Annotated in this window: 55 protein-coding genes, 1 tRNA gene and 1 riboswitch (1 of these 57 cut by a window edge); of the genes, 30 read left to right on the top strand and 26 right to left on the bottom strand. The window is 61.2% G+C overall.

The genetic code is table 11. The features are described 5' to 3' along the window. The first annotated feature begins 48 nt into the window (after positions 1–48). From DWB67_RS08830 to DWB67_RS08805, 6 genes are all read left to right on the top strand, one after another. Positions 49–3,123 (top strand): response regulator, encoded by a 3,075-nt coding sequence (locus DWB67_RS08830; RefSeq protein WP_220475106.1) that lies wholly within the window; start codon positions 49–51, stop codon positions 3,121–3,123. Beyond that, positions 3,120–3,983: a protein-glutamate O-methyltransferase CheR gene (locus DWB67_RS08825; protein ID WP_119807159.1), complete on the top strand. Its 864-nt coding sequence runs from the start codon at positions 3,120–3,122 to the stop codon at positions 3,981–3,983. Before DWB67_RS08830 ends, DWB67_RS08825 begins: the two co-directional genes overlap by 4 nt. Continuing rightward, a complete protein-coding gene (locus DWB67_RS08820; RefSeq protein WP_119807158.1) occupies positions 3,973–5,802 on the top strand; it encodes a response regulator in 1,830 nt (609 codons plus the stop codon). The genes DWB67_RS08825 and DWB67_RS08820 overlap by 11 nt, the downstream gene beginning before the upstream one ends. Positions 5,803–6,004: 202 nt before the next feature. Beyond that, positions 6,005–7,066 (top strand): methionine ABC transporter ATP-binding protein, encoded by a 1,062-nt coding sequence (locus DWB67_RS08815; RefSeq protein WP_119807157.1) that lies wholly within the window; start codon positions 6,005–6,007, stop codon positions 7,064–7,066. After that, positions 7,056–7,730, top strand: coding sequence for a methionine ABC transporter permease (locus tag DWB67_RS08810; RefSeq protein ID WP_119807156.1), 675 nt, complete (start codon positions 7,056–7,058; stop codon positions 7,728–7,730). Before DWB67_RS08815 ends, DWB67_RS08810 begins: the two co-directional genes overlap by 11 nt. Positions 7,731–7,760: 30 nt before the next feature. Then, positions 7,761–8,534, top strand: coding sequence for a MetQ/NlpA family ABC transporter substrate-binding protein (locus tag DWB67_RS08805; protein ID WP_119807155.1), 774 nt, complete (start codon positions 7,761–7,763; stop codon positions 8,532–8,534). Between the two features lie 48 nt (positions 8,535–8,582). Here the strand turns inward: DWB67_RS08805 and DWB67_RS08800 are convergent, their stop codons facing one another. The 7 genes from DWB67_RS08800 to chrA form a co-directional block, all read right to left on the bottom strand. After that, positions 8,583–9,551, bottom strand: coding sequence for a ThiF family adenylyltransferase (locus DWB67_RS08800; protein WP_370453579.1), 969 nt, complete (start codon positions 9,549–9,551; stop codon positions 8,583–8,585). Next, positions 9,536–10,126, bottom strand: coding sequence for a thiamine phosphate synthase (locus DWB67_RS08795; RefSeq protein ID WP_119807153.1), 591 nt, complete (start codon positions 10,124–10,126; stop codon positions 9,536–9,538). The genes DWB67_RS08800 and DWB67_RS08795 overlap by 16 nt, the downstream gene beginning before the upstream one ends. After that, positions 10,123–10,884, bottom strand: a complete 762-nt coding sequence (locus DWB67_RS08790; protein ID WP_119807152.1) for a thiazole synthase — start codon at positions 10,882–10,884, stop codon at positions 10,123–10,125. The genes DWB67_RS08795 and DWB67_RS08790 overlap by 4 nt, the downstream gene beginning before the upstream one ends. Before the next feature lie 3 nt (positions 10,885–10,887). Continuing rightward, positions 10,888–11,085, bottom strand: coding sequence for a sulfur carrier protein ThiS (gene thiS, locus DWB67_RS08785; RefSeq protein ID WP_119807151.1), 198 nt, complete (start codon positions 11,083–11,085; stop codon positions 10,888–10,890). Continuing rightward, positions 11,075–12,046, bottom strand: coding sequence for an FAD-dependent oxidoreductase (locus DWB67_RS08780; RefSeq protein ID WP_119807229.1), 972 nt, complete (start codon positions 12,044–12,046; stop codon positions 11,075–11,077). Before DWB67_RS08780 ends, thiS begins: the two co-directional genes overlap by 11 nt. Continuing rightward, the gene (gene thiD / locus DWB67_RS08775) at positions 12,039–12,842 is read right to left on the bottom strand and encodes a bifunctional hydroxymethylpyrimidine kinase/phosphomethylpyrimidine kinase (protein WP_255418606.1); all 804 of its coding nucleotides are present in this window, start codon (positions 12,840–12,842) and stop codon (positions 12,039–12,041) included. Before thiD ends, DWB67_RS08780 begins: the two co-directional genes overlap by 8 nt. Positions 12,843–12,906: 64 nt before the next feature. Next, positions 12,907–13,009, bottom strand: a riboswitch (TPP riboswitch). 40 nt (positions 13,010–13,049) lie between these two features. Beyond that, positions 13,050–14,360 (bottom strand): chromate efflux transporter, encoded by a 1,311-nt coding sequence (chrA, locus tag DWB67_RS08770; RefSeq protein WP_119807149.1) that lies wholly within the window; start codon positions 14,358–14,360, stop codon positions 13,050–13,052. A 230-nt stretch (positions 14,361–14,590) separates the two neighbouring features. Here chrA and DWB67_RS08765 point away from each other — a divergent pair, with 230 nt between their 5' ends. Continuing rightward, entirely contained in the window at positions 14,591–16,486 is a 1,896-nt protein-coding gene (locus DWB67_RS08765) for a DEAD/DEAH box helicase (protein WP_119807228.1), read from the top strand. A gap of 114 nt (positions 16,487–16,600) precedes the next feature. On the opposite strand, the gene DWB67_RS18020 is transcribed toward DWB67_RS08765, so the two are convergent. Beyond that, complete coding sequence (locus tag DWB67_RS18020; protein WP_182911535.1) at positions 16,601–16,747, bottom strand: hypothetical protein; 147 nt, start codon at positions 16,745–16,747, stop codon at positions 16,601–16,603. On the opposite strand from DWB67_RS18020, the gene DWB67_RS08760 reads away from it, so the two are divergent. From DWB67_RS08760 to DWB67_RS08745, 4 genes are all read left to right on the top strand, one after another. Continuing rightward, positions 16,703–17,806: an ABC transporter ATP-binding protein gene (locus DWB67_RS08760; protein WP_119807148.1), complete on the top strand. Its 1,104-nt coding sequence runs from the start codon at positions 16,703–16,705 to the stop codon at positions 17,804–17,806. The genes DWB67_RS18020 and DWB67_RS08760 overlap by 45 nt on opposite strands. Before the next feature lie 98 nt (positions 17,807–17,904). Continuing rightward, on the top strand, positions 17,905–18,981 hold the full coding sequence (locus DWB67_RS08755) for an ABC transporter substrate-binding protein (RefSeq protein WP_255418605.1): 1,077 nt from the start codon (positions 17,905–17,907) through the stop codon (positions 18,979–18,981). Positions 18,982–19,009: 28 nt separating this feature from the next. Then, positions 19,010–20,308 carry an ABC transporter permease gene (locus tag DWB67_RS08750; RefSeq protein WP_119807147.1) on the top strand — a complete coding sequence of 433 codons (1,299 nt, stop codon included), beginning with the start codon at positions 19,010–19,012 and terminating at the stop codon, positions 20,306–20,308. A gap of 4 nt (positions 20,309–20,312) precedes the next feature. After that, positions 20,313–21,266 (top strand): ABC transporter permease, encoded by a 954-nt coding sequence (locus DWB67_RS08745; RefSeq protein WP_119807146.1) that lies wholly within the window; start codon positions 20,313–20,315, stop codon positions 21,264–21,266. 33 nt (positions 21,267–21,299) lie between these two features. On the opposite strand, the gene DWB67_RS08740 is transcribed toward DWB67_RS08745, so the two are convergent. From DWB67_RS08740 to DWB67_RS08710, 7 genes are all read right to left on the bottom strand, one after another. Further along, a complete protein-coding gene (locus tag DWB67_RS08740; RefSeq protein WP_119807145.1) occupies positions 21,300–22,244 on the bottom strand; it encodes an AEC family transporter in 945 nt (314 codons plus the stop codon). After that, the gene (locus DWB67_RS08735; protein ID WP_119807144.1) at positions 22,241–23,059 is read right to left on the bottom strand and encodes an MBL fold metallo-hydrolase; all 819 of its coding nucleotides are present in this window, start codon (positions 23,057–23,059) and stop codon (positions 22,241–22,243) included. Before DWB67_RS08735 ends, DWB67_RS08740 begins: the two co-directional genes overlap by 4 nt. Beyond that, positions 23,056–23,853 (bottom strand): TatD family hydrolase, encoded by a 798-nt coding sequence (locus tag DWB67_RS08730; protein ID WP_119807143.1) that lies wholly within the window; start codon positions 23,851–23,853, stop codon positions 23,056–23,058. Before DWB67_RS08730 ends, DWB67_RS08735 begins: the two co-directional genes overlap by 4 nt. A 4-nt stretch (positions 23,854–23,857) precedes the next feature. Beyond that, a complete protein-coding gene (locus DWB67_RS08725; protein WP_119807142.1) occupies positions 23,858–24,970 on the bottom strand; it encodes a DNA polymerase III subunit delta' in 1,113 nt (370 codons plus the stop codon). Next, a complete protein-coding gene (gene tmk / locus DWB67_RS08720) occupies positions 24,967–25,563 on the bottom strand; it encodes a dTMP kinase (RefSeq protein ID WP_119807141.1) in 597 nt (198 codons plus the stop codon). Before tmk ends, DWB67_RS08725 begins: the two co-directional genes overlap by 4 nt. Beyond that, entirely contained in the window at positions 25,563–26,708 is a 1,146-nt protein-coding gene (locus tag DWB67_RS08715) for a D-alanyl-D-alanine carboxypeptidase family protein (protein ID WP_119807140.1), read from the bottom strand. The genes tmk and DWB67_RS08715 overlap by 1 nt, the downstream gene beginning before the upstream one ends. Before the next feature lie 86 nt (positions 26,709–26,794). Beyond that, a complete protein-coding gene (locus DWB67_RS08710; RefSeq protein ID WP_119807139.1) occupies positions 26,795–27,367 on the bottom strand; it encodes a thymidine kinase in 573 nt (190 codons plus the stop codon). A 127-nt stretch (positions 27,368–27,494) separates the two neighbouring features. Between DWB67_RS08710 and DWB67_RS08705 the strand changes: the two genes are divergently transcribed. Continuing rightward, complete coding sequence (locus DWB67_RS08705; protein WP_119807138.1) at positions 27,495–28,682, top strand: multidrug effflux MFS transporter; 1,188 nt, start codon at positions 27,495–27,497, stop codon at positions 28,680–28,682. A gap of 61 nt (positions 28,683–28,743) precedes the next feature. Here DWB67_RS08705 and DWB67_RS08700 read toward each other — a convergent pair whose 3' ends face one another. The 5 genes from DWB67_RS08700 to DWB67_RS08680 form a co-directional block, all read right to left on the bottom strand. Beyond that, positions 28,744–29,979: a DEAD/DEAH box helicase gene (locus tag DWB67_RS08700; protein WP_255418615.1), complete on the bottom strand. Its 1,236-nt coding sequence runs from the start codon at positions 29,977–29,979 to the stop codon at positions 28,744–28,746. A 365-nt stretch (positions 29,980–30,344) separates the two neighbouring features. Then, positions 30,345–30,794, bottom strand: coding sequence for a D-aminoacyl-tRNA deacylase (gene dtd / locus DWB67_RS08695; protein WP_119807137.1), 450 nt, complete (start codon positions 30,792–30,794; stop codon positions 30,345–30,347). Continuing rightward, entirely contained in the window at positions 30,791–31,180 is a 390-nt protein-coding gene (locus tag DWB67_RS08690; protein ID WP_119807225.1) for a DUF6691 family protein, read from the bottom strand. The genes dtd and DWB67_RS08690 overlap by 4 nt, the downstream gene beginning before the upstream one ends. Next, positions 31,177–31,602, bottom strand: a complete 426-nt coding sequence (locus tag DWB67_RS08685; protein ID WP_119807136.1) for a YeeE/YedE family protein — start codon at positions 31,600–31,602, stop codon at positions 31,177–31,179. The genes DWB67_RS08690 and DWB67_RS08685 overlap by 4 nt, the downstream gene beginning before the upstream one ends. Positions 31,603–31,652: 50 nt before the next feature. Then, positions 31,653–31,880 (bottom strand): hypothetical protein, encoded by a 228-nt coding sequence (locus DWB67_RS08680; RefSeq protein ID WP_119807135.1) that lies wholly within the window; start codon positions 31,878–31,880, stop codon positions 31,653–31,655. A gap of 109 nt (positions 31,881–31,989) precedes the next feature. Between DWB67_RS08680 and DWB67_RS08675 the strand changes: the two genes are divergently transcribed. After that, positions 31,990–32,241, top strand: coding sequence for a DUF2312 domain-containing protein (locus tag DWB67_RS08675; RefSeq protein WP_119807134.1), 252 nt, complete (start codon positions 31,990–31,992; stop codon positions 32,239–32,241). Between the two features lie 46 nt (positions 32,242–32,287). Here the strand turns inward: DWB67_RS08675 and DWB67_RS08670 are convergent, their stop codons facing one another. Then, positions 32,288–33,163 carry a hypothetical protein gene (locus tag DWB67_RS08670; RefSeq protein ID WP_119807133.1) on the bottom strand — a complete coding sequence of 292 codons (876 nt, stop codon included), beginning with the start codon at positions 33,161–33,163 and terminating at the stop codon, positions 32,288–32,290. 112 nt (positions 33,164–33,275) lie between these two features. On the opposite strand from DWB67_RS08670, the gene DWB67_RS08665 reads away from it, so the two are divergent. The 6 genes from DWB67_RS08665 to DWB67_RS08640 all read left to right on the top strand — a co-directional run bounded on the left by DWB67_RS08665 (position 33,276) and on the right by DWB67_RS08640 (position 38,643). Then, complete coding sequence (locus DWB67_RS08665) at positions 33,276–34,976, top strand: iron ABC transporter permease (RefSeq protein WP_119807132.1); 1,701 nt, start codon at positions 33,276–33,278, stop codon at positions 34,974–34,976. Positions 34,977–35,004: 28 nt separating this feature from the next. Continuing rightward, positions 35,005–35,079: transfer RNA gene (locus DWB67_RS08660), tRNA-Thr, on the top strand. A 165-nt stretch (positions 35,080–35,244) separates the two neighbouring features. Further along, a complete protein-coding gene (locus tag DWB67_RS08655) occupies positions 35,245–35,451 on the top strand; it encodes a cold-shock protein (RefSeq protein ID WP_072297281.1) in 207 nt (68 codons plus the stop codon). 109 nt (positions 35,452–35,560) lie between these two features. Beyond that, positions 35,561–36,376 carry a TIGR00282 family metallophosphoesterase gene (locus DWB67_RS08650; RefSeq protein ID WP_119807131.1) on the top strand — a complete coding sequence of 272 codons (816 nt, stop codon included), beginning with the start codon at positions 35,561–35,563 and terminating at the stop codon, positions 36,374–36,376. 133 nt (positions 36,377–36,509) lie between these two features. Further along, positions 36,510–38,288 carry an SLC13 family permease gene (locus DWB67_RS08645; protein WP_119807130.1) on the top strand — a complete coding sequence of 593 codons (1,779 nt, stop codon included), beginning with the start codon at positions 36,510–36,512 and terminating at the stop codon, positions 38,286–38,288. 127 nt (positions 38,289–38,415) lie between these two features. After that, entirely contained in the window at positions 38,416–38,643 is a 228-nt protein-coding gene (locus DWB67_RS08640) for a hypothetical protein (protein WP_119807129.1), read from the top strand. Between the two features lie 67 nt (positions 38,644–38,710). On the opposite strand, the gene DWB67_RS08635 is transcribed toward DWB67_RS08640, so the two are convergent. Next, positions 38,711–40,489, bottom strand: a complete 1,779-nt coding sequence (locus DWB67_RS08635; RefSeq protein WP_119807128.1) for an SLC13 family permease — start codon at positions 40,487–40,489, stop codon at positions 38,711–38,713. Positions 40,490–40,628: 139 nt separating this feature from the next. Here DWB67_RS08635 and DWB67_RS08630 point away from each other — a divergent pair, with 139 nt between their 5' ends. From DWB67_RS08630 to DWB67_RS08620, 3 genes are all read left to right on the top strand, one after another. Next, a complete protein-coding gene (locus tag DWB67_RS08630; RefSeq protein WP_119807127.1) occupies positions 40,629–41,372 on the top strand; it encodes a YebC/PmpR family DNA-binding transcriptional regulator in 744 nt (247 codons plus the stop codon). A 74-nt stretch (positions 41,373–41,446) separates the two neighbouring features. Next, the gene (locus DWB67_RS08625; RefSeq protein ID WP_119807224.1) at positions 41,447–42,040 is read left to right on the top strand and encodes a LysE/ArgO family amino acid transporter; all 594 of its coding nucleotides are present in this window, start codon (positions 41,447–41,449) and stop codon (positions 42,038–42,040) included. A gap of 39 nt (positions 42,041–42,079) precedes the next feature. Further along, the gene (locus tag DWB67_RS08620; protein ID WP_255418604.1) at positions 42,080–42,988 is read left to right on the top strand and encodes a DMT family transporter; all 909 of its coding nucleotides are present in this window, start codon (positions 42,080–42,082) and stop codon (positions 42,986–42,988) included. Positions 42,989–43,046: 58 nt separating this feature from the next. On the opposite strand, the gene DWB67_RS08615 is transcribed toward DWB67_RS08620, so the two are convergent. Continuing rightward, positions 43,047–43,940, bottom strand: a complete 894-nt coding sequence (locus DWB67_RS08615; protein WP_119807126.1) for a bifunctional allantoicase/(S)-ureidoglycine aminohydrolase — start codon at positions 43,938–43,940, stop codon at positions 43,047–43,049. Further along, positions 43,937–45,343: an allantoinase PuuE gene (gene puuE / locus DWB67_RS08610; protein ID WP_119807125.1), complete on the bottom strand. Its 1,407-nt coding sequence runs from the start codon at positions 45,341–45,343 to the stop codon at positions 43,937–43,939. Before puuE ends, DWB67_RS08615 begins: the two co-directional genes overlap by 4 nt. A 220-nt stretch (positions 45,344–45,563) precedes the next feature. Between puuE and DWB67_RS08605 the strand changes: the two genes are divergently transcribed. Further along, complete coding sequence (locus tag DWB67_RS08605) at positions 45,564–46,865, top strand: NCS2 family permease (protein WP_119807124.1); 1,302 nt, start codon at positions 45,564–45,566, stop codon at positions 46,863–46,865. Positions 46,866–46,884: 19 nt separating this feature from the next. Here DWB67_RS08605 and bhcR read toward each other — a convergent pair whose 3' ends face one another. Then, entirely contained in the window at positions 46,885–47,697 is an 813-nt protein-coding gene (gene bhcR / locus DWB67_RS08600) for an HTH-type transcriptional regulator BhcR (protein WP_119807123.1), read from the bottom strand. Between the two features lie 332 nt (positions 47,698–48,029). Here bhcR and DWB67_RS08595 point away from each other — a divergent pair, with 332 nt between their 5' ends. The 5 genes from DWB67_RS08595 (at position 48,030) to DWB67_RS08575 (ending at position 53,152) form a co-directional block, all read left to right on the top strand. After that, the gene (locus tag DWB67_RS08595) at positions 48,030–49,508 is read left to right on the top strand and encodes a nucleobase:cation symporter-2 family protein (RefSeq protein ID WP_119807122.1); all 1,479 of its coding nucleotides are present in this window, start codon (positions 48,030–48,032) and stop codon (positions 49,506–49,508) included. Positions 49,509–49,614: 106 nt separating this feature from the next. Next, positions 49,615–49,968, top strand: a complete 354-nt coding sequence (gene uraH, locus DWB67_RS08590; protein ID WP_119807121.1) for a hydroxyisourate hydrolase — start codon at positions 49,615–49,617, stop codon at positions 49,966–49,968. A gap of 1 nt (position 49,969) precedes the next feature. Beyond that, positions 49,970–51,223: a urate hydroxylase PuuD gene (locus DWB67_RS08585; RefSeq protein WP_370453578.1), complete on the top strand. Its 1,254-nt coding sequence runs from the start codon at positions 49,970–49,972 to the stop codon at positions 51,221–51,223. 47 nt (positions 51,224–51,270) lie between these two features. After that, the gene (locus DWB67_RS08580; protein WP_119807120.1) at positions 51,271–51,627 is read left to right on the top strand and encodes a hypothetical protein; all 357 of its coding nucleotides are present in this window, start codon (positions 51,271–51,273) and stop codon (positions 51,625–51,627) included. A gap of 118 nt (positions 51,628–51,745) precedes the next feature. Next, the gene (locus DWB67_RS08575) at positions 51,746–53,152 is read left to right on the top strand and encodes a PepSY domain-containing protein (protein WP_119807119.1); all 1,407 of its coding nucleotides are present in this window, start codon (positions 51,746–51,748) and stop codon (positions 53,150–53,152) included. A 34-nt stretch (positions 53,153–53,186) separates the two neighbouring features. Here DWB67_RS08575 and DWB67_RS08570 read toward each other — a convergent pair whose 3' ends face one another. Continuing rightward, entirely contained in the window at positions 53,187–54,080 is an 894-nt protein-coding gene (locus DWB67_RS08570) for a LysR family transcriptional regulator (RefSeq protein ID WP_119807118.1), read from the bottom strand. 113 nt (positions 54,081–54,193) lie between these two features. Here DWB67_RS08570 and xdhA point away from each other — a divergent pair, with 113 nt between their 5' ends. Then, positions 54,194–55,645 (top strand): xanthine dehydrogenase small subunit, encoded by a 1,452-nt coding sequence (gene xdhA / locus DWB67_RS08565; RefSeq protein WP_119807117.1) that lies wholly within the window; start codon positions 54,194–54,196, stop codon positions 55,643–55,645. 2 nt (positions 55,646–55,647) lie between these two features. Further along, on the top strand, positions 55,648–56,705 hold the beginning of the coding sequence (xdhB, locus tag DWB67_RS08560; protein WP_119807221.1) for a xanthine dehydrogenase molybdopterin binding subunit. The gene runs 1,249 nt beyond the window's last position; 1,058 of the gene's 2,307 nt are visible here — the first part of the coding sequence; it begins with the start codon at positions 55,648–55,650; its stop codon lies off the right edge, out of view.

Genomic DNA, 56,705 nt, shown 5'->3' with positions numbered 1-56,705 from the left:
CGGCGTCCGTCGATTTTGCGGATCCGCCCGGTGCCTGCAGGAGAACAAGTGACCAACACCCGAAATATGACGATTATCGGCCTGATCGTCTTTGCGCTTGGGGCGGTATTCGCCCTTGATCTGTTCTTTCCTTTGGGAACCGCAGTCTGGCTGATCTATATCCTGCCGCTGACGCTTTCGTTCATGTGTCCATGGCCGGTTGCCCCGATCATCGTGGCGGGCCTGACCTGTTTTGCGATGGGCTTGGGCTTTGGGTTCGACGATGCATCCTTTGGCAGCGGTGTTGCGCTTGCGAACCGGACCATGGCGGGCCTTGTCTACATCGCGCTGGCCTTTGGTGGTCGCGGGCTGATCATCAATCGCGAACGCCTGATGGAAAGCGAATGGGTGCAAAAAGGGCAGGTCGGTGTCGGACGCGCCATTCAGGGCGAATTATCTGTCGAACGTTTCGGCCAGCAGGTTCTGCGCAGTCTGGCGGATCGCGTGGGTGCCCGTGCAGGTGTGCTTTATGCCCGCGAAGGTGATGCCCTTACCCGCCTTGCAAGCTGGGGTGCAGATGAGGCAGCTTTGGCGGAACGTGTCGCATCCGGTGAAGGGCATCTGGGGCGCTGCGTGGCCGAAGCCGCGATTGTGGAAATGGAGCTGCCCGAAGGAACCGCCCTTGGCTGGTCCAGCAGTCTGGCGCGTGGCCGGACTGCACGGGCGCTGCTGGTGCCGCTGCTGGACAATGGCCATGTAAATGCCGTGCTGGAACTGGGTTTTGACGGGCCTGTCGCGGGACGTGTGCGCGAATTGTTCGACCGTCTGACCGACCGTCTGGGTATTGCGTTCAGGTCCGTCCAGTATCGCGGACAGTTGCAGGAACTGCTGGAAGAAACCCGCCTGCAGGCCGAAGAATTGCGCAGCCATTCAGAAGAACTTGCGTCCTCCAACGAGGAGCTGGAGGAGCAGACCCGCGCCCTGCAGGACAGCCAACTGCGGCTGGAGGCCCAGCAGGCCGAGCTGGAACAGCAGAACGCCATGCTGGAAAGCCAGACGCAAGAACTGGAAGAACAGCGCGATACGCTGGCCAGATCGCGCCGCATGCTGGAAGATCAGGCCGCCGAACTGGCCCGCGAAAGCCGCTATAAATCCGAATTCGTCGCCAATATGTCCCATGAACTGCGCACGCCGCTGAATGCACTGCTGATCATGTCGCGGCTGTTGGCGGAAAACCGTGGCCGCACCTTGACGGCAGAGCAGGTGCGTTGGGCGGAAACGATCGAAAGCTCGGGCAAGGATCTGTTGTTGCTGATCAACGACATCCTTGATCTCTCTAAGATCGAATCCGGCAAGCTAGATGTCGCCCGCGACACGGTCGAACCGCAGGAAATCGCCAAGAAACTTGTCCGCGCATTCGAGGTGCAGGCCCAATCCAAGGGGTTAGAGCTGAGTGCGGATGTCGCACCGGGCCTTGAGGCGCTGGAAACCGACAGCCAGCGGCTGGAACAGGTGCTGCGGAACTTTATCTCGAACGCGTTGAAATTTACCGAACGCGGGCGGGTGACGTTGAAGGTGTCCCCAGTTCCGCAGGGGATCGCATTCGCGGTCCACGATACCGGCATCGGCATTGATACCGACCAGCAAGAGGCCGTGTTCGAAGCCTTCCGTCAGGCGGATGGCACCATTTCACGCCGGTTTGGCGGCACGGGTCTTGGACTGTCGATTTCGCGCGAACTGGCCGATCTGCTCGGCGGGCGTGTGACGCTGACCAGTCAGGCCGGAAAGGGCAGTGTCTTTACGCTGATCCTGCCAAAAGCCCCCGCCACACGCCAGCCAGCCGCCGCCCGCGCCCTGCCAAGCGCCCCCGCCCAACAGCCCGAGGTGATCGACGAACCGATCATGCTGGACGCGCTGACCGGCCTGACCGACGACCGTGCCATCACCCAACCGGGCGACCGTGTCATGCTGGTGGTCGAGGATGATCCCGCCTTCGCGCAGTTGCTCTATGAACTGGCGCAGGAACTGGGCTTCCGTTGTATCTGCGTCGGCCGCGCCGATGATGCCGTGCGCGCCGCGCGTCACTTCCTGCCGCATGCGATTGTCATGGATGTCGGCTTGCCCGACCATTCGGGACTGTCTGCACTGGACCGCCTGAAGCGCGACACCACCACGCGCCATATCCCCGTGCATATGGTCTCGGCCGAGGATTATACCAAGCAAGCGCTGGCCCAAGGGGCCATCAGCTATATGATGAAACCGATCCAGCGCGATACGCTGGCCACGGCCATTCGCAATCTGGAACAGCGCATGGAACAACGTCTGCGCCGCGTGTTGATCGTCGAGGATGATCCCGCCCAGATGGAAGGCCTGAAGGCGCTTCTGGCCAGCGACGAGGTTGAAACCGTCGGCGCGGGCACTGCCGCTGCCGCATTGGAAATGTGCCGCACCCAAACGGTCGATTGTATCGTGCTGGATATGACGTTGCCCGACGCATCGGGGTTTGAACTGTTGAAACAGCTGGACAGCGATGGCACGGCATCCTTCCCGCCGGTCATCGTCTATACCGCCCGCACCCTGTCCGAGGTCGAGGAACAAAGCCTGCGCCGCTATTCGAAATCGATCATCATCAAGGGCGCAAAATCGCCCGAACGTCTGATCAACGAGGTCACGCTGTTCCTGCATCAGGTCGTCAGCGACCTGCCGGAAAAACAGCGTGAAATGCTGGCAGCATCGCTGAACCGCGACGCCCAGCTGGAAGGCCGCCGCATTCTGGTGGTCGAAGACGACATCCGCAACGTCTATGCCCTGACCGGCGTTTTCGAACCGCATGGTGCCACCGTGCAGATCGCCCGCAACGGACGCGAGGCGCTGGATGCCCTTGGTCGCGTCAATGACGGCGCGGCACCCAAGGTCGATCTGGTGCTGATGGATGTGATGATGCCGGAAATGGACGGTCTGACCGCCACCCGCGAAATCCGCAAGATCGCCCGCTGGAAAACCCTGCCCATCATTATGCTGACGGCCAAGGCCATGGCCGAGGATCAGAACCAATGCCTTGCCGCAGGGGCCAATGATTACCTGTCCAAGCCGCTTGATGTGGACAAGCTGCTGTCACTGACCCGTGTCTGGATGCCAAGATGACTGTTGAACCCGTTCCCGCCGGTCCAGAAGATGATATCGAACTGGACCTGTTCCTCGAGGCGCTGAACAGGCGTTTCCATTACGATTTCCGCTCCTATTCGCGGGCATCCTTGGCGCGTCGGGCGGATCTGGCCCGTGAACGGCTGGGCTGCGCCACGCTTTCCGAGGCACAGGGCAGGTTGTTGCACGAACCGGTGGTTCTGCCCGATGTCATCGACGCCATGACCGTTCAGGTCAGCGAGATTTTCCGCGATCCAGAATATTATCTGGCCCTGCGCCGCGAGGTGCTGCCCCATCTGCGGACCTTTCCGTCGTTAAAGGTCTGGGTGGCGGGTTGCGCCGATGGCGAGGAACTCTATTCCATGGCCATCATGTTTAAGGAAGAAGGTCTGTTCGACCGCACCTTGTTCTATGCCACCGAAATCAACCGCCGCGCCTTGGCCAAGGCCGAAGCAGGCGTCTATGACATCGACCGCCTGCCGGTCTTTTCGCAAAACTATCAAAAGGCCGGCGGGCGCGGGTCGCTGTCAGACCATTACACCGCCGCCTATGGCCGCGCCGCCTTCGACCGTGATCTGCGGTCGCGCACGGTTTTTACCGAACATAATCTGGCCACTGATCAGGTGTTTTCCGAAGTGCATCTGATTTCATGCCGGAACGTGCTGATTTATTTCGACACGGCCCTGCAGGACCGCACGCTTGGCCTCTTTGCCGAAGCGTTGACGCGTGGTGGTTTTCTGGGCCTCGGGTCCCATGAAACCCTGCGCTTTTCTGCCCATGCCCATGCTTTTGCGGCTTTTGATGAACCCGACCGGATCTGGCGCCGCAATGCCGACCAGGAGATGCTGAATGCCCAATAATCCCATCAGATTCCTGATTGTCGACGATATTGCCGAAAACATCATGGCGCTTGAGGCTTTGTTACGCCGCGACGGACTGATCGTGGACCGTGCCAGATCCGCCAGCGAGGCGTTGGAACTGATGCTGATGCATGATTATGCATTGGCCTTTCTTGACGTCCAGATGCCCGAAACGGATGGATATGAACTGGCGGAACTGATGCGGTCGACCGAACGAACGCGCAGCGTGCCTATTATTTTCGTTACAGCCGCCGAAATGAACGAATCCCGCCGCTTCCGCGGGTATGAGGCGGGCGCCGTCGATTACATCTTCAAGCCCGTCGATCCGATGATCCTGAAATCTAAAGCGGATGTGTTCTTTCGCATCGGGCGACAGGCCAAGGAACTGGCCCGCCAGCGGGATGAGTTACGCGACATTGCCCGTCACCGCGACCGCGCGATGGCCCAACTGCGCGCCCATGCCGATAATTCACCCCTTGCCTTCGTTGCATTTGATGCCGAAGGCCGCATCCGCGACTGGTCCAAAGGGGCGGAACGGATGTTCGGGCGGGCCAAGGGTGATCTTTTGGGAAAAACCGGCACCGCGTGCGGGTGGCTGGATGCCGAGGCTGATCGTCTGCTGTCCAACTGGCGCAAGGCGGGGCCGGATGAAACGCAACGTTTCTCGGTCGAGATGCAGCTGGATCATGCCGATATCGGTGCCATCGCCTGCGAGGTCTATGGATCGCTGCTGTCGGATGGCACGGGGCAGCAATCTCTGTCCTTGCAGATACTGGATATCACCGAACGCAAACAGGCCGAGGAGGTCCGATCGCTTCTGATCGGTGAATTGAACCACCGCATCAAGAACACGCTGGCCAATGTGCAGGCGATAGCCCGTCAGAGCCTGCGCCAGTCCGACAGCCTGCCCCAATTCGAGGCCAGCTTCGGCGGTCGCCTTCAAGCCCTTGCCCGTGCCCATTCGATCCTGTCGGATGCCACATGGGCCAGCGCGCCCTTAGACCAGCTGATCGACGACCAGATCAATTCCGGCACGCTGGACGGCGAACGCCTGCGTCGCAAAGGACCTATGGTCGATCTGGCCCCCGATACGATGTTGCGCCTTGCCCTGACGCTGCATGAACTGGGCACCAATGCGGCCAAATACGGTGCCCTGTCGGTTCCGGGTGGCATGGTCGATCTGGACTGGACGCTGGATGCCGGACAGCTGACGCTGACATGGCGTGAAAGCGGTGGCCCAAAAGTGATCGCCCCTGATCGCATCGGTTTTGGCACAACGCTGATCACGGCAGCAGGGGGCGGGGACGATACCGCCGCTAGTGCCGAATGGCACCCCGATGGCGTAATCTGGACCATCCGGTTGTCGGATGGTGTCACGCCCCTGAAAAGCATTACGCCCGAACTGGATGCCACACATACGGTCGCGGTGGCCCGCCCGATTTGTCTGTCTGATTGCCGCATTCTTCTGGTCGAGGATGAGCCTCTGGTCGCTCTGGACCTGCGATACGAGCTGGAGGACGCGGGTGCCACTGTGATCGGCGTGGCCCGCACCGTGGCCGAGGCTTTGGAGTCGATCCGCGCCAATCAGGTCGATGTGGCCTTGCTGGATGGTAATCTGAAAGGCGAACCTGTGGATGATGTTGCCGAATTGCTGACCAAGCGCGGCGTGCAGTTCTGTTTTGTGTCCGGCTATGGCCGTGAACACCTTCCCGAAGGCTATGACGCGGCACCCCTGATCGAAAAGCCGTTCCGTCCCGATATGCTGCGATCCATCTTGACCAATCTGTTGTCACGCGATCTGGCCGAAGCCGCGCAATAAGAACGCCGTTCCGGTCCACGGGTTCGCCGGCACAGGGCTGTTCCACCCGCAGCCGTCGCCCGACTGTCGTGTTCGTCCGCGACAGTGCGGTGTGAACACATGTTTTGCATCAGGTTAAAGCAAAGGTAGGGCGCGGTCTTGCACATGCAGGCTGTTTCGGGCATCCCGTCGCCCTTCGCATCGTAAGGAAAAGCAGTATTATATGACCGGCACGCCCCCCGCCAATGCGGCGATCATCTTCGACAAGCTTGGCAAATCCTTCGCCAAAGCGGGCAGCGGGCAGGTGATGGCGTTGCAGGACGTGTCGCTGACCGTTCCGACCGGCAGCATCACCGGCATCATCGGCCGTTCCGGTGCAGGTAAATCGACGCTGCTGCGGATGGTGAACGGGCTGGAACGCCCGACCGAAGGTCACGTTCAGGTCGTGGGCCGCGATGTCGGCGCGGCGCGTGGCAGCGATCTGCGTGCTATCCGTCGCGATGTCGGGATGATCTTCCAGCACTTCAATCTGCTGGCCTCGCGCACGGTCTGGGGCAATATCGCATTGCCGCTGGAAATTGCGGGTACGCCCTCGGGTCAGATCAAGGCACGGGTCGATCAGCTGATCGATCAGGTCGGGCTGACCGCGCATCGCGACCGCTATCCCGCCGAAATGTCGGGCGGCCAGAAACAGCGCGTCGGCATCGCCCGCGCCTTGGCCACCAGCCCCAAGGTCCTGCTGTCGGACGAGGCGACAAGCGCGCTGGACCCCGAAACCACGCAGACCGTGCTGGAACTGCTGTCGCAGATCAACCGCGATTTGGGGCTGACGATCCTGCTGATCACCCATGAAATGGCCGTGTTGCGCGACATCGCCAGCCATATGGCCGTCATCGAGGGTGGCCGCATTGTTGAATCCGGCCCGACCTATGATGTTTTCGCCAAGCCGACCCATGCCACGACGCGGTCTTTCCTTTCGGGCGTGACCGGCGCGACACTGCCTGCCTTTGTGGCCGCCCGCATGACCACCAACCGCCCCGATGGTCCCGCGCAAGAGGTGATCCGCGTCACCTTCGCCGGTCAGCACGCGACCGACCCGATGCTGGCCATGCTGGCGACCGAGCTGGGCATCGCCGCCAACATCCTTGCCGGTGCCATCGAAGAGGTCGGCCCCCATCCCTTCGGCAACCTGCTGTTGTCGATCGACGCACCGCGTGCGGCAGAAGCCCGCGCCTATCTTGAACAACACGGCCTGACGACGGAGGTGCTGGGATATGTCCGCTAACCTGATCCCGATCCTGTGGGAATCCACCCTGCAGACGCTGTATATGGTCGCCATCTCGGCGCTGCTGGGCACGCTTGGCGGGCTGCCCTTGGGGGTGTTTCTGGCGACCTCACAGCGCGGTGAATTGCTGTCGGCCCCTTGGGTCAACAAGGTGCTGGGGCTGGTGGTCAACGCCGCGCGGTCCGTGCCCTTTATCATTCTGGTCGTGGCGATCATTCCGTTCACGCGGCTGGTCGTTGGCACTTCGATCGGCACCAATGCTGCCATCGTGCCGCTGACGCTGGCCGCCGTGCCCTTCATCGCGCGCCTTGTCGAAAACGCCATCCGCGAGGTCGAGGCCGGTTTGATCGAGGCTGCCCGCGCCATGGGTGCCACCCCAATGCAGATCATCCGCAAGGTCCTGATCCCCGAGGCGTTGCCTGGCATCACCCTTGGCCTGACGCTGGCCGCTGTCAGCCTGATCGGCTATTCCGCGATGGTGGGTGCCGTGGGCGGGCAGGGGCTTGGCGATCTGGGCATCCGTTATGGATACCAGCGTTTCATGCCCGAGGTGATGCTGGCCGTCGTCGTCATCCTGATTGTGCTGGTGCAACTGGTCCAGTCGCTTGGTGAATGGATCGCCGCCCGCGTTGACCGCCGCGCCGCCCGCAACCGCGGTCATTAAGATTTTCGCAGACAAGAAAGGAACGCTTTTATGTTGCGTTTGACCACTCTCGTATCCGCCCTTGCCCTTGGCACCGCCGCAATGGCCGAAGACATCAAAGTTGGTGTGTCCCCCGGTGAACACGCCGAAATCATGGAAGAGGTCGCCAAGGTCGCCGAGCCCATGGGCCTGAACATCGACGTCATCGAGTTTTCCGATTACGTCGTGCCGAACACCGCGCTGGCGGACGGCGATCTGGATGCCAATAGCTTCCAGCACCGCCCCTATCTGGAAAACCAGATGAAAGACCGCGGCTTTGATCTGATCGAGGTTGGCACCACCATCACCACCCCCATGGGCATCTATTCCGAAGATCTGGCCTCGGTCGACGATCTGGAAGACGGCGCACAGGTCGCCATTCCGAACGACCCGACCAACGGTGGCCGCGCCTTGTTGCTGCTGCAGGACTTGGGCATTATCACGCTGGCCGAGGGCACGGGTCTGGTCCCAAGCCCGCTGGACGTTTCGGCAAACCCCAAGAACCTTCGCTTTCTGGAACTGGATGCAGCACAACTGCCCCGCGCGCTGGCCGATGCCGACATCGCGATCATCAACACCAACTATGCGCTGGCCGCCGGTCTGTCCCCGCGCAACGACAGCATCGCGATGGAAAAGGCTGAAAGCCCCTATGTGAACATCATTGTCGTCCAGCAGGGCCATCAGGACGAACCTTGGGTCAAGACGCTGGTCGAGGCTTATCACAGCGACGAAATCAAAGCCTTTATCGACGAAAAATACGAAGGCGCCGTTCTGACCTCTTGGTAAGATCGCCGTATTGATATGAAGGGCCGTCCCGCTGGGGCGGCCCTTTTTTTATGCCTCGGGCAAGGCCAGCAGGGCGATTTCGCCGTCCCATATGCCCCGCAACGCATGACCCGCATGATGTGCACGCAGTCCGGTTTTGCAGGCCAGAACCACGCGGCTGCCCTGTGGCGGGGTCAGATCGGTGATGCGGTCGGGCGGGATATGGCGGGCATCAGGGCGAAAGGGTGCTGCCTCGGACCGCAGGTCGATCAGCAGGTCGCGCTTGGTGATCTGCGTCTGACCGATGAACGGCAGGGGCTGCGCGGGTTCTGGTGCGCGGTCAAAACGGAACCCGCCCATGCGCCATGTTGCGGCATCAAAGCTGATCAGCCGCCCCAACGGGCTGTCGGGCAGGTCCAGCAGAACCGCCATGGCCATCTGCGCCTGCAACGCCCCGATCATGCCCACCACTGGCCCCATCACACCATTCGTCGCACAGGTGCCGCCCCCGACAGGCAGGTCGGGAAAGATCGCCCGCAGGCTGGGCATGCCCCCGCAGCATCCCGCGACATAGCCCGACATCGCCAACGCCGAGGCCGCGATCAGCGGAACATTCGCGGCAAAACAGGCATCCGACAGCGTCAGGCTGACCGCAAAACTGTCGGCGCAGTCGAGCGCGATATCGGCCTGTGCGACCAAGGCAGGCGCATTGGCAGGGTCCAGCCATTCTACCCGCGCGTCGATCTGACCATCGGGGTTCATTGCGGTCATGATCTGCGCGGCAACCGTGGCTTTGGGCTGGCCGATGGCATGCATCGGATAGATCGGCTGGCGGTGCAGATTGGTTTCCTCGATCACATCACCATCGATCAGGGTGATCCGGCCCACGCCCGCACCGACCAGATATTGCAGTGCAGGTACACCCAATCCGCCCGCGCCGACGACCAGCACATGCGCCCGTGACAGCCGGTCCTGTCCCGCTGCCCCGATTTGCGGCAGGATCATCTGGCGGGCATAGCGGGTCACAGCGTCAGCCAATCGCGGATGCGCGCATCGGGGTCGGGGTTCAAGGTGATGTCGGTGACGGCGGCGACGACATCCGCGCCCGCGTCGAAGGCTCCTTTGGCGCGGTCCACGTTCATTCCGCCGATGGCGATCAGCGGAATGGGGCCGATCAGGCGTTTCCATTCCGTGACGCGCTCCAGCCCCTGCTGATGCCATTTCATCTTTTTCAGGATGGTCGGATAGACCGGCCCCAATACGATGTAATCGGGGGTGCAGGCCAATGCGCGGTCAAGTTCGGTATGGTCATGTGTCGACAGCCCCAACTTCAGACCTGCGCGGCGGATGGCGGGCAGGTCGGCATCATCCAGATCCTCTTGCCCCAGATGCAGCCAGTCGGCGCCTTCGTCGATGGCGATCTGCCAGTGGTCGTTGACGACCAGCGCCGCGCCGTGCTGACGGGTCAGGTCCAGCCCGCGCCGGATCTGGGCGCGCAGATCGGCCGGGGAGGCATCCTTGATGCGCAGCTGCACCAGTTTCACGCCAAGCGGCAGGGCGCGTTCCAGCCAGCTGACATCATCGAAAATCGGGTAAAATCGCGGTAACATCACAGCCAGGCCTTTCCGATCAGCGGGGTCGAGGGCGCACCCATATCGCGCACCCCCATCGGGTCGGCCTGCGTGGCCAAGGTCCCCGCCTGCACGGCCAGCCCGAAGGCCCGCGCCATGGCAACCGGATCACCCGCCTGCGTCACGGCGCTGTTCAGCAGGACGGCATCGAAGCCCATCTCTAACGCGTCGGCGGCGTGGCTGGGCAGGCCCAGCCCCGCGTCGATCACCATTGGAATGTCGGGGAAGGCCGCGCGCAGCGTCCGCAGCCCGTATCGGTTGTTCAGCCCCATGCCGGACCCGATGGGCGCCCCCCAAGGCATCAGAACGCGACAGCCCGCGTCGATCAGGCGTTGGGCCAGCACCTGATCCTCGGTCGTATAGGGGAAAACGTCGAAGCCGTCTGCGGACAGGGTCTCGGCTGCGTCCAGCAGGCCGAAGGGATCGGGTTGCAGGGTGTCGGCATGGCCGATCACTTCCAGCTTGATCCAGTTGGTTTCGAAGACTTCGCGTGCCATCTGGGCGGTGGTGATCGCCTCGCGCGCGTTATGGCAACCGGCGGTGTTGGGCAGGATGTGGATGCCAAGGTCGCGCACCATTTGCCCGAAGGCCTGCCCCTGACCGCTTTCGCGCCGCAGCGACACCGTGGCAACACTGGCCCCCGATGCAGCAAAGGCCTGTTGCATCACCGACGGTGAGGGATATTGCGCCGTGCCCAGCATCAGCGGGCTGTCCAGCATCACGCCATAGAAATCACGCATGGGTCATCCTCCTTGCATGGGGGCCAGAACCTCCAGCCGGTCGCCGTCTTGCAGCGGTTGGCCAGCGCGGGCGGCAGTGGGCAGGAAATCGCCGTTCAGGGCGGTGGCGACGCGGGCATCAGCCCAGCCCAGTTCGACCAGCGCATCGGCGACATTGCCGGCGGTGATCTGGCGAGGGGTGCCGTTCAGCTCAATCTTCATGGATCAACTCTCCACGGGTTTGATGGGTCAGGTAATCGGCGGCCTGTCGGGCAAGGGCAGGGGCCATCAGATAGCCGTGACGGAACAGGCCGTTCAGGCGCAGCACGCGGCCACGGACAGTCACGCGCGGGATGTTGTCGGGAAAGGCGGGGCGCAGGTCGGCCCCTGTTTCCAGAACCCTGCTTTCGGCAAAGCGCGTGTCCAGCGCATAGGCGGCTGACAGCAGTTCCAGCATGGCACGGGCGGTGATCGGGTGACGGGCGCCGCTTTCGATCTGCGTCGCGCCCAGCATGAAAATGCCGTTCCCGCGTGGCACGATATACAGCGGATGGCGCGGATGCAGCAGCCGGACAGGGCGCGACAGGGTGATGTCAGGGGCGTGCAGAACCGCCATCTCGCCCCGCACACCACGCAGGTCGGGCAGGGGGGACGCCATGCCACGGGCGTCGATGACGGGGCCGGTGATATCGTCGGGTTCGGCTGTCGCCTGTTCGATATGGATATCGCGGGCTTGCAAGGCGGCGACCAGATCGGCCAAGGCGCGTCGGGGGTTCAGATGCGCCTCGGACGGGAAGAACAGGCCTTGGCGGTGGGTGGCAAGGTCGGGTTCCAGCGCGGTTAATGCACTGGCGTCCAATGGGTCATGGGGACCGGCACGGCGGGCAAAACGTAACAGTTCGGCGCGATCGCGGTCCAGCGCGATGACCAATGTGCCGCGACGGGTGACCTGTGTCACCTGCGCCCATGCATCGGCGGATTCTGCGCCAAGGCGGGTGATCAACGGATCGGCGGTGACCCCTTCGCAGTAAGGGGCCAGCATACCGCCCGCCCACCATGAACAACCATGCGCCGCAGGTGGGCCGTTGCGGTCCAGAATACGCAGGGTCAGGCCGCGCAAGGACAGGTCATATGCCGCGAAAAGACCAGCGACGCCCGCGCCGATGATAGTGATATCATGCATGGGACCAGACCGCATGGAAATGGTGGACCGGTCCGTGCCCCTGCCCGATGTCCAGATCATCTGCCGCAGCGATTGCGCCTTGAAGATAGCTGTGGGCTTTGGCGACCGCCTGCGTCAGATCCATCCCTTTGGCCAGCCCTGCCGCGATGGCCGCAGACAGGGTGCAACCGGTGCCATGGGTGTTGCGGGTGGCGTGGCGGCGGGCAGTGAAGGCGGTAACCTGATCGGGCGTCACCAACAGATCGTGGCATTCCGGCCCTTGTCCATGTCCGCCCTTCATCAGCACGGCGTGCGCGCCTTGCGCGATCAACGCCGAAGCCTGATCCAGCATGTCCCTGCGCGTTTCGGCCATGGGGCACCCCAGCAGGCGTGCCGCCTCGGGCAGGTTGGGGGTCAGCAGGGTGGCGCGGGGCAGCAGCAGGTCACGCAATGACCCGATCGCATCGTTGTCCAGCAGCGCATCGCCGGATTTTGCCACCATGACCGGATCAAGGATGACCGGCAGATCGCGGTCCTGTAACCCCCTGGCGACGGCGCGGATGGCGTCGACGCCCCCCAGCATGCCCAGCTTGACCGCATGGATGTCCAGATCATCGAAAACCGCATCCATCTGGGCGGTGATCATCGCGGCGGTTGTGGGGGCGACCATCGTGACGGCACGGGTGTTCTGGGCGGTCAGCGCGGTGATGACGCTGGCACCGTAAACGCCAAGTGCGGAAAAGGTCTTCAGATCGGCCTGTATACCGGCGCCTCCTCCGGAATCGGAACCGGCGATGGTCAGGGCGGTGGGGGTCAAGACAGCCTCCTTGTGGTCGGGGGTCGGACCGGCACAAGGGGGAGCAAAAGGCAGGACTGGCCCCGCGATCATCTGCACCGTTCCCTCCGCCGGTATGACCCGGATCAGGTTCGATGGGTTGGCTTTCGCCTCTCAGCCCCTGTAACGGGACACCCCAACGGTTTGCAGATAAAGGTTAGCGGGGCAGGCGGTGGCCCGCAAGGGGGATCAGGTCAGTCCCGCCATTTGCAGCGCAATCCCCGCCAAGGCCGCGCCGCCCAGCAGGGTCGCCATGCCGATACGCAGCCACAGGGCGATGACCAGCGTGGTCAGCGTCAGGATGGCCGCAACAGGGTCCAGCGATGACATGACCGGCAGATCGGCCTGCAGCGGACCCATCTGCCACGTCATCGTCTGGCGCCAGATCAGATGGATAGCGAACCAGACGGCAAGGTTCAGGATGACCCCGACCACGGCTGCGGTCACGGCGCGCAGAGCGGCCGACAGGCGGGTGCTGCGACGCATCCCCTCCATAAACGGCGCACCGATGAAAATGAACGCAAAACACGGCGCAAAGGTGACCCATGTGGCCAGCAAACCGCCCAGTATTGCTGCGACCAACGGGTGCGCCCAGTCAGCACCCATCGCTGCCATAAAGCCCACGAATTGCAGCACCATGATCAGCGGGCCGGGGGTGGTTTCGGCCATACCCAAACCGTCCAGCATCTGGGTCGGTTGCAGCCAGCCATAGTGGCCGACAGCCTCTTGCCCGACCCATGCAAGAACGGCATAGGCCCCGCCAAAGGACAGCACCGCCAGTCGCGAAAAGAAGGTCGCGATATCGGCAAAGACGCTATGCGGGGCAAATATGACCAGCGCTAGAACAGGTGCCATCCACAGGACCAACGCCCAGATCGCCGCGCGGCGGGCGGCGCTAGCATCCTGCGCGGGCAGGGTGCTGGCATCGGAAATCGGTGCGACCGTAAAGGCAGCCAGACCGAATTGCGCGCCCAGCCATCCAGCAATCGCCGCCAGACCGATCACCAGCGGGAAAGGCGCGCCCAAGGCGAACAGTGCGACAAATGCCGCCGCCGCAATGACGCGCGGCACCGGCCCCTTCAGCGTCTTGCCCGCCAGCCGGATGACGGCCTGAACCACGATTGCCAGCACGGCGGCTTTCAGGCCGAAGAACATCCCCGCCACGATCCCCACATCACCAAGGGTGACATAGATCACGCTAAGCGCCGTAATCGCCACGACACCCGGCAGGATGAACAGGATGCCTGCGATCAATGCGCCGCGAACGCCATGCATCAGCCAGCCGACATAGGTGGCCAGCTGCTGCGCCTCGGGTCCGGGCAGCAGCATGCAGAAGTTCAGGGCATGCAAAAAGCGATCCTCGTCGATCCAGCGCTTTTCCTCGACCAGAATGCGGTGCATGACGGCGATCTGCCCTGCAGGCCCCCCGAAGCTAAGCGCGGCAATCCGTGCCCAGACCTTCCAGGCATCGCGTATGGGGGGATGGGCAAGCTGTGGCATGTCGGAACCTGTCGCTGGGGGCTGTCGGCATCAGCCCTTCCGGCATGTGGCAAGTCAAGTCCGGAAGGTTTTGAAGAAATACATAAATCAGGCGTGGACTTTTCGGAAATCATCGCATAGTAACGCCCTCTTTGGCTCCGCATGTACGGGGCGGCGGGTGCAGGGTGGGCCGGTCGCAGCGACGGGATGCCGCTCATCGGGTGCTGGACACCCCCCATTTGGCGAATCACATGACTGAATTGAACTTCCCCGCACCGCTTCAGGCGGCGCTGGCTTCCAAGGGCTATGAAAGCCTGACCGCTGTGCAATCCTCCGTTCTGGCGGATGATGCACAGGGCCGCGACCTGTTGGTTTCGGCACAGACCGGATCGGGTAAAACCGTTGCCTTCGGTCTGGCAATCGGCGCCGACCTGCTGCTGGACGGACAAACGCTGGAAGGCGACCGTCCGCTGGCACTGGCGATCGCGCCGACCCGCGAACTGGCACTGCAAGTCGCACGCGAACTGGAATGGCTGTATGCCGGAACCAATGCCCGCATCGCGACCTGCGTCGGTGGCATGGATTACCGCACCGAACGCCGCAACCTGCAGCAGGGCGCACAGATCGTCGTCGGCACCCCCGGCCGTCTGCGCGACCATATCGACCGTGGCAGCCTTGATCTGACATCGCTTCGCGCCGCCGTTCTGGACGAAGCCGACGAAATGCTGGATCTGGGTTTCCGCGACGATCTTGAATATATTCTGGCCGCGGCCCCCGAAGAACGTCGTACGCTGATGTTCTCGGCCACTGTGCCGCCCGCCATCGAAAAACTGGCCCGTGATTTCCAGCGCAGCGCGCTGCGGATTGCCGCCCTTGGCGAAGCCCGCCAGCATGGCGACATCGCCTATCGCGCCTATAGCGTGACGGCACGCGACCGCGAACCCGCCATCTTTAACCTGCTGCGGATGCACGAGGCACAAACCTCGATCGTGTTCTGCAAGACCCGTGCGAACGTGAACCACCTGTTGGCGCGTATGTCCAACCGTGGCTTTAAATGCGTCGCCCTGTCGGGTGAACTGAGCCAGCAGGAACGCACCCACGCGCTGCAGGCGCTGCGTGACGGACGCGCCCGTGTCTGCGTTGCAACCGACGTTGCTGCACGCGGGATCGACCTTCCGGGTCTGGAACTGGTGATCCACGCCGATCTGCCGACCAACCCCGAAACCCTGCTGCACCGTTCGGGCCGGACGGGCCGTGCTGGTTCCAAGGGTGTTTCGGCGCTGATCGTGCCGTCGTCCGATTACAAGCGTGCACAGCGTCTAATGCAGAACGCCAAGGTTGTTGCCGAATGGGCCAAAGCGCCCTCGGCTGATGATGTTCGCGAACGTGATGACCAGCGCATGCTGGACCATGACGCATTGCGCGACGCCCCGGGTGAAGACGCGCCATTGGCCGCCCAGCTGCTGGAAAAATTCGGTGCCGAACAGATCGCAGTGGCATTCCTGCGTATGTGGCGCGAAGGCCGCCCCGCCGCCGAGGAGCTGATGGAAACGCAGGCCCCGCCCGCGCCGATGGCCCCCCGCGTCCAGCGCGAATTCGGTCCCTCGGTCTGGTTCACGATGTCGGTTGGCCATTCGGGCCGCGCCGAGGCGCGCTGGCTGCTGCCGAAAATTTGCGACGCTGGCGGGATCACCCGTGACAGCATTGGCGCGATCCGCGTCAAGCAGGATCTGAGCTATGTCCAGATCGCGCAGGAAGTGGCGGATCGTTTCGGTGACTTCATGGAAATCACCCCCGAGGTGTCGATGCGCCGCATGGAAGGCGCGCCGGATCTGGACGCACCGATGGAACGCGCCCCGCGTCCACCGCGCGAAGACCGCGCCGCACGGGCAAAACCTGCACCGCGTCGTCGTGACGAAGGCGGGGCACATACCGACCGTGTCAAAGCGGCCAAAGGCGGCTGGATTCCCGACGACGGTGCCGTCGAGGCCCGCATGGAAGGTTCGAAGCCCGCGGTGAAGGCATGGAAGAAGAAGTCTTCCGATGGTGCCGGACCGCGCAAACCTGCGGGCGCCAAGCCTGCTTGGGCGGCGAAAAAGCCCCGCTCGGACAAGCCTTTTGGTGCCAAGCCGCATCGTAAGGGCTGATTGATGCCTGTTTTTTTGGCGTAGTGCCCGCCTGACGGGCGACGCCAAAGGAAGACGTAAGACAATGATACTGCAACGCGCCCCGGGCTTGATATGCCCGCAGGGCGCGTTTTCTTATGCAAATGCCGACATAGAAGACTGTTGCCAGAACGGCGGATGCCCGCTTAACCTTGCAAGCAGCGCTGAACAATAAAACGACAACAGGGAGAGCGCCTTTTGCGAGAAGACCGAAAGGGCGACGCGTTCGTCGAATTCGAGCATGTGCAAAAAAGCTATGATGGACAGACACTTGTCGTCAAAGACTTGAATCTTTCGATTGCCAAGGGGGAATTTGTCACCATGTTGGGGCCGTCAGGTTCCGGCAAAACCACTTGCCTGATGATGCTGGCGGGCTTCGAGACAGCCACTCACGGTGATATCCGTCTGGATGGTCGCCCCATCAATCAGGTGCCCCCGCATAAGCGCGGCATCGGCATGGTGTTCCAGAACTATGCCCTGTTTCCACATATGACGGTGGGCGAAAACCTGTCCTTCCCCCTAGAGGTGCGCGGCCTGTCGCGCGATGAACGCGAAACCCGCGTCAAGCGCGCGCTGGACATGGTGCAGATGGGTGATTTCATCAACCGCCGTCCTGCCCAGCTGTCAGGTGGCCAACAACAGCGTATCGCCTTGGCCCGCGCGCTGGTCTTCGATCCGCAACTGGTGCTGATGGATGAACCTTTGGGCGCCTTGGACAAGCAGCTTCGCGAACATATGCAGTTCGAAATCAAGAACCTGCATGAACAGCTGGGCATTACCGTCGTCTATGTCACCCATGATCAGGGTGAGGCTTTAACCATGTCCGACCGCGTTGCCGTCTTTAACGACGGGCGCATCCAGCAGCTTGCCCCGCCTGCGGAACTGTATGAGCGGCCCGAAAACAGTTTTGTTGCCGGATTTATCGGTGAAAACAATGCACTGGCCGGCACCATCGAACAGCTGGATGACGATAAGGCATTGGTGCGGCTGGATGACGGCGGGCTGATTGACGCAACGGCGGTGAATATCCGCGAAAAGGGGCAGCGGACCACAGTCTCGATCAGGCCGGAACGGGTGGAATTCAAACCCGAAATGATGCCGGAAGGTGCCCATACGATCGAGGCGCAGGTTTTGCAGGTCATCTATATGGGTGACATTTTGCGCGCCCGCCTGCGTGTTGCGGGCAGCGATAATTTCGTCATGAAAATGCGCAATACCATCGGTCAAACGCGACTGGATGCGGGACAGACTGTCCGCATCGGCTGGCATCCCGAAGATGCCCGCGCGCTGGACCCGATCTGACGCCGGATCGGGCGGGATTATCCCGCCGGTTCCGCGCCCCGCCAAGGGGCCAATGATAACGGGCGCAAAGTCCGGTCATATCCAAAAGGGAGTCTATTGTGAAAACCACGCTTATTATGTCCACCGCCCTTGCAGGCATCGCCTTTGGTGCCGCAGCGCAAGAAGTGAACGTCGTCTCTTGGGGTGGGGCCTATGAGACAAGTCAGGTCGAGGCTTATAACAAGCCTTTTACCGAAGAAACCGGCATCAAGGTCACGATGATCGCGGCCGATAACCCCGCGACCCCGCTGCGCGCGCAGGTCGAGGCCAGAAACGTGTCGGGCGATGTCTTCGACGTCGAGGTTTCAGACGCCATCCGTCTGTGCGACGAAGGTGCCTTGGTCGAAATCGATCCTGCCATGCTGCCTGCGGCCCCCGATGGTACGCCGGCCATTGATGATTTCGTGGAAGGGGCGCTGCTGGATTGCGCCGTGGCGAACATCGTCTGGGGCACGGTAATTTCCTATAATACGACGAAGTTCGAGGATAATCCCCCGACCTCCGCAGTCGATTTCTTCGACACCGAAACATTCCCCGGAAAGCGCGGCCTGCCAAAGAACCCAAAGCGCACGCTGTATCTGGCGCTGATCGCGGACGGCGTTGCCGCCGCCGATGTCTATGACGTTCTGGATACCGATGAAGGCGTTCAACGCGCATTCGACAAGCTGGATACCATCAAGAATGACGTCGTCTGGTGGGAAGCCGGTGCCCAGCCCGTGCAGCTGCTGGCCGACGGAGAGGTCAGCATGACCACCGCATATAACGGTCGTATCTTTGACGCCATGGTCGGTGAAAACCAGCCGTTCGAGGTGATTTGGGACGGGCAATACATGGATCTGGATATGTTCGTCATTCCGGTCGATGCCCCCAACCCCGAAGAGGCGATGGAATACCTGAAATTCGCCACCGACACCCAGCGTCTGGCCGATCAGGCGCAATACATCAGCTATGGTCCGGCGCGAAAATCCTCGGCGGAACTGGTTGGCATGTATAAGGATGGCACCACCGAAATGGCGCCACATATGCCGACGGCACCTGCCAACCTTGAAAGCGCGGTTCTGGATAATCCGGAATTCTGGGCCGACCATTCCGCCCAACTGACCGAGCGTTTCAACAGCTGGCTGGCCAATTCCTGAACTGCAACGCCGTCATCCCTGACCCGGGATGACGGCCCTGAATTTCGGGGATGATATGGCGATAACTGATCCATCCGGACCTGCGACCGGTCCACTGACAACTGCCGACGGCAAACCGCTGGTCAAGGCACTGGCCCGCAGTCAGGCCCGCCTGCGTCGCAAGGCATTCTTTCTGGTCCTGCCGCTGCTGGCCTTTGTGCTGATCACCTTTGTGGTTCCGATCGGTCAGATGTTGCAGCGATCATTCTATAACGACGGCTTCTCGGCGAATATGCCGCTGACCTCGGCGTGGTTTGCGCAAACCGAACGCGGCACTGTCCCCGATGATGCGGCGTGGCAGGCCTTGGCGCTGGATCTGCAAGCCTCGGCCGAGGCGCGCAATATCGGCACCGTGGGCACGCGGGTGAATTACGATATGCCGGGGACGCGGTCGCTGTTCACCTCGACCGGTCGCAAGGTGCGGCGCGGAATAGATCCACCCTATCAGCAGACCCTGCTGGAGATTGACGACGAATGGGCCGACCCGCAGCTGTGGTCGACCATGCGCGAGGCATCAAAGCCCTATACCGCGAACTTCTATCTGGCCTCGGTCGACCGGACGCGGGATGCGGAGGGCAATATCGAACAGGTGGATGAACGCCAGCGCGTCTATGTGATGCTGTTCTGGCGGACCTTCTGGCTGTCAGGGCTGATCACGGCGCTGACCTTTGTGCTGGGCTTTCCGATCGCGCATCTGCTGGCGACTCTGCCGATGCGGAAATCGAACCTGCTGATGATCCTTGTGCTGTTGCCCTTCTGGACATCGCTGCTGGTGCGGACGACCAGCTGGATGGTTCTGTTGCAACAACAAGGCGTTATCAACGACCTTCTGGTCTGGATCGGCATTATCCCCGACGGGCAGCGTTGGCAGATGATCTATAACCAGACGGGCACCATCATCGCCATGACGCATATACTGCTGCCGTTCATGATCCTGCCGCTGTATTCGGTCATGCGGACAATCAACCCCAGCTATGTGCGCGCCGCGCGCAGTCTGGGGGCCACCAGCTGGACCGCGTTCCGCCGGATCTATTTCCCGCAAACGCTTCCGGGTTTGGGGGCAGGGGCGATGTTGGTCTTTATTCTGGCCGTCGGCTATTACATCACGCCCGCGCTGGTGGGGGGATCTTCGGGTCAGCTGATCTCGAATATGATCGCGCAACATATGACCGGCACGCTGAACTGGTCGATTGCGGCGGCCCTTGCGGCGCTGTTGCTTGGCGCGGTTCTTGCCCTTTACTGGCTGTATGACCGGCTGGTGGGCGTCGACAACCTTAAGCTGGGGTAATCACATGGCCGTACCATCCTATGCCACCCCGTTGGAACGCATCTGGCATTACGCCTATGTCGCGATCTGCGTGGCGATCTTTTTCTTCCTGATCGCCCCGATCATCGTGATCATCCCGCTGTCCTTCAACGCCGAACCTTATTTTACCTTCACCGAGAAAATGCGCAGCTTTGATCCCGAAGGCTACAGCCTGCGCTGGTACGATAGCCTGCTGACCTTCGGCATGCAGGCCCCTGACGCCGTTCGCGACACGTCATGGTGGGCGGATGCATGGGCGAATGCGAAATGGGTGAAGGCGGCGAAAAACTCGATCATCATCGGGGTATGTTCGACGATTGTGGCGACATCGCTTGGGACATTGGCCGCACTTGGTCTGTCGCGGCCAGAAATGCCCTTCCGGCGGGCAATCATGGCAATTCTGATTTCACCGATGATCGTGCCGCTGATCATCACGGCAACGGGGATGTTCTTTTTCTATTCCAACCCGTGCGAGCTGCTGACCATCTTCGGGTTCAGCCCGCAATGTGGCCGTCTGGCAGGAACCTATGTCGGGGTTATTCTGGCCCATGCCACCTTGGGGATCCCCTTTGTGATCATTACGGTCACGGCAACATTGGTCGGGTTCGACCAATCGCTGAACAGGGCTGCAGCATCTTTGGGCGCGAACCCGCGGGTGACCTTCTTTCGGGTGACGATGCCCCTGATCCTTCCCGGTGTGGTGTCGGGGGCGCTTTTCGCCTTTGTCACCTCGTTCGACGAGGTTGTGGCCGTTCTGTTTATCGCAGGGCCGGACCAGCAAACCATTCCGCGCCAGATGTGGAACGGAATCCGTGAACAGATCAGCCCCGCCATTCTGGCAGTAGCGACACTGCTGGTGATCTTTTCAATCGCGCTGCTGACCACGGTGGAATTGCTGCGCCGCAGGTCTGAACGCATCCGCGGTCTTAGCCCGCAATAAACCGAGCGGGGGAATGCCATATTCCCCCGTAATTTACGGCAGGATCGTCAGCCACATCCAAATGGTCAGCGTCGAAATACCTGTCGCGATCAGCACGGTCGAGGCTGCGACCCGTTTCGCCGTCCCGTAAACATTCGCGAACAGATAGGCATTGATGCCCGGTGCCATACTTGCCGTCATCACTGCCGATCGCATTCCGTCCCGATCCAGTCCCAGCAACATGCCGGACCCGTACGTAATGGCTGGATGCAGGATCAATGCAAAGCCACAGCACATGGTAATGGTCGCCATGTCACCTTCGGGGCGATAGCGGTGAAGAACGCCACCCAGGCCGAACAAGGCCGCCGGAAGGGCCGCGCGCCCGATCATATCGACCGCATCCCAGAACCCGGAAGGCAGAACCAGTCCCGCATGCATCAGAAGATTGGTAACGACGCCCAGCAAAATGCCGATCACCAAAGAGGTCCGCAGCACCCCCGTCATCGCCCGCATCGCCACGCGCCCCACCGACAGATCGCTGCCGCGTGCCCGTGTGAATTCCATCACCGTAATACCAAATGTATAAAGCAGCGGCGAATGCAGGGCGATAATCGCCCAATTGCCATCCAGCGCACCTGCCCCATAGGCGCGCTCGGTGATCGGGACGCCCAACAGCAGGGAATTGGAAAACATGCAGACAAAGCCGATGGCAACGCAATCTTCTGCGGGGCGGTTGGACAGCAGCTTTGCCCCCGCCGATCCCGCAAGAAAACTAAGGATCGCACCGGCATAGAAGGGGATCAGCAGCTGTGCGCGAAACTCGGTCCCCAGATCCAGCCGTGCGATCGAGGCGAAAAGCAGTGTCGGCACAGCGAAATTCTGCGCAAAGCTCATCAATCCATCGACAGCGTTGTCTTTGAACCATCCGCGCCATGCGACAAGATATCCAAAGCCGATGATCAAGAAAACCGGAAGAATAATGTTGAAAAGCGCACTCATAGTGCAGACGGAAGTGCGGGGGTCTCGGCGGTCGTTGTAATCGTCATTCCGTCATAGGCGGGGACAATATGATCAGGCGTTTCGGCATCGACTGTCGCATAATCGATATCGATATGCATGTTCGTCAGCACAGCGCGCGGGTTTTTCGCCCGTTCGATCCAGTCCAGTGCTTGCTGCAGATGTGCATGGCTGGGGTGCGGTTCGTAACGCAGGGCGTCGATGATAAAGACGGGGGCGTCCTGAATCAGGTGCCACGCATCTTCGGGAATGGCAGACACATCGGGCAGATAGACCAATCCGCCAATACGAAACCCGAGCGAGGTAATTTCACCATGCTGCACGCGAAAGGGGATCATATCGATCGTCCCGCCGGGGCCATCAATGCTAATGCGACCCGTGATCTGGTTCAGCGCACAAATGGGGGGATAGAAACTGCCTTCGGGTGTTTCAAAGATATAGCCGAAGCGCGCCTGCAAAGCCTCGGTTGTCGGGGTGTCGGCCCAAAGCGGCAGGATGCGGCGCGCGTTAAAGACCATCTGGCGCAGGTCGTCGATGCCATGGACATGGTCTGCATGGGCATGGGTGTAAACCACCGCATCCAGCGTCGCCACACCGGCATCCAGCATCTGCGGGACCAGATCGGGGCCGGTATCAATCAGCACCTGCGTGGTGCCATCAGGTCCGTCACGTTCCACCAACAGCGAACAGCGGCGGCGACGGTTGCGCGGGTTTTCAGGATCGCATGCGCCCCAACGTCCGCCCAGACGCGGCACGCCGCCCGACGATCCGCAGCCAAGGATCGTCGCGCGGATCATTGTGCGGCCTTCCAGAACAAGCGGTCGAAATTCGCCGTCGTTTGTGCCGCGAATTCGGCGTAATCAATACCGAACACCTGTGCGCCCACCTCGGCAGTTTTTGCAACATAGGCGGGTTCGTTGCGGCGGCCGCGATGCGGTTTCGGGGCCAGATAGGGGCTGTCGGTTTCCACCAGAATCCGGTCCAGCGGGGCGGCGGCAAAGATATCGCGCACATCCTGCGACCGCGGGAATGTCGCAATGCCCGACATCGACAGATAGAACCCCAGATCCAGCGCGGCCCTGCCCAGTTCCGCACCGCTGCTAAAACAATGCATGACGCAGCTGAATGCGCCGGCCTTGTGTTCGCGGGTCAGGATGCGGGCCATGTCGTCATCGGCGTCGCGGGCGTGGATGATCAGGGGCAGGCGGGTCTGACGTGCGGCCTCGATATGGATCAACAGGCTTTCCTGTTGGGCCACGGCGCTTTCGGCGGTGTAGTGATAATCCAGACCGGTTTCGCCGATGCCGACAAATTTCGGGTGTTGGGCCAGCGCGACCAGTTCCTCGACCGTTGCCATGGGTTCGTCAGCCACGCTCATCGGGTGGGTGCCGGCGGCGTAAAAGACGCAATCATGCGCATCGGCCAGCGCGCGAACTTGCGGTTCCTGACGCAGGCGCGTGCAGATGGTGACCATACGCGACACACCAGCCGCTTGTGCGCGGGAAATCAGGTCGTCATGTTCGCCGTCAAAATCGGGAAAATCCAGATGGCAATGACTGTCCACGATCTGCGGGGGGGTCGTGTCTTGCATATTGTCAACCTTTGGCAGTCGGGGCGGATTGCGCGGGTGGCAATTGCGCCAGTTCCAGAACCATATCCATCACCAGCGCCGCAGGGTCAAGGTTGACCGCCCGTCCCGTGCGGGCACGTGCCGACAGGCGGGCCTGTGCATCGGCCCAGACGCGGGATGCCCAATCGTTGGGCGAAAGCCGCGCCATCAACGCGCCCTCACCCTTGGCCGCTTGGGGCAGAGGCGCACCCATCAGCCCCGCACGCGCCAACCGTATCAGGAAGCGGTCCAGCAATGTAATCGCCAGATCGAAGGGATCGCCGTCAGCGCCCGCCCGTCCCGCAGCCGTGTCGGCGAATTTTGCGGCGGCCAGCCGGTCCATGCGGGGCAGGGTGGAAAACAGATCGACCAGCTGTTGATAGCGGTCCAGCCCCCCCTGACCGGCAAGACGCAAAGCCTCACCCACGGAACCGTCAGACAGGGCGGACAAGGCTTCGGCGTCCTCGTCGATGCCTTGGTCGGCCAGGATGCCGCCCATCTGCGCGGGCTTCATCGGCATCAGGCGCAGCGTGCGGCAACGCGACCGGATGGTGGGCAACAAACGTGCCGGTTGATGCGCCACCAGCAGGATCAGCGCGTCTTTCGGCGGTTCCTCCAACACCTTCAGCAGGGCGTTGGCGGCGGGGACGTTCATATCATCGGCTGCGTCGATAATCGCGATCCGTCGCCCCCCTTCCGAGGATGACAGATGATAGAACGACAGCAGCTTGCGGACCTCATCCACGGTGATTTCGGCCCGTAAACGGCTGGTTTTATCGTCCCACGGGCGGCGGATCAGTTGCAGCCGCGATTCCGACAGGGCGGCGATGCGTCGTGCTTCGGGGGTGTCGGGATCAACGGTCAGATCGTTGTTAGTGCCGTTGGACAGCAGCCAGCGGGCAATGGACCACGCCATCGTCGCCTTGCCCACCCCGCGCGGGCCGGTCAGCATCCAAGCATGGTGCAGACGGTCGCTGCGGGCGGCCTGAACGAAATCCGCGATGGCGTGATCCTGTCCAATCAACCGCGCGGTATGGCGGGGATGCAGCGCCCCCGGAACGCGGTCGGGTTCGGGAATATCGTCAGGATCGGTTTTCACAGCGCCGCCAACACGCGGGCGGCGACGTCATCTTGTGAACCGCTGCCGTCGATCAACCGCACACGGTCGGGATATTCGGCGGCAAGGGCGCGAAACCCGATGGCCAGTTGTTGCTGGAACCCAAGACCAAGGCTTTCGAAGCGATCTTCGGCCCCGCCACGGGCCATGCCGCGGGCCAATCCGGTTTCGGGGGCAATGTCGATGACAAAGGTGCGGTCGGGTTCGGTGCCGATCATCAGGTCATGCAGACGGTCCACCATGGCGCGCAGATCACCGCGCGTGGTGCCCTGATAGACCCGCGTGCTGTCGGCAAAGCGGTCGGTGATGATTACTTGCCCCGCCGCCAGCGCAGGGCGGATGCTGCATTCCAGATGGTCACGGCGGGCGGCAGTGAACAGCAGGCATTCGGTTTCGGGCGACCAGCGTTCGCCATCACCTTCGACCAGCAGACGGCGGATTTCCTCGGCCCCAGGGCTGCCGCCCGGTTCGCGGGTCAGCAGCACATCACGCCCTTGCGCGCGCAGGCTGTCGGCCAGCAAACGCGATTGGGTCGACTTGCCGCAGCCGTCAATGCCTTCGAAGCTGATCAGCATCAGTTCGCGACAGAGCTGATGGCGCGTTGGCCAAGCTGGATCACGGCCCCCTTCATGCGGCCCAGAAATCCCGCCTCGGGGATGTCGGCGGTGGCGATCAGCGGGGTGATGGTGTCGCGCGTGCCGGGGATTGTGACGACCAGATTGCCCAGTTGATCACCCTTGGCAATGGGTGCGGGCAGGGGGCTGTCATAGACCACTTCGACCTTGACCTGATCCTTGACGCCGGCAGGCACCAGCACGTTCACGCCGTTTTCGGTGGTCAGCCCGACATGGCTTTCGGTGCCCAGCCAGACCGGCGCATCGACCACGGTTTCACCCGCCGGAACAAGGTTTTCCATGGTAAACTGGCGGAAGGCCCAATTGACGATGCGTTCGGATTCCTCGGCACGGGCGCGGTCGCTGTCCAGACCGCTGATGACAAAGATCACACGACGGTCATCCTGCACGGCAGACCCGACAAGGCCATAGCCCGCTTCCTGCGTGTGACCGGTCTTCAGACCATCCGCACCGATGCCCAGCTTCAAAAGCGGATTGCGGTTATAGCGGTTCGAAGGGGCGCGGTCTTCGTACTGGAATTCGGTCAGGCCGAAGTTCTTATAATACTGCGGGAATTTCTGGATCAGCAGGCGGGCGACGGTGCCCAGATCATGCGTGGACATCCGGTGTTCGGGATGTGGCCAACCGTTCGAGTTGTGGAAGGTCGAATTTTCCAACCCGATCTGGCGACCGCGTTCGGTCATCTGGCGGGCAAAGGCTTCCTCGGTTCCGGCAAGGCCTTCGGCAACCACAACGCAGGCATCATTGCCGGATAGGACGATAATGCCCTTGATCAGCTGTTCGACGGTGGGACGGTCCTGTTCGTTCAGGAACATCGTCGACCCGCCCATCGCACGGGCGCGGCTGGACACGGGAAGCTGGGTGTCCAGCTGGACGCGGCCATCCTCCAAAGCCTCGAACAGCATGTAAAGCGTCATCAGCTTGGACATTGAAGCGGGAGGAATCGGTTTGTCCGCATCCTTTTCCATCAGCACCGTACCGGTCTGCACGTCATAGACCCATGCGGAAGTGGCGTTGGTATCGAAAGCCTGCGCGGGGGCCGCGAATGCAATCACGGCCGCAACCTTAAGGAAAAATGCGCGCATGATGTGTCCTTTGCCTGTTTGGGGCGATGGTTACATCAAGCCCCGCCGCCCCGCAACGCGCCGATCCGGCCATGTAGAAAAATTGATCACAGCCCGACGGCCTGCCGCCAGTGTTTCCGGCAAAGCGAGACATAGCTTTCGTTTCCGCCGACCTGCACCTGCTGGCCCTGCGTCATGACATTGCCGTCGCCGTCGCGGCGGATGACCATCGTGGCTTTTTTTCCGCAATGGCAGATGGTGCGGACCTCGCGCATGTCATCGGCCAATGCCAGAAGGGCTGCCGATCCGGGGAACAGCTGGCCCTGAAAATCGACACGCAAGCCATAGCACATGACCGGAACGCCCAGATCATCGGCAATCCGCGCCAGCTGCCAGACCTGTTCGCGGGTCAGGAACTGCGCCTCGTCAATGAAAACGCAGGCGATGTCGGGGATTTCGGGGCTGACAAGCGCGAAAAGATCCGTGGTGTCGTCAAAGGTCTGCGCCTCTTCGGCGATGCCGATACGGCTGGCAACGCGTGCGGTGCCTGCGCGGCTGTCCAGCGCAGCCGTCAGCAGCAGCGTCTGCATGCCCCGTTCACGATAGTTATAGGAAGCCTGCAAAAGCATCGTGCTTTTGCCCGCGTTCATCGTCGAGTAATTGAAATACAGCTTTGCCATGCGGGCAGGCCATAGCGCCGTCCGGCGGTTCGATCAAGGTTGTCTGATGCCGCGCTGCATGCAAGAACCGCTGCAACGGGCCGTGCCGGTCTGTTTCCGTCCCATATGATGATGAAAGGTCGCCCTGATGCGTGATCCGCTGTTCCGCATGGCCCTTGTTCTGGGTCTGCTTTCCGCTGTCGGGCCATTTGCCATCGACATGTATCTGCCCGCCTTGCCCGAAGTCGCGCGTGATCTGGACACATCCGAGGCAGGTGCCGCCCTGACCCTGACCGCCTATTTCATCGTCTTCGGACTGGCGCAGATGATTTATGGCCCGATGTCGGATGCCATGGGGCGCAAGCGGCCCTTGCTGATCGGCGTTGCGATCTTCAGCGCGGCGACAATTGCTGCGGCCCTGGCCCCGACGCTTGGCTGGTTGATCGCGGCTCGCGCCGTGCAGGGTCTTGGGGCGGCCACGCTGATGGCCGTGCCGCGTGCGATCATCCGCGATATGGCCACGGGACCTGCGGCGGCCAGGATGATGGCGGCGATCATGATCGTCATTTCCGTGTCGCCGATGCTGGCCCCTTTGACGGGATCCATCGTTCTGGCATGGGGCGGCTGGCGTGATATCTTCGGCGTTCTGGCGGTCGCGGCCATCCTTAGCCTTGGGTTGATCCTGTTCGTTCTGCCCGAAACACTGCCCCCGCAGGACCGCCAGCCTGTTCGCCTTGGGGTGATGTGGTCGGGGGCCAAACGCCTGTTCGCCAGTGGCCGCTTTATGGGCCTGACGATGATCGGCGGCTTTGGCATGGCCAGCTTCTTCGTGTTCCTGTCCAGCGCCAGCTTTGTCTATACGCGCCAATACGGGCTAAGCCCGACCGGATTTTCACTGGCCTTCGCAGCCAATGCCGTCGGGTTCTTCAGCGCCACGCAATTTGCAGGGCGCATGGCCGAACGCTTCGGGATGGAGCGGGTGATTTCACTGGCCCTGACCGGCTTTGCGGGGACGAGTGTTCTGACAACCCTGATTGTCTGGGCGGGTGTCGATGCGCTGCCGGTGGTGATGGCGGGGCTGTTTTTGTCCAACGCCTGTCTAGGGCTGGTGATGCCGACCGCCATGGTGATGTCGCTGGACCCGCATCCCGATATTGCCGGATTGGCGTCATCCATTGGCGGGACGTTCCAGATGCTGACAGGCGGCGTTATGATCGCGCTGACGGGACCCTTCATGGACAACAGCGCCGCAACCATGGTTCCGGCAATCGCGCTTTGCGCGCTGCTGGCGTGGGTGGTGGCATTTCTGGCCCTGCCGCGTTTGCGACTGATCTAAGAATTAAAAAAGGGCCGCAGGATCAATATCCTGCGGCCCTTTTATCAGTCATATAACGCGATCAGCTGGCACGCGATTTGGGCGCGCGCGACGGGCGACGGGCCGGACGCTTGTTGCCGCCGGTGTCGGGGCCGCCGAACTTGCGGCTGCGTGCGGCACCGGGGCCACCGGCAGGGGGCGCACCGAAGGGCACTTCGCCACCGATCACAGGGATCGAGTTTTTCATCGCCTTTTCGATGGCGCGCAATTCGCCGACCTCGGCAGGGGCGCAGAACGCAACGGCGCGGCCTTCACGACCGGCGCGGGCCGTCCGGCCAATGCGGTGGACATAGTTTTCCGGCACATTCGGCAGGTCGAAGTTATAGACATGCGCCACTTCAGGGATGTCCAGACCACGGGCTGCAACGTCGGTTGCGACCAGAACCTTGATGTCCCCCTTGCGGAAGGACTCCAGCGCGCGTTCGCGTTGACCCTGACTTTTGTTGCCATGGATCGCGGCAACGGCAAAGCCCCATTTGTCCAGCAGCTTGGCCAGCTTTTCGCAGCCGTGCTTGGTGCGGCCAAAAACCATCGACAATTCGTTGGTGTGCTTGGACATATATTCGGCCAGCAGGGTCGATTTGTCGCCCTGGCCGACGAAATGCACGCCCTGTTCAATCTGCTTGGCAGCCTGCCCCGGAGGGTTGACGGCAACCTTGACCGGATTGGTCAGATAGGTGTCCGACAGTTCCGACATCAGCTTCGGCATCGTGGCCGAGAACATCAGCGTCTGGCGTTCGCGCGGCAACATGCGGGCGATCTTGCGCAGCGTATGGATAAAGCCGATGTCCAGCATCTGGTCAGCCTCGTCCAGCACCAGATAGGTGGTGGCCTCAAGGCTGATGGCGCGACGTTCGATCAGGTCCATCAGGCGACCCGGCGTGGCGATCAGCACATCGACACCGCGCGACAAACGCTCGGTCTGGACGTTGATCGAGGCACCGCCCACAACGCGGAAGCTGCGGATCGGCGTGCCTTCGGCATAGGCGTCGATATTGGTGGCGATCTGGGTGGCCAGTTCGCGGGTCGGCGCAAGGATCAGCGCGCGGCAGGTGCGCGGATCGGGCTTTTTGCCGAAATTGATCAGGCGGGTCAGCATCGGCAGGCCGAATGCCGCCGTTTTGCCGGTGCCGGTCTGGGCCAGACCCAGCACGTCACGACCTTCGACAATCGCTGGAATGCCCTGCGCCTGAATCGGGGTCGGGGTGGTCAGGCCCATCGCGGCCAGATTGGCGTTGATACGGTGATCGATGCCCATATCGGCAAATGCGCCGGTTGCCAGCGGATCACGCGATGTGGTGTGGCGACCTTCGTTGATCTGCGCCGAATGCGCGGAATGACGAGGTGCGGATTTGCCGCCACGGTTGGGGCGGCGGCGGGTGTTATTCTGTTCCATCATAGACTTTCGTGCCCTGCATCCCTCGTATCGGACGCAACGGCATGGGCCGCGCAAAGTGGCGCGGCTTATTGCAGGGGTGCAGGCGTGATACGAGGGTGCCTGCATGCCTCCCCGCGTGAATGGGAAACTGGAATGGGTATCGCCGCCGGAACAAGCTGGACTTGTAGCTGCTCACGCGGCAGCGGTTGGCGATAGGGGGCAGATGGGGCAACTTGCCCCAAAAGTCAAGCGCGGTCTGCGCTGTCCAGCCAGATCGTGACCGGCCCGTCATTCAACAGCCGCACCTTCATATCGGCCCCGAATTGTCCGGTTTCGGTATGAATGCCCTGATTTCGCAGGCTTTCGGCAAAGCGTTCATACAACCGTTTGCCATCATCGGGTGCTGCTGCCGATGAAAAACCGGGGCGGTTGCCGCTGCGCGTATCGGCGGCCAATGTGAACTGGCTGACGACCAGCGCCGCGCCGCCTGTATCGGTCAACGCGCGGTTCATGCGGCCATCATCATCCTTGAAAATCCGCAGGCGGGCGACGCGGGTCGCCATCTTGTCGGCGGCGGCTTCGTCGTCACCTTGCATCGCGCAAACCAGCAACAGCAGACCCGCGCCGATCTGGCCGATCATCTGGCCATCCACCTGAACCGAAGCTTCGCTGACCCGCTGGACAAGGATTCTCATACACGTTTGCTCCATATGCCGAACAGCGCCATTCCGGCGGCCATTGCGGTGAAAAAGATCACGACCGACGGGCCGCTAAAGGTCAGCGATGCCATTGCGGGGCCGGGGCACAGGCCCGACAGCCCCCAGCCAAGGCCGAACAGGGCAGCGCCACCAATCAGCCGCCCGTCAACCGGTGCTGATGGCGCGGGCTGGCGCGGGGTTTTGAACCGCCATGCAATCGCCATGAAAAGGATTGCCCCGCCCAGCACAAAGGCCAGCGTCGGATCCCATGCGCCGAAGATATCCAGCCAGCCGCGCACCTTGGCGGGGTCGGTCATGCCCGATATGGCCAATCCTGCCCCGAACAGCCCGCCGGATATGGCGGCGATCAACAGGCGGATCATACCGACCACCCCAACAAGCGCACAGCAACCACCGCCAGCACCCCCGTCGCCAGATAGACCAGCGTGGCAACGATGCCCCTTTTGGACAGACGCGAAATTCCGCAAACCCCGTGACCGGATGTGCAGCCATTGCCCAGCCGCGTGCCGAAACCCACCAGCAGACCGGCAAGGGTCAGAACGCCGAGACCGGCGACAGGCTGCGCGGGCTGAACAACATCTGACCGGACAAGCAGGGCAGGGACCAGAACAAGCGCGACGATAAAAACAATACGCTCAGCCCTATTGCTGCGTCCTGTTCCGTCGATCAGGCCCCCCAGCAATCCGCTGGCCCCCATGATGCGACCATTGCCCAGCAGATACAGCGCGGCCGCCGCGCCGATCATCAAGCCGCCGATCAGTCCCGCAATCCAGTCAGGGTTCATCTTCACGCTCCGGTTATGATGGCGCGAATGTATTCACGTAACGGAATGTGTCAAGGGGCCAGAACGATGCCGATAACCACCATCATCAATCCGATGCAGGACGCAGCCAAGGCCCCCATATTCACCGCCAGCACGCCGCGCATGCGGATACGCAGGGCTTCGTCATCCATGCCTTTGCTTTTGGCGCGGGCAACGGTCCAGATGCACCAGACCAAAGCGATCAGCCCCAGCAGTGTCAAAGCGGCACCCGTCCAGATGATCCAGTCGAAAAGCGTCATGTCGCGTCCTTATCTGTTCAAACCTGCGTCGGGCCGCCCCTAGCGGCGATTGCACCCCGCAACAAGACCGCCTAACACAACCTCCAAAAGCTCAGGAAGGAAGAATACGATGTCGGATGATCATACCTACAGCGTTGCCGCAGACGAACTGCGCCAGTTCATCGAACAGTTCGAACAGCTGGAAGCCGAAAAGAAAGACATCGCCGAGCAGCAAAAAGAGATCATGAGCGAGGCAAAAGCCCGCGGTTATGATACCAAGGTGATGAAAAAGATCATCGCGCTGCGCAAGCGCGACCATGATGATATTGCCGAGGAAGAAGCCATTCTGGAAATGTACAAATCCGCGCTTGGCATGGCCTGATTATGACGGGTCGGGGACTTTTCCCCGACCTGCCACGCCTGGTGCCTTATGGCAGGATGAATTCAACGCCGGGCAGGACCGCAATTTCGGCCACATCCGCGCGATAGTTTTCGGTCACCTGATTGACGATCTCCTGCGTCCATCCCGGTAATTCGATGACCTGATCCAATGTGCCGGGCATGGCATTGCTTTCCAGCACCTCGGAGTAAATCTGGCGTCGTTGCGCGACCGAAACCTGATCCTGACCGCCCATGGCATCGCGCAATCTGGCAATGCCGATGTCGCCAAGAATTTCATGCATGTACAGCAGGCCGCCCGACAGCGGAACATTATTGGGCAGGCCACCGACAAGGCGCAGGACCTCGGGCCAGATCAGGGGCACATCCTCGTGGCACCATACGACGATGCGGCGGCCCTGTGCGGCGCGGACGAGGTTCTGGATCGTGATCCGCCAGCGCAGCTGATGGGGATGACAGCCCTGCATCAGCGCCGTGTAATTGCCGTTCGCCACTTGCGGCAGGATATCTGTCAGCAAGGTCGCAGGGTTGCGCAGGGCGACGTGAAATTCTGCATCTAAAGACGGAAACAGACGCGCCAGTGCTGCAGCGCGTGATCCCATCTGCGGATAGATACCATCCTGTCCGACAGCGCGCCCCGGGGCCCCCATGAAGGTCGGCGTGGACATCACAACGCGGGACGTTTCATCGCTGTCCAGCATCGCGTCCAGCATGATCTGTTCCATTTCGGGGGTGGCGGTGCCGCCATTAAGTGATTTCAGCGCCTCGTCGAACATGCCGCGATGACGGTTGGGGGTGATAATTTCGGTGCCGACCTTTTGCAGGGCCGACCGGTTGTTCAGTAATGTCTTTAGCAGCCGGTCGCCGTCGGTGGCATGGACGCCCATGTGAAAAACCATCTGCATCGATACTGTCCCGTCTTTGAATATGTTCACTTTGGCAGGTCCGGCCCGCAATTGACCGCAGATTAGCTGTCCGGCGTGGACAGTCAAACCGCTTTGGCATATCGCACCTGACATGACCAGCACCGCACCTGACCGATCACATCGGCGCCGTCACGATAACGCCCTGCGTCAAGGAAGCGGCCCCGGCTGGTCCCTGGCCGCAATTCTGGTTGCAGCACTAGTTCTGATGCCGGTGATGGCCGTTGTCTGGATCGCCGCAAATCCCACCGACAATATCTGGCCGCATCTGCTGTCTACGGTCCTACCGCGATATTTCGGCAATACGGTGATCTTGGCCGTCGGAACGGGGGCTTTTGCTGCCGCTATGGGGACGGGGTCGGCATGGCTGGTCAGCATGTATGATTTTCCGGGGCGCAAATGGCTGCAATGGCTGCTGCTGCTGCCTTTGGCGGTTCCGGCCTATATCGGGGCCTATGCATTGGCCGATTTTCTTGATTATTCGGGGCCGGTGCAGATTGCCCTGCGCGGATTTTTCGGCTGGGAAACGGCGCGCGACTACTGGTTCCCGCGCATCCGCTCGATCGAGGCGGCGATTGTGGTGCTGGCCTCGGCGCTTGCGCCCTATGTCTATCTGCTGACCCGCGCCGCATTGCATGAACAATCGGGCAGCGCCTATGAGGTCGCGCGCGCTTTGGGCACCGGTCCTTGGGGATTGTTCCGGCGCGTCGGCCTGCCTTTGGCGCGTCCTGCCATCGTTGCAGGTTCGGCGATCGCGATGATGGAATCCGTCGCAGATTACGGCGTCGTCAGCTATTTCGGGGTCCAGACGCTGAATACCGGCATCTTCACCACATGGCTGGAACGGCGCAATGCCGGTGGCGCGGCACAGATTGCCTGTATCATTCTGCTGATCGTCGTGGTTCTGGCCGTCTGGGAACGCTTTGGTCGCCGCAACGCCCGATATCACCAAAGTGCCCGCCAACTGCGCCCGATCCAGCGCCAGCCATTGGGGCTGGTGTCGGGGCTGGGGGCGATGGTCGCCTGTGCGATTCCCTTCGGGATGGGCTTTGTGCTGCCGGTGGGTGTGATCGTCAGCTATGCGCTGGCCTATCCGCAGGGCTGGGTGTCATCCGGACTGATCCGCGCGGCATGGCATACGGTCAGTCTTGGGGCGATGGCTTCGGTGCTGACAGTGGGGATGGCGCTGATCATGGTTTACGGCACGCGGCTGTCGGGGCGGATGTTGCCGCGTATTCTGCAACCTGTTACCACGGTCGGCTATGCAGCACCCGGCGCGGTGCTGGCGGTGGGGATCCTGATTCCCCTGGCCGCACTGGATCACAAGGTTGCCGACGCGTGGCTGGCCATCACCGGAACCGACCCGGGGCTGTTGCTGACCGGAACGGGGGCGGCAATCGTCTTTTCCTATACCGTGCGGTTCTTTGCCATCGGGCAGGGGGCCATCGACGGGGCATTCACCCGCGTGCCGCCATCGCTGCCGATGGCCGCGCGGTCACTGGGACGCGACAACAATGGCGTGCTGCGCGATGTTTTTTTGCCGCTGATGCGCGGTTCGGTCGGGGCGGCATTGCTGTTGGTGTTCGTGGATTGCGTCAAGGAATTGCCCGCCACGTTGCTGTTGCGGCCATTTAATTACGAAACGCTGGCGACCCGCACACATGAACGCGCAAGCCTTGAAGACCTTGGAAATGCTGCCCCTGCGGCCCTGTTGGTCATGGCTGTGGGCATCCTTGCCGTCATCTTATTGGCAAAAACCAACCTTGGCGGGCGCAAGGATGACTTGCGGAACTGATAAAGTCGCGATATTTGCGCATTCGGATGCCGGTTTAGCTCAGTGGTAGAGCGTCTGCCTTGTAAGCAGGGGGTCGGGGGTTCAAATCCCTCAACCGGCACCAGATTTTCCAAAGAAGACTTGCAAAAACCGAATCCATATTCTATATGGTTCTTGCTACGTTAAATTCTCTGCATCCTGTCTGCTTCCGGCTTCAGTCTGCTTTGTTAATCTGACCAGCCGAGCCACTGCATACTGCGGGTGGCATACACTGACAGGAGATCTCACGATGGCCAACGGCACCGTGAAATGGTTCAACAGCACCAAAGGCTTCGGCTTCATTCAACCCGAAGGCGGCCGCCAGGACGTTTTCCTGCACATCTCCGCTCTTGAGCGCGCTGGTCTGTCGGCTCCTGCCGATGGCCAGAAGGTGACTTATGAGCTGGAGCGTGGCCGCGACGGTCGCGAATCGGCAACGAACGTTCAGTTCGCCTGATCCATCCTTTCTGGATGCGATGAATCGAAGGGCTGCCCGTATGGGCGGCCCTTTTTCTGTTTCCGCGTCCCGGCTTGAGGGTCGGACGCCTTTGTCATAGCACGGCAACATGCGAATTTTATTTCTTGGCGATGTAATGGGCCGCGCGGGCCGTCGGGCGATCTCCGAACGTCTGGCAGGCCTTCGTACAAAGTTGAAAGCCGACCTTGTGGTGGTCAATGCGGAAAACTCCAGCGGAGGGCGCGGGGCGACCGCCGGTCACGCGCAGCTGATTCTTGAATCCGGTGCGGATTGCCTGACCCTTGGCGATCATGCCTTCGATCAGAAGGACATGATGTCCTTTATCGACAAAGAACCGCGGATCGTCCGTCCGTTGAACTTTGCGCGCGATGCGCCCGGACGCGGTGCCACGATCATCAGCGACACCCGCGGCCGCAAGGCGCTGATCACGCAGGCCTTGGGGCAGGTGTTCATGTCGCGCCCCTATGACGATCCGTTTTCGGCGCTGGATGCGGTGCTGCGCGCGCATCCCCCCGGTGGAATGGTGCAGGCGGTTCTGGTCGATATCCACGCCGAAGCCACAAGCGAGAAGATGGCCGTCGGTCATTTCTGCGACGGTCGTGCCAGCGTTGTTGTCGGCACCCATACCCATGTGCCGACTGCCGACGCGCAGGTTCTGCCCCGCGGCACAGCCTATCTGTCGGATGCCGGCATGTGCGGCGATTACGACAGCGTCATCGGGATGGAAAAGACCGAACCGATGCGCCGGTTCATCACCGGCATGCCCCGCGACCGTTTCACCCCCGCCGAGGGCGAGGCGACGCTGTCCGGCGTTCTGGTTGAAACCGACGATAAAACCGGTCTGGCCAAGAATATCCAGCCGGTGCGCGACGGGGGCCGTCTGTCCCAGACGCATCCCGCCTGAAGAACTGCCCGTTCCGTCGCCTTTCGGGGTCGGGGCGGGGGCCGCAACTGCGAAGACGGCTTGCAGCGCTTCGGGGTTCCGGCGCAATATGTGCCGATTGCGGGGCAGGTCCCGCGCCAGGAATGAGTTTTGAATGTTCGGATTTGAATTGACCGGAATGACCGGTTCTGTGGTGACCATTTTCTTGATCATCACGATGCTGACACTGTTCATCCGAGAGACTTATCCGCCGGAAGTGACAGCAATTCTTGGCGCCGTGACGCTGCTAAGCCTTGGTATTCTGGATGTGGACAGCATCGCCGGTGTGCTGTCGAATTCGGCGCCATGGACCATTGCCTTCATGTTTATCATCGTTGGCGGTCTGGTTCGCACAGGTGCGCTGGATTGGATCGGTCAACGCGCCGCGCGCCATGCAGGGGCGCATCCTATTCTGACGCTGGCATCGGTATCCATTCTGGTTTGCGCCATGTCGGCATTCGTCAACAACACCCCGCTGGTGGTTGTCATGATGCCGATTTTCATGCAATTGGCCAAAGAGATGGGAAAATCCCCCTCCAAGCTGCTGATCCCGCTGTCTTATCTCTCGATTCTGGGCGGGACGATGACATTGATCGGCACCTCGACCAACCTGCTAGTGGATGGTGTGGCCCGCGCCTCGGGGATGGAGCATTTCTCGATCTTCGAAATCACATGGGTCGGTTTTCCTATGGCGATCGTCGGCGTGACATATCTGCTGATCTTCGCGCCGCGCCTGTTGCCCAACCGCGATTCCATGTCGCAACTGTTGTCAGGCCGCAGCAAAATGAAATTCTTCACCGAGGTGGCGATCCCCGAAGGATCATCGCTGATCGGTAAAAGTCTTGAAGACGTCGATATCTTCGCCCGTGAAAGCGCCCGTGTGATCGACGTGCTGCGCGGCGACGAATCCCTGCGCCGTGATCTGTCCGCTGTCTTTCTGGAAGAAGGCGACCGTGTCGTCCTTCGCACCCCCATGTCCGAGGTTCTGGGCCTGCAGACCCATAAGGAACTGCGGATGGTGGACAAGCTGTCCTCGGTCCAGACCTCGACGGTCGAGGTGTTGATCACCCCCGGTTGCCATATGGTCGGGCGCAGTCTGGGGTCTATGCGCCTGCGCCGCCGCTATGGTGTCTATGTGCTGGCTGCCCATCGCAAGAACCAGAATATCGGCCGCCAGCTGGATGATCTGGTTGTGCGCGTTGGGGATACGCTGCTGCTGGAAGGGGCCTCGACCGACATCCAGCGCCTTGCCAGCGATATGGACATGGTCGAGGTTTCGGCCCCCTCTGACCGTGCCTATCGCCGCCGCCATGCGCCGATTGTCGTGGCAACGCTGGTGGGCGTCGTTGTGCTGTCGGCATTCGAGGTCGCGCCGATCCTGCTGCTGTCCTTTATCGGTGTTGCGGTGGTGCTGGGCACCCGCTGCATTGACGCAGATGAGGCATTGTCCTTTGTCGATGGCCGACTGATGGCGCTGATTTTTGCCATGCTGGCCGTCGGTGCCGGTCTGGAAAACAGCGGTGCGGTGCAACTGGTGGTCGATAAGGTTGCGCCGTGGCTGGCGACCCTGCCGCCTTGGGCGCTGGTGCTGGCGGTCTATATGCTGTCCACATCATTGACGGAAACGGTGACGAATAACGCTGTGGCGGTCATCGTGACGCCTTTGGCGATCAGCCTTGGCAATTCGCTGGGGGTTGATCCGCGTCCTTTGGTTGTTGCGGTGATGATGGGGGCCTCGGCCAGTTTCGCAACCCCGATCGGATATCAGACCAACACGCTGGTCTATGGTCCGGGTGGTTACCGCTTTACCGACTTTATCAAGGTCGGTCTGCCGTTAAACCTGTTGATGGCTTTGGTGGCATCATTGCTGATCCCGTTGATCTGGCCGCTTTAAGGTTCCCTTTGCAACCTTGTATGAACCGCAATGCTGCTATGCAGCATCGTCGGTTGTGATCCGGACCAAGAAAGCCGATCTATAGCGCAGGGGAGGAAACGACCTGTTCATAACAAGGAGTTTCCAAATGGCGACCATCGCAACTGCAGGCCACAAGACCGCAGCATTTCCGACCAGCGCTCTGCTGGCTCCATTCCGCGCCGTCGGCCGTTTCATGGTCCGTCTGGCCGAAGCCAGCCCGCAAATGCGCGCGCTGAACCATCTGAGCGAAATCTCGGATGAGGATCTTGCTGCCAAAGGCGTGACGCGCGAAAGCGAAATCCGCCGTATCTTGGGCGGTTCTTCCGCTTTGTAAGCTTTTTGCGGTCTGACCGCAGACGTCTTTCGCGGCCCTTTCGGGCCGCGTTTTGCGTTTCAGGGTGTCATAACGGCCAGACGATCAGCAGCAATGGCACGGAAACGGCCATGACGATTACCTCTAACGGCAGGCCCATGCGCCAGTAATCGCCAAAACGGTAATTGCCCGGTCCAAGGATCAGCGTATTGTTCTGATGCCCGATCGGCGTCAGGAATGCGCAGGATGCGGCGACGGCCACCCCCATCAGGAAGGCATCGGGCTGCACGCCAAGCTGTTCGGCCAGACGGATGCTGACGGGGGCCGCAATAATCGTCGTGGCATTATTATTCAGAACATCCGACAGCATCATCGTCGATGCCATCAGCAGGACCAGCGCGATCCACGCGGGGTAGCCTTGGGTCAGATTGGCCAGACCTTTGGCAATCAGGGCTGATCCGCCGGTCTGGTCAAGTGCAAGACCCAAGGGAATCATCGATCCCAGCAGCACAATGACCGGCCAGTCCACATGGTCGTAAAGTTCATGCACGGACAGCACGCCGAAGAGGGTATAAGCGATGATGACGCAGCCAAGCGCGATCGGCATGGTTGTCACCCCGAATGAGGCTGCCACGACCGCCAATGCAAACAGGCCGATGGCCGCGCGCATATGGCGTTCACGCTGGACCGACAGGCTGCCGCCATCAATCCGCAGCAGGCCGGTCGCCGCCAGCATATCCTCGATTCGGCTTTCGGGGACCAGCAACAGCAGCATATCCCCCGACCGCAGCGTCTGGCGTGACAGATCGCGACGCTGTGCCAGCCCGTTGCGACGCATGCCGATCATGATGCTGTCATGGCGATTGGTCAGCCCGAAGGACTGGACCGACCGCCCCGCAATCCCCGAGGCGGCAGGCACCAGACATTCGATCAGCTGCTGGCCTTCGGAATCCTTGCGTGCACGAGGCTCCATCTTGCCATCGGGGAAGGCCAGATCATTCGTCGAACGGAATTCGTCCAGCGCCTGCGGATCGGCGCGCAGAACCATGACATCACCGTCTTCCAGCATCACCTCGTCCAGATTGCCGCTGACATCCTGCCCGTGACGGCGCAGGCCGACGATACGGACAGCTGCTTTGCGGGCTTCGGTCCGCGCATCGGCGATCAGGCGGGCGGCGGTCAGGCTGGCCTCGGTCACGACCAGCGTCGCGACATAGCGGCGTTGCGGGCCGTCAGCGTCGCCAGGGCCATCGCTGTCGGAATTGGGGATCAGCCGCCAGCCGATCAGGCCGATAAAGGCAATGCCCGCCACGGCCACAGCGCCGCCCACCGGCAGAAAATCGAACATCCGGTAAGGTTCGCCCAGCACATCGGCGCGGAACCCCGACACGATCAGGTTCGGCGGCGTGCCGATCAGCGTCAGCATGCCGCCCAGAATGGTCGCGAAGGCCAGTGGCATCAAGGTCAGGCCCGTGGGACGGTTTGCCTTGCGTGCGGTTTGCAAATCAACCGGCATCAACATCGCCAAGGCGGCGATATTGTTCATAAAACCGGACAACACCCCGCCAACCGCCCCGAAAATCATCACATGGGCCGTCGTTCCGCGCTGTTTTGTCGAAATCAGACGCGCCAGCCGTGCCACAGCACCCGAGCGGTTCAGCCCTGCAGTGGCAATCAGCACCAGCGCCACGATCAGGGTTGTAGGGTTGCCGAACCCCGAAAAAGCCGCCTCGGAGGGGACAATTCCCAGCAGAACCGCGGCCATCAGCCCCGCGAATGCGACCAGATCATAGCGCCATCGCCCCCAAAGCATCAGCACAATCATCACGCCCAAAAGGGCAAATAGCATCATCTGTTGGGCTGTCATGGAAATCCTCGTACCGGCCCGAACCGGGGCCTTTGCATGGAACGCGGCATATGCCCTTCCGGTTCGTCTTGCGATGCCCCCCTGCGTTAGACTAAAAGCGCGCAAGATATTTTCACAGAACTGCGAAGGACGACCCGACATGGCAGGTCATTCCAAATGGGCCAACATCCAGCATCGTAAGGGCCGGCAGGACGCCGTCCGGTCGAAGCTGTTTTCAAAGCTGGCCAAAGAAATCACCGTCGCCGCGAAAATGGGCGATCCCGATCCCGAAAAAAACCCGCGTTTGCGTATGGCTGTCAAGGAAGCCAAGGCGAAATCGGTGCCAAAGGACGTGATCGACCGCGCCATCAAGAAATCGATGGTCGGCGAGGGCGAGAACTATGAAGAGATCCGCTATGAGGGGTACGGCCCCAACGGCATCGCCATCATGGTCGAGGCGATGACGGATAACCGCAATCGCACCGCCTCCAACGTCCGCAGCTATTTCACCAAATCTGGCGGCGATATGGGGCAGACCGGTTCGGTGGCCTTCATGTTCGACCGTGTGGGCGAAATCGTCTATCCCGCAGCGGCGGGTGATGCGGATACAGTCATGATGGCCGCGATCGAAGCAGGCGCGGATGATGTGCAAAGCGATGATGAAGGTCACTGGATCTATTGCGGCGACACATCGCTGAACGAGGTTGCCACCGCGCTAGAGGCATCTTTGGGTGAATCCGAAACGGCCAAGCTGATCTGGAAGCCGCAAGCCCCGACCGAAATCTCCGATGTCGAAGCCGCGCAGAAGCTGATGAAGCTGATCGACACGCTGGAAGATGACGATGACGTCCAGAACGTGATTGGCAACTTCGATCTGTCGGAAGAGGTTGCAGGCAGCCTGTAAGGCGCCAGTCGTTGCAAACCAAGGCCGCCGGACAGGGTGACTGTTCCGGCGGCCTTTATATCATCGGGGATGGAATGCTGTCATATTTCGCGGGTCTGGGGACCGGCATGTCGCTGATTCTGGCGATTGGCGCACAGAACGCCTTTGTGCTGAAACAGGGCATTCTGCGCCAGCATATCTTCCTGATCTGTCTGTTCTGCGCGGTGTCCGATGCGCTGCTGATCGTTCTGGGTGTGGCAGGCATGTCGGGTTTCGGCACCCGATGGCCGTGGCTGTTCGAGGCGATGCGTTGGGCCGGTGTGGCGTTTCTGGCCATTTATGGTCTACGAGCCTTTCGTGCGGCATGGCGTGGAGGCGAAGCCCTGCGCCCCCAAGGGCACGTGCGCGGATTGTGGGCGTCGCTGGGAACGATTGCGGCACTGACATGGCTGAACCCGCATGTCTGGTTGGATACGGTGGTGCTGTTGGGCGCAATCTCGGCGCAATGGCCCAGCCCTGCGATTTTTGGGGCGGGGGCTGTCACCGGATCATTCGTGTTTTTCTTTGCGCTTGGTTATGGCGCAAGGTTGCTGGAGCCACTGTTTCGCAAACCCGTCGCGTGGCAATGGCTGGAGGTTGGTGTCGGTTGTGTCATGTGGGCCATCGCATTACGGCTGGCGCTTGGCTAAGGGCTTGCCTTGGCGCGTGAAAGGCGTCACTTGCAGATCATGCAGCATGTAAACTCGACCAGACGTGATATGATCGGCATCGGCTGGATGCTGGTCACGGGGCTGTGCTTTGTTGCGGTCAATACCATTGTGCATGCGCTTGACGGCGCATTGCCCGCACCGCAGGCGGCTTTCATCCGCTTTTTGTTCGGTTTGGTGTTTCTGTTACCTGTGCTTGGACCCGCCATCCGTCGCGCATTTCCGGCGCGGATCTGGGGCATGTTTGCCATTCGCGGGGCATTGCATGCCGTTGCAGTGATTGCGTGGTTTTATGCCATGTCGCGCATCACTGTGGCCGAGGTGACGGCCATCGGCTTTCTTAATCCGATTATTGTGACCATCTGTGCCGCGCTGTTTCTGGGTGAAAAGCTGGCCGCGCGACGGATTGCGGCGATTGGCGTGGCCTTACTGGGCGCATTGATCGTGCTGCGACCCGGTTTGCGGCCATTGGACCCCGGACATCTGTCGCAGGTGGGCGCAGCCATTGCCTTTGGCGCATCCTATCTGGTGGCCAAACGCCTGTCGGATCAGGTGCCTGCGGCAATCGTCGTGGCGATGATGTCGCTGACAGTGTCCATCGGGCTTGCACCGTTGGCATGGGCGCAATGGGTTACGCCCAGTCTGTCACAAGTGGCGTGGCTGGGGCTGGTCGCGGTGTTTGCCACCTCGGGGCATTATGCGATGACGCGGGCGTTTTCAGCAGCGCCTTTGACGGTGACGCAACCGGTGACCTTCGTGCAGCTGATCTGGGCCAGCCTGATCGGCGTGTTTGTGTTTTCCGAACCGATGGACGGTTGGGTCATTCTGGGCGGCGGAATGATGATTGCGGCCATCAGCTATATCACATGGCGTGAGGCGCGGCTGCGCACGCGCACAAAAACCCCCGTCGTCAGCGCCACCAAAATCTGAGGGTATTTGCGTCCCGCGATGGCCGGGGGGCTTCGCACCCCCCGGACCCCCCTGCGGATCAGCGCTGACCCCACAGCGGGGCATGCCGGTTGACGTCCTTGTAAAGCAGATAGCGGAACGGACCGGGACCACCGGCATAGCAGGCCTGCGGGCAGAAGGCGCGCAGCCACATGTAATCGCCGGGTCCAACCTCGACCCAGTCGCGGTTCAGACGATAGACGGCCTTGCCCTCTAGCACGTAGAGCCCGTGCTCCATCACATGGGTTTCGGCAAAGGGGATCGAGCCGCCCGGCTTGAACGTCACCACGGTGATATGCATGTCGTGGCGCAGATCGGCGGGGTCCATGAACCGCGTTGTGCCCCATGCGCCATCGGTATCGGGCATCATCGAGGGCGCAACATCCTGTTCGCGCACCACAATAGGGTCGGGCTTGGAGACACCGGCGGCGGGCTGCCAACGCTTGCGCCACCAATGGAAGCCCGCCGGACCTGCGGTGCGGTTCCAGATTTTCCATGGCATGCCGGGAGGGACATAGGCGAAGGTGCCCGGCGTCAGTTGGTGATCTGTGCCGTCGATGGTGATCTGCAGATCGCCGCCTGTGACGAAGATGGCGTGCTGGATTTCGGGATCGTCATCGGGGGTGTCGGTGCCGCCATGTTCGGCCAGCTCGACAATATATTGGCTGAAGGTTTCGGCAAAACCTGTCAGCGGACGCGCCAGCATCCACATCCGCATGCCCGTCCAGCCGGGCAGATAGCTGGTAACAATGTCGCGCATGACGGTGCGTGGGATGATTGCATAGGCGTCGGTGAAGACTGCGGTATCAGTCGTCATGCCCGTCTGCGGCGGCAGGCCCGCGACGGGTCCGGCATAGGGGACGTGATGCGCGGGTTCGGGCGGCAGCTGGGCGATATCGCCGGTGGGGGCGCCTTTGGGGGGCTGGTCGTTCATGTCAGGGCCTCTTTCAGGCGAAGGTCTGCGATGCGGATAACTTGCGCCTCGGCTGTGGCGCGTTCGGTGGGGGTGTCGTTCTGGACGCGGGTTTGCATGGCGGACAGGATGCTGGCCTTGTCGTTGTCACGCACGGCGATGATGAAGGGAAAGCCGTGTTTGGCGACATAGGCGTCGTTCAATGCAGTGAAATCGGCACGCTCGGCATCGGTCAGGGCGTCAAGACCAGCACTGGCCTGTTCGGCGCTGCTGTCGGCGGTCAGGCGCTTGGCCTGCGCCAGCTTTCCGGCGAGATCGGGGTGGGCGGTCAGCACGCCAAGGCGTTCATCATCGCTTGCGGCGCGAAAGAATTGCGCCATCCGGCCTGACAGACCCACGGCGCTGTCATGCACAGCCCCCATTTCAGCGTCCCAGACCCGTTCAGCGATAAAGGGCGAATGTTCGTAAATGCCGCCAAAGCGGGCCACAAAATCATCGCGGGTCATTTCAGACGGGCGGGTGCGAGGCTGCCACGGGTGGGTTTCGGCCCAGTGGCGGGCGATGTCCAGACGGCTGGCGAACCAGACGTCTTCATGGGCACGCACATGGTCCAGAAACTGCTGGATGGCCTTGGCACGACCAGGGCGGCCCGCAAGGCGGCAATGCAACCCGATGGACATCATCTTGGGCGCGCCTGCTGCGCCTTCGGCATAAAGCACATCAAAACTGTCGCGCAGATAGTCGAAGAATTCCTGCCCCGTGCCGAACCCCTGACCGCTGGAAAAGCGCATGTCATTGGCGTCCATCGTATAGGGCACCATCAGCTGCGGCATGCCCTTGTGGACATGCCAATAGGGCAGGTCGTCGGCGATGGTATCGGCCAGATAGGCAAAGCCGCCTTCCTCGCACCCCAGCGGCACCGTATTCATCGAGGTGCGGCCCTGATAGAAGCCATAGGGACGTTCGCCGGTGACCTGCGTGTGCAGTCGGATGGCTTGGGCAATATGGTCGGCTTCGGTTTCGGCGGGGATGTTGCGATAGTCGATCCATTTCAGGCCATGGGTCGCAATCTCCCATTGGGCGGCCTTCATGGCGGCGACCTGTTCGGGGCTGCGTTCCAGCGCGGTGGCGACGCCGTAAACGGTGACGGGAATATCCTTCAGTAGCCGGTGCAGCCGCCAGAAACCCGACCGCGCGCCATAATCATAGATGGATTCCATGTTCCAGTGCCGCTGACCCTGCCACGGCTGCGCGCCGATAATTTCCGACAGAAACGCCTCGGAGGCGGCATCGCCATGTTCGATGCTGTTTTCGCCGCCCTCTTCGTAATTGACGACGAACTGGACGGCGATCTTCGCGCCACCCGGCCATTGCGGGTCCGGTGTGGTTTCGCCATATCCTGACAGATCGCGGCTGTAGCGCATGTAATCCTCCGAGGCGGGTTGTCTTTGCGTTACAAGACCCTGCCACGCCCGCGCGGGCAAGCGACAGATATGAAATTCTGTATCAACGATTTGGCAAAGATCGCGGGGTCTTTCAAAATCGCGTTGAAAGACTTACGGGCAGGGGACAATTGCGACCGCCTGACGCAGCCCCCAAGCTGCGCCCTGATAGGCGGCCGTCAGAGCCGCATCAGGGGGATCTATGGAACGTTATTTCAAGCTGTCGGCAAAGGGCAGCAGCGTCAGGACAGAAGTGATCGCAGGGATCACGACATTCCTGACCATGGCCTATATCATCTTCGTCAATCCCGACATCCTGTCGACCACCGGCATGGACCGCGATGCCGTGTTTGTGGCGACCTGTCTGGCAGCGGCTGTTGGGTCGCTGGTCATGGGGCTATGGGCGAACTGGCCCATCGGCATGGCACCGGGCATGGGGCTGAACGCATTTTTTGCATTTACGGTCGTCGGGGCCATGGGGTTCAGCTGGCAGCAGGCCTTGGGGGCCGTTTTTATCAGCGGCATCATCTTCCTGTTTTTGTCGATTACCGGCATCCGCAGCTGGCTGATCGCGGGCATTCCCGCATCCATGCGCAGTGCCATTGCGGCAGGCATCGGCTTGTTTCTGGCAATTATTGCCATGAAGTCATCAGGGATTATCGTTGCGAACCCAGACACATTGGTCGCCTTGGGCGATCTGACGGCCACGGGCACTTTGCTAACGATTGCCGGTTTTTTCATCATTGTCGCGCTGGATGCAATGAAGGTGACGGGCGCGATCCTGATCGGCATTCTGGTCATCACGGTTGCGGCCATCGCTCTTGGCGTCAGCCAGTTCGGCGGCGTGATGTCGATGCCGCCCTCGGTCTTGCCAACGTTCCTGCAGCTGGATGTGATGGGCGCGCTGACCTATGGCATTTTTCAGGTCGTGCTGGTGATGGTTCTGGTCGAGGTGTTCGACGCCACAGGCACCCTGATCGGCGTTGCCAAACGCGCGGGCCTGCTGGGCGACGATGAAACCCATAAAAACAGCAACCTCGGGCGGGCGCTGATGGCGGATTCGACCGCAATCACCGCGGGGTCGCTGCTGGGCACCTCATCCACCACCGCTTATGTCGAAAGCGCGTCGGGCGTGCAGGCAGGCGGTCGCACCGGTTTGACGGCAGTTGTTGTTGGTGTGCTGTTCCTGTTGGCAATGTTCTTTGCGCCGCTGGCGGGGTCTGTTCCGGCCTATGCCACGGCACCGGCGCTGCTGTATGTCGCGACGCTGATGCTGCGTGAACTGGCCGAGATCGACTGGGATGACGTGACCGAGGCAGCACCGGCCGTTCTGACCGCCATCGCCATGCCCTTTACCTATTCCATCGCCAACGGTCTGGCATTCGGCTTTATCAGCTATGCCGTGATCAAGCTGCTGACCGGTCGCGCGTCGCAGGTTCATGCCGCGACATGGGTGATCGCCGCGCTGTTCGTGGTGAAGTACGCCTTCTTTGGCGGGCACTGAAACCAAATGGGTGGCGCGGCTATCGGGTCGCGCCGCCCATCGCCTCGGTCAGGGCGGCTGCTGCGGCTTCGACCATGGCACCAAGGGTCTTCACATGCCCCGCCGTGATCCTGTGCGAGGGGCCGCTGACCGACACCCCTGCAATCGCCTCGCCCGACAGATCGAAGACGGGGGCTGCGATGCAGCGCATGCCACGGGTCTTTTCTTCGTCATCGAACGAAAAACCGCGATGGCGGATGCGGGCCATATCGGCTTGCAGGTCTTCGGGGTCGGCCAAGGTCTTATCGGTGAACCGTTCCAGTTCGCCGGACTGCGTCAAGGCAGTAAAAATCTCGGGTCGTCCGAAAGCCAGCAGCGCCTTGCCGATGCCTGATGCATGCAACGGCGACCGCGTGCCGGGGGGAAAGAAGGCACGGATGGTTTCCTGCGTTTCGGCCTGACTGACAAACAGCACATGACTGCCCTGCAAGATGCCCAGATTGGCTGTTTCGCCCGAATGCTCCATCAGGTTGCGCAAAATGGGGCGGGCGCGTTCGACAATGCCGGACCGGCGCATAAAGGCTGACCCCAGCCGGAAGGTCGCGGGGCCGATATTCCATGCCTGCGTGGTCGGGTCGCATTCCACCATCCCGCGCAGCGCCAAGGTATGCAGCACCCGATGCACGGTTGACGGCGGCTGGCCCGCCTTATCCGCCAGTTCGCTGAGTGTCAGCCCTGACCGCAGCGCCAATTGATCCAACAGATCCAGCGCACGGCCCAATGCCTGCACAGTTCCCGGCGTTTCGGGTTCGGCCTTGCGCGGACGGCCACGGCGGCGGGTCGGTTCGGTCATTCTTCTACCTTGGTTAAGATTGTATATCGGGCAGCGCGAAAATCACCAAAAGCCTTTGGAAAAAGCAAGCCTCTGACTTGGTTGTTCTTTTTGCCTTGTGCCACGGTGTGAAAGATTTTTCCAGAAAAATGGCGTGATTACACCCCGAATGTTACCGTTTCCTGCGCAGAGGAGGGCGCAGAGGAAATTGCGTGTCAAAACAAGCTGCATAATTTTTATGCAGTGACGATTTTTGCCGACCCCGAAACGGAATTACAGTTTTCCGTCAGGCCGGACAGGCGCAAACCTTTGGTCAGATAAAGAATAGAACGGGGGAAAGTCGATTGGCTGACATGACCGAAACAACTGGTGGAACCACTGTCCATCCGGTGGACGAACGTCTGCCAACGCCCAAGCTGATCACCCTTGGCTTCCAGCATGTGCTGGTGATGTATGCGGGCGCGATTGCCGTGCCGCTGATCGTGGGGCGGGCGCTGCAACTCTCTCCCTCCGAGGTGGCATTTCTGATTTCCGCCGATCTGTTCGTGTGCGGTATCGCCACCCTGATCCAGAGCCTTGGGGCCACCCAGTATTTCGGCATCAAGCTGCCAGTCATGATGGGCGTCACCTTTGCAGCCGTTGGTCCGATGGTTGCGATTGCAGGGCAGAATCCCGGGACCGAAGGGGCACGCGCCCTGTTCGGGGCGATTATAGGCGCGGGTCTGATCGCCATCTTTCTGGCGCCTGCGATCAGCCGGATGCTGCGCTTTTTCCCGCCGGTGGTGACTGGTACGGTCATTCTGGCCATCGGTATCAGCCTGATGCCCATCGGCATCAACTGGATTTTCGGCCTTCAGGTCGGTCCGACCGCCCCCAAGCTGATTGATCCCGCGCAGGCGGCCTGGCTGCAAGATGCCATCGCCGCAGGTGGCGTCCCCGAAGGCATCCGCCTTGCCCCGACGGTCCAGAACCCGCTTTATGCGGCAGGCGGCAATATTGCCATCGCTGCGTTGGTGCTGGGCACCATCCTGTTGGTGTCGCGCTTTGCCACCGGTTTTTTGTCGAACATCGCTGTCCTGATCGGTATTGCCGTGGGCGGCGTTACAGCGGCTGTCTTGGGCATGATGCATTTTGACCAAGTGGCAGATGCCCAGTGGTTCGCGCTGATCACACCGTTCCACTTCGGCCTGCCCACCTTTGATCCGGTGATGGTCCTGACCATGGTGCTGGTGATGATCGTGGTGATGATCGAATCCACCGGCATGTTCCTTGCCCTGTCCGAGATGTGTGCAAAGCCCGTCACCCAGAAACAACTGGCCGCGGGTCTGCGCGCAGATGGTCTGGGCACGATGCTGGGCGGTATTTTCAACACTTTCCCCTATACCTCGTTCAGCCAGAATGTCGGGCTGGTGGGCGTCACGGGGGTGCGATCACGCTTTGTCTGCGTGGCGGGCGGTATCATCATGATCGTGCTGGGGCTGATCCCGAAAATGGGGGCGCTGGTCGAAAGCCTGCCGACCACGGTTCTGGGCGGGGCCGGTCTGGTGATGTTCGGAATGGTCGCGGCCACTGGCGTCCGCATCCTGTCGCGTGTCGATTTCACCGACAACCGCCACAATCTGTTTGTTGTTGCCATCAGCATCGGTATGGCGATGATCCCGGTCGTCGCCCCCGATTTCAAACAATGGATGCCCCATGCGATCCACCCTCTGATCCATTCGGGTATCCTGCTGGCAGCAATCTCTGCGGTTTTCCTGAACTGGTTCTTTAACGGTGCGCCTGCGGTCAGTGATGACGAAATGCGCGCCGCTGGTAAATTGGCGGATCATTGAGCCGCGATTATACATGATTTCTAAAGACTGCCTTGCGCGTGAACGCTCTCGCGCGCAAGGAACGATCGGTTATCAAGAAACCAAGCATAATAAGCAGAGGGACAAGATGACAGGTTACCTGACGACCCATGTTCTGGACACCGCCCGTGGCCAGCCTGCGCGCGGCATGACGGTGGTGTTGTTCCGCCTGTTGGACAACGCGCGCACCGAAATTGCCCGCCTTGTCACCAATGATGATGGCCGCACGGACAGCCAGATCCTGCCAGCTGCCGATTTCGAAACCGGCAGCTATGAACTGGAATTCCACGCAGGCGACTGGATGGATGCCACCGGCATCGCCCCCGAAAGCCCGCGTTTCCTTGACGTGATTCCGATCCGCTTCGGCATGTCGCAAGACGATCATTACCACGTGCCGCTGCTGGTTTCGCCGTTCGGCTATTCAACATATCGGGGCAGCTGAGATGATCCCTGATCCCGTTATCATCTGGGAATGGCTGGCCTTTGCCGTCCGCTGGACCCATGTCATCACCGCGGTCGCATGGATCGGGTCGTCGTTTTACTTCATCGCGCTGGATCTGGGGCTGCAAAAAACCCCCGGCATGCCCAAAGGCGCACATGGCGAGGAATGGCAGGTCCACGGTGGCGGCTTCTATCACGTCCAGAAATATCTGGTCGCGCCCGAACGCATGCCCGAACATCTGACGTGGTTCAAATGGGAAAGCTATTCGACATGGCTGTCGGGGGCCGCTTTGTTGATGGTCACCTATTGGGCGGGGGCGAACCTGTTTCTGATCGATCCGGCCAAGGCCGATCTGGCGACATGGCAGGCAATCCTTGTATCGGGCGGGTCGTTGGCGATTGGCTGGCTGATCTATGACGGCTTGTGCAAATCGCCCTTGGGCCAGCGCCCGACGGTGTTGATGTTGCTGTTGTTTGTGGCGCTGGTGGTGATGGGCTGGGGCTATGACCAGATCTTTACCGGACGCGCGGCATTGCTGCATCTGGGGGCTTTTACCGCCACCATCATGACGGCCAATGTGTTCCTGATCATCATGCCGAACCAGCGGATCGTGGTGGCCGACCTGAAGGCCGGACGTGCGCCGGACCCCAAATACGGCAAAATTGCCAAACTGCGGTCGACGCATAACAACTATCTGACGTTGCCGGTCATCTTCCTGATGCTGTCGAACCATTATCCGCTGGCCTTTGCCAGCCAGTACAATTGGCTGATCGCGGCGCTGATCTTCCTGATGGGCGTGACCATCCGGCATTTCTTCAACACCATGCATGCCCGCAAAGGGTATCAGTGGTGGACATGGGCGGTGACGGCCATGCTGTTCGTGGCGATCATGTGGATTTCGTCCATCGGGCTGAACCAGGACACATATGAGGACGCGATGGCGCGTCCCTTCACCCCGTCCGAGGCGCAATTTGCCAATGCCGAAGGGTTCGAGGAAGTGACCAGCACCATCATCGGTCGCTGTTCGATGTGCCACGCCCGCGAACCCGTGTGGGAGGGGATATACCACGCCCCGCGCGGGCTGTTTCTGGAAACGCCAACCGATGTCGCACGAGCGGCGCGTCTGATCTATGTGCAGGCGGGGCTGACCGATGCCATGCCCCCCGCCAATATCACCGGAATGGAGGATGACGAGCGTCGCAAGATCATCCGCTGGTTCCGCAAGGTCGGTGCCTTTGGCGTCGCAGGCCTGTGACAAAATATCCCTTAACACCGCGCTGACCTGACGGTAACAGAGCGGTGATGATGCATTACCTACGCCTTTTCCTGATGCTGGGGGTGATCCTTGGCGTGGTGCTGCCGAAATCCTCGGCGGCGCTGGCGGATATGGGTCTGATCGATGACCGTATGGTGGTGATCTGCACGGGACACGGGCTGATACAGGTTTCGCTTGCCGATCTTGAGTCCGGCAACCCCGATCCCGCCCCCGGACACGAGGACGCCTGCCTGCTGGTCCATGCGCTGGATCACGCGGTGCCGCCCTCTGCGCCAATCTGGGTGCGTCTGGCATCGCAACTGCCGCCTTTGGTTGCGGCAGATATCTGGCGGTCTTCGCAGACACCCGTTGATGGTTTCGCCCGCGCCCCGCCGCGCGTCTGACAGATTCTATTCCGTCTGACAGCGAAACCTGCGTGGCCGCGCCATGCGTAAGGAATTTTTCCAATGATTTTATCGTTTCAGGCCGCATTTGCGGTTCCGACTGCAATCGGGGGTCACTATGGCCACCACTGACATCAACCTGAACCCGGCCATGGTGAACGCCAATCGCGGTGCCAAGCTGTATCGCGCGGCGTGGCGCTGGCATTTCTATGCGGGCATTGTGGTGGTGCCGTTCTTTCTGGTGCTGGCCGTCACAGGCATGATGATGCTTTGGATTGCCCATATCGACGGGCGCGACGGCGAACGCATTCCTGTTGTGGCCCAAGGTCAACCGGCCAGCCTGAACCTGCAAACCGCTGTTGCCATTGCCGCTGTTCCGGGTGGCCAACCGGTGCAATATACCGCGCCGCGTTCGCCTGATCTGGCGGCGATCTTTCGTATAGATGGCGCGGATGGCGCACAGGTCGTCGTCGTCGACCCCTATAAGGCGCAGGTGATCACCCAGTTCCCGCGCCGCAGCGGTTGGTATGACACCGCCGACAACATCCATGGCACCTTGCTGTTGGGTGTGACAGGTGATCGCATGATCGAAATCGCAGCCTCGCTTGGCATCGTTCTGTTGATGACGGGGCTGTATCTGTGGTGGCCACGTCATGGTGGTCTGGCAAAGGCATTGGTGCCCAATGTCACGGCGCGGGGGCGGGCGCTGTGGCGGTCCCTGCACAGCGTCATCGGCATCTGGATTTCGGTGTTTTTGCTGTTCTTCCTGATCTCGGGGCTGTCATGGGCCGGGGTCTGGGGCGGTAAGATGACCCAGGCCTGGTCCACCTTTCCTGCGGCCAAATGGGATGCGGTGCCATTGTCGGATGTCACCCACGCCAGCCTGAACAACGGCCCTAAAGAGGTGCCTTGGGCGCTGGAACAAACGCCAATGCCGGCATCGGGGTCGAATGCAGGGGTAACGGGCGTGCCTGCGGGGCAGGCGGTCAATATCGACAGTGTCGACGCCCTTGCGCGCAACCTAGGCTTTCAGGGCCGTTACCAGTTGAACCTGCCCAAGGGTGACACCGGCGTCTGGACCCTTGGCCGCGACAGCATGAGCACGGACAGCCTGAACCCCACCAGCGACCGCACGGTGCATATCGATCAATACACCGGACGGGTGCTGGCTGACGTGCGTTTTGCCGATTATTCGCTGGCCGGTAAGGCCATGGCCGTGGGCATTGCGCTGCACATGGGCACGCTGGGATTGTGGAGCGTGCTTGCCAACACCCTGTTCTGCCTGTCGGTGATCTTCCTTTGCGTTTCGGGTTTCGTGCTGTGGTGGAAACGCCGCCCCGCAGGCCAGCTGCGTCTGGTGGCCCCGCCGATGCCACGGGATATGCCGCTGTGGAAAGGGGCCGTCGTTCTGGGATGTGTCGTTGCGGTTGCCTTTCCGATGGCGGGGATCACGCTGGTCGTCGCCATGCTGTCCGACCGGCTGATCCTGTCACGCGTGCCTGCCTTCAAGCGCGCGTTTTCCTGATATCGGTCCTCCAAGGCAGATCTGCTTTGGGGGATCAGAATTGCGGCTTTAGTTCCTTTACTGCGAATTCGGCGAACATGCGGACCTTGGGGTCTTGCAGGCGGCGATGCGGGGCAAGGCAGCCGAATTGCGACATCAGCGGTGGATAATCGGGCAGCACCCTGACCAGCCGTCCATCGCTGATTGCCCGTGCCACCTCGTATTCCGGTCGGTTCGCGATGCCGTGACCTTCCAGCGCCCAATCGGTCAGCACATCCCCGTCATCCGTGTCGAACCGGCCCGAAACCATCATCTTGCGCGGTCCGTCCGGCGTTGTCAGCGTCCAGAAGTATTCCGGACTGCGCGGATAACGCAGCAGCAGGCAGTTATGTGTGGACAGATCGTCAGGCGTTTCGGGCGTGCCGTTTTCTTCCAGATAGGCAGGGGCCGCGACCAGTACCCGCGGGCAATCCGCGATCTTGCGCCATTTGAGGGCTGAATCGGCAGGTTCACCTAAAAAGAATGCCAGATCAATGGCATCCTCGACAATGTTTACGCTACGATCGGACAGCCGCAGGCGGAATTCAACGCCCGGATTTTCGGCGCAGAACCGCGGGATCAGCGGGGCGATCAATTGTCGTCCAAGGCCCAGAGGGGCGGTCAGACGGATCACGCCCTGCGGTTTTCCCGAAAAGCTACTGACCAGTGCCTCGGCCTCATCCAGGGTTTCGATTACGCGGCGGGCGTGGTCGTAAAAGGCTTTGCCGATCTCGGTGGTGGTCAGCTTGCGGGTGGTGCGGTTCAGCAGTCGCACCCCGAAGCGATTTTCAAGATCCTTGATACGATTGGAGGCAACTGCCGGCGAAAGGCGCAAATCCCTGCCTCCGGCAGTGATAGACCCAAGTTCGACCACGCGGACAAAGACGCGCAGGCTTTCCAGATAGGACATGATGGTGGTTGGCTTTCAACGTTTCATGTAAAGTCTTCTACGTCGGTGCCGATTTCGCAATCCCTTTTTCCGGCATAAGTTGATTGATGCTTGGACAGCCAGGAAGGAATACCATGAAACCCCAGCTGCGTTTTCTGTTGAACGATCAGGAAGTTGCCCTGTCGCAAGTCGGGGCCTCCGACACGCTGCTGGACCATCTGCGGATCGCGCGTCGCCTGACAGGCACCAAGGAAGGCTGCGCCGAGGGGGATTGCGGTGCCTGCACCGTGCTGTTGGGGCGTCCAACCGATACGGGTCTGGTCTATGAACCGATCAACGCCTGCATCCGTTTGCTGGCATCCTGCCACGGCTGTCATGTGGTGACTGTAGAACACCTGCAGGGGCCGGATGGCGGTCTGCATCCTGTTCAGGCAGCAATGGTCGAACACCACGGCAGCCAGTGCGGGTTCTGCACACCGGGCATCGTCATGGCGCTTTACGGGCTGTGGATGACAAAACCCGATGCGACTGCCACCGATATCGAGATCGCGCTTCAGGGCAACATCTGCCGCTGCACGGGCTATGAACCGATCATCACCGCCGCGCTGGCCGCCGGTCGCGCGGGCGGTCAGGCCGCCGATGCGCTGATGCTGGAACGTGATACCGTGGCCGCGCGTCTGGCCGCGATGCCCAAGGGCCGTGTCGATCTGGACCGCGACGGCGACCGCGCCATTATCCCCGCCGATGCCGATGATCTGGCGGCTGTCCTGATGTCCGAACCCAAAGCGACGCTGGTGGCGGGTGCCACCGATGTGGGGCTGTGGGTCACAAAATTCATGCGCGATATCAGTCCTGCGGTGTTTATCGGCCATCTGATGAAATCCATCCAGATGGTCGAGGGCGAATTGCATATCGGCGCAGGCGTCACCTATTCCGAGGCCGCGCCCCTGATCCGCCAGCATATCCCCGCCGCCTATGATTACTGGCTGCGGATTGGCGGTTGGCAGGTGCGGAACATGGGGACCATTGGCGCGAATATCGCCAACGGGTCGCCCATCGGGGACACGCCGCCGCTGTTGATTGCGCTGGGCGCGCGGATTGTGCTGCGCCGTGGCGATGACCGTCGCGAAATGCCATTGCAGGATTTCTTTATCGACTATGGCAAGCAGGACCGCCAGCAGGGCGAATTTGTCGAAACCGTCATCATCCCGACGCGCCCTGACGCCGTTATTGCCGCCTATAAGGTCAGCAAGCGCCGTGACAGCGACATTACCGCCGTCGCAGCAGGGTTCTGCCTGACGGTGCAGGATGGCGTGATCACCGATGCCCGCGTGGTGTTCGGTGGCATGGCCGCCACCCCGAAACGCGCCACCCGCGCCGAAGCCGCTTTGCAAGGCCAGCCCATGTCGCAGGCGACATTCGATTCCGCAGCCCGCGCCGTGGCCGATGATTTCAGCCCGATGTCGGATATGCGCGCCAGCGCCGATTACCGGGCCCGTGTGGCGAAAAACCTGTTCCGTCGATTCTGGTTGGAACAATCCGAGCCGGATCTGCCGGTCCGTTTGACACAGGCCGTGGGGGTATGACCATGAAAGACGACATTACCATTTGCGGGCAGGCCCATCAGGACACGGCCCATGACAGCGCCTCCAAACACGTCACCGGTCGCGCGGAATATACCGACGATCTGAACGAACCCTATGGGTTGATCCACGCCTACCTGGGCCTGTCGCAATGCGCCCATGGCACCATCACCGATATGGATTTCAGCGAGACACTGGCCCATCCCGGTGTGATTGGCGTGCTGACCGCCAAGGATATTCCGGGCATCAATGATGTGTCGGCCAATGGCAAAAAGGACGACCCGATCTTTGCCGAAAACACGGTGCTGTTCTGGGGTCAGCCGGTTTTTGCCGTTATCGCGGAAACCCGCGATCAGGCACGCCGTGCGGCACATAAGGCCCGCATCAGCTATGACGCGCTGCCCCATGCGCTGGACCCGATTGCGGCGCGGGATGCGGGCATGGGCTATGTCACCGAACCCCTGACCCTGCGCCGTGGCGATGCCGATCAGGGCATGGCCGCTGCGCCGCGCCGGATTAGCGGGCGCTTTGAAATCGGCGGGCAGGACCACTTTTATCTGGAAGGTCAGATCGCCATGGCCGTGCCGGGCGAAGACGATGATATGACCATCAACGTCTCGACCCAGCACCCCTCCGAGGTGCAGCATATGGTGGCCCACGCCCTGCAAGCGCCCAGCAGCGCAATCGTTGTGAATGTGCGCCGGATGGGCGGCGGGTTCGGCGGTAAGGAAACGCAGATGAACCTGTTCGCCTGCGTCGCCGCCATTGCGGCAAAGCGCTGGAAGCGGGCGGTGAAAATCCGTCCGGACCGCGACGACGATATGATCGCGACCGGCAAGCGCCATGACTTCGTCGTTGATTACGAAATCGGCTTTGACGATGCGGGCAAAATCCGTGCCGTTCAGGGCGACTGGTATGCGCGTTGCGGGTTTTCGTCGGACCTGTCGGGGCCGGTGACGGACCGGGCGCTGTTTCATGCTGACAATGCCTATTTCTATCCCGATGTGCGTGTCAGCAGTCATCCGATGAAGACAAACACCGTCAGCAACACCGCCTTTCGCGG

The sequence above is a fragment of the Paracoccus sp. JM45 genome (genome assembly GCF_003590715.1).
Classification (GTDB): Bacteria; Pseudomonadota; Alphaproteobacteria; order Rhodobacterales; family Rhodobacteraceae; genus Paracoccus.
The sequence above is the reverse complement of the archived record's forward strand: the minus strand, read 5'-3'. Positions and strand labels throughout refer to the sequence as shown.

Excerpts from the sequence above, each read along its gene's own strand:
- DWB67_RS08820 (WP_119807158.1), top strand. The coding sequence starts at position 3,973 with ATGCCCAATAATCCCATCAGATTCCTGATTGTCGACGATATTGCCGAA.
- uraH (WP_119807121.1), top strand. The coding sequence starts at position 49,615 with ATGACAGGTTACCTGACGACCCATGTTCTGGACACCGCCCGTGGCCAG.
- DWB67_RS08585 (WP_370453578.1), top strand. The coding sequence starts at position 49,970 with ATGATCCCTGATCCCGTTATCATCTGGGAATGGCTGGCCTTTGCCGTC.
- DWB67_RS08780 (WP_119807229.1), bottom strand. The coding sequence starts at position 12,046 with ATGCATGATATCACTATCATCGGCGCGGGCGTCGCTGGTCTTTTCGCG.
- DWB67_RS08625 (WP_119807224.1), top strand. The coding sequence starts at position 41,447 with ATGCTGTCATATTTCGCGGGTCTGGGGACCGGCATGTCGCTGATTCTG.
- DWB67_RS08620 (WP_255418604.1), top strand. The coding sequence starts at position 42,080 with ATGCAGCATGTAAACTCGACCAGACGTGATATGATCGGCATCGGCTGG.
- DWB67_RS08645 (WP_119807130.1), top strand. The coding sequence starts at position 36,510 with ATGTTCGGATTTGAATTGACCGGAATGACCGGTTCTGTGGTGACCATT.
- xdhA (WP_119807117.1), top strand. The coding sequence starts at position 54,194 with ATGAAACCCCAGCTGCGTTTTCTGTTGAACGATCAGGAAGTTGCCCTG.
- DWB67_RS08655 (WP_072297281.1), top strand. The coding sequence starts at position 35,245 with ATGGCCAACGGCACCGTGAAATGGTTCAACAGCACCAAAGGCTTCGGC.
- DWB67_RS08765 (WP_119807228.1), top strand. The coding sequence starts at position 14,591 with ATGACTGAATTGAACTTCCCCGCACCGCTTCAGGCGGCGCTGGCTTCC.
- DWB67_RS08700 (WP_255418615.1), bottom strand. The coding sequence starts at position 29,979 with ATGGGCATCGATCACCGTATCAACGCCAATCTGGCCGCGATGGGCCTG.
- DWB67_RS08650 (WP_119807131.1), top strand. The coding sequence starts at position 35,561 with ATGCGAATTTTATTTCTTGGCGATGTAATGGGCCGCGCGGGCCGTCGG.
- DWB67_RS08630 (WP_119807127.1), top strand. The coding sequence starts at position 40,629 with ATGGCAGGTCATTCCAAATGGGCCAACATCCAGCATCGTAAGGGCCGG.
- DWB67_RS08685 (WP_119807136.1), bottom strand. The coding sequence starts at position 31,602 with ATGAACCCTGACTGGATTGCGGGACTGATCGGCGGCTTGATGATCGGC.
- DWB67_RS18020 (WP_182911535.1), bottom strand. The coding sequence starts at position 16,747 with ATGCTCGAATTCGACGAACGCGTCGCCCTTTCGGTCTTCTCGCAAAAG.
- DWB67_RS08815 (WP_119807157.1), top strand. The coding sequence starts at position 6,005 with ATGACCGGCACGCCCCCCGCCAATGCGGCGATCATCTTCGACAAGCTT.
- DWB67_RS08680 (WP_119807135.1), bottom strand. The coding sequence starts at position 31,880 with ATGACGCTTTTCGACTGGATCATCTGGACGGGTGCCGCTTTGACACTG.
- DWB67_RS08705 (WP_119807138.1), top strand. The coding sequence starts at position 27,495 with ATGCGTGATCCGCTGTTCCGCATGGCCCTTGTTCTGGGTCTGCTTTCC.
- dtd (WP_119807137.1), bottom strand. The coding sequence starts at position 30,794 with ATGAGAATCCTTGTCCAGCGGGTCAGCGAAGCTTCGGTTCAGGTGGAT.
- bhcR (WP_119807123.1), bottom strand. The coding sequence starts at position 47,697 with ATGACCGAACCGACCCGCCGCCGTGGCCGTCCGCGCAAGGCCGAACCC.
- DWB67_RS08605 (WP_119807124.1), top strand. The coding sequence starts at position 45,564 with ATGGAACGTTATTTCAAGCTGTCGGCAAAGGGCAGCAGCGTCAGGACA.
- tmk (WP_119807141.1), bottom strand. The coding sequence starts at position 25,563 with ATGCTGATCAGCTTCGAAGGCATTGACGGCTGCGGCAAGTCGACCCAA.
- DWB67_RS08710 (WP_119807139.1), bottom strand. The coding sequence starts at position 27,367 with ATGGCAAAGCTGTATTTCAATTACTCGACGATGAACGCGGGCAAAAGC.
- DWB67_RS08690 (WP_119807225.1), bottom strand. The coding sequence starts at position 31,180 with ATGATCCGCCTGTTGATCGCCGCCATATCCGGCGGGCTGTTCGGGGCA.
- DWB67_RS08580 (WP_119807120.1), top strand. The coding sequence starts at position 51,271 with ATGATGCATTACCTACGCCTTTTCCTGATGCTGGGGGTGATCCTTGGC.
- DWB67_RS08575 (WP_119807119.1), top strand. The coding sequence starts at position 51,746 with ATGGCCACCACTGACATCAACCTGAACCCGGCCATGGTGAACGCCAAT.
- DWB67_RS08570 (WP_119807118.1), bottom strand. The coding sequence starts at position 54,080 with ATGTCCTATCTGGAAAGCCTGCGCGTCTTTGTCCGCGTGGTCGAACTT.
- DWB67_RS08825 (WP_119807159.1), top strand. The coding sequence starts at position 3,120 with ATGACTGTTGAACCCGTTCCCGCCGGTCCAGAAGATGATATCGAACTG.
- DWB67_RS08715 (WP_119807140.1), bottom strand. The coding sequence starts at position 26,708 with ATGCGCGCATTTTTCCTTAAGGTTGCGGCCGTGATTGCATTCGCGGCC.
- DWB67_RS08730 (WP_119807143.1), bottom strand. The coding sequence starts at position 23,853 with ATGCAAGACACGACCCCCCCGCAGATCGTGGACAGTCATTGCCATCTG.
- DWB67_RS08745 (WP_119807146.1), top strand. The coding sequence starts at position 20,313 with ATGGCCGTACCATCCTATGCCACCCCGTTGGAACGCATCTGGCATTAC.
- DWB67_RS08635 (WP_119807128.1), bottom strand. The coding sequence starts at position 40,489 with ATGACAGCCCAACAGATGATGCTATTTGCCCTTTTGGGCGTGATGATT.
- DWB67_RS08670 (WP_119807133.1), bottom strand. The coding sequence starts at position 33,163 with ATGCAGATGGTTTTTCACATGGGCGTCCATGCCACCGACGGCGACCGG.
- DWB67_RS08665 (WP_119807132.1), top strand. The coding sequence starts at position 33,276 with ATGACCAGCACCGCACCTGACCGATCACATCGGCGCCGTCACGATAAC.
- thiS (WP_119807151.1), bottom strand. The coding sequence starts at position 11,085 with ATGAAGATTGAGCTGAACGGCACCCCTCGCCAGATCACCGCCGGCAAT.
- DWB67_RS08735 (WP_119807144.1), bottom strand. The coding sequence starts at position 23,059 with ATGATCCGCGCGACGATCCTTGGCTGCGGATCGTCGGGCGGCGTGCCG.
- DWB67_RS08640 (WP_119807129.1), top strand. The coding sequence starts at position 38,416 with ATGGCGACCATCGCAACTGCAGGCCACAAGACCGCAGCATTTCCGACC.
- DWB67_RS08790 (WP_119807152.1), bottom strand. The coding sequence starts at position 10,884 with ATGCGTGATTTCTATGGCGTGATGCTGGACAGCCCGCTGATGCTGGGC.
- DWB67_RS08615 (WP_119807126.1), bottom strand. The coding sequence starts at position 43,940 with ATGAACGACCAGCCCCCCAAAGGCGCCCCCACCGGCGATATCGCCCAG.
- DWB67_RS08805 (WP_119807155.1), top strand. The coding sequence starts at position 7,761 with ATGTTGCGTTTGACCACTCTCGTATCCGCCCTTGCCCTTGGCACCGCC.
- chrA (WP_119807149.1), bottom strand. The coding sequence starts at position 14,360 with ATGCCACAGCTTGCCCATCCCCCCATACGCGATGCCTGGAAGGTCTGG.
- DWB67_RS08740 (WP_119807145.1), bottom strand. The coding sequence starts at position 22,244 with ATGAGTGCGCTTTTCAACATTATTCTTCCGGTTTTCTTGATCATCGGC.
- DWB67_RS08595 (WP_119807122.1), top strand. The coding sequence starts at position 48,030 with ATGACCGAAACAACTGGTGGAACCACTGTCCATCCGGTGGACGAACGT.
- DWB67_RS08810 (WP_119807156.1), top strand. The coding sequence starts at position 7,056 with ATGTCCGCTAACCTGATCCCGATCCTGTGGGAATCCACCCTGCAGACG.
- DWB67_RS08675 (WP_119807134.1), top strand. The coding sequence starts at position 31,990 with ATGTCGGATGATCATACCTACAGCGTTGCCGCAGACGAACTGCGCCAG.
- puuE (WP_119807125.1), bottom strand. The coding sequence starts at position 45,343 with ATGCGCTACAGCCGCGATCTGTCAGGATATGGCGAAACCACACCGGAC.
- DWB67_RS08750 (WP_119807147.1), top strand. The coding sequence starts at position 19,010 with ATGACGGCCCTGAATTTCGGGGATGATATGGCGATAACTGATCCATCC.